At 60.9% G+C, this 57,671-nt stretch carries 44 protein-coding genes, 1 tRNA gene and 1 pseudogene (2 of these 46 only partly in view); 13 read left to right on the top strand and 33 right to left on the bottom strand.

Annotated features, from left to right (window positions below):
- The 11 genes and pseudogenes from bcor_RS02085 to bcor_RS02040 form a co-directional block, all read right to left on the bottom strand.
- Positions 1-298, bottom strand: partial view of a histidinol-phosphate transaminase gene (locus bcor_RS02085; RefSeq protein ID WP_033497261.1) — the start only. Its footprint begins 851 nt before the window's first position; only the first 298 of its 1,149 coding nucleotides appear in the window; it begins with the start codon at positions 296-298; the stop codon falls past the left edge of the window.
- A complete protein-coding gene (gene hisD, locus bcor_RS02080) occupies positions 295-1,692 on the bottom strand; it encodes a histidinol dehydrogenase (protein WP_033489821.1) in 1,398 nt (465 codons plus the stop codon). Before hisD ends, bcor_RS02085 begins: the two co-directional genes overlap by 4 nt.
- Before the next feature lie 82 nt (positions 1,693-1,774).
- The gene (gene dnaE / locus bcor_RS02075; RefSeq protein ID WP_033489820.1) at positions 1,775-5,335 is read right to left on the bottom strand and encodes a DNA polymerase III subunit alpha; all 3,561 of its coding nucleotides are present in this window, start codon (positions 5,333-5,335) and stop codon (positions 1,775-1,777) included.
- 78 nt (positions 5,336-5,413) lie between these two features.
- Entirely contained in the window at positions 5,414-6,343 is a 930-nt protein-coding gene (locus tag bcor_RS02070) for an RluA family pseudouridine synthase (RefSeq protein ID WP_033497264.1), read from the bottom strand.
- Positions 6,340-6,903: a signal peptidase II gene (locus tag bcor_RS02065; RefSeq protein WP_238548564.1), complete on the bottom strand. Its 564-nt coding sequence runs from the start codon at positions 6,901-6,903 to the stop codon at positions 6,340-6,342. Before bcor_RS02065 ends, bcor_RS02070 begins: the two co-directional genes overlap by 4 nt.
- A gap of 10 nt (positions 6,904-6,913) precedes the next feature.
- Complete coding sequence (locus bcor_RS02060; RefSeq protein ID WP_033497268.1) at positions 6,914-8,248, bottom strand: DivIVA domain-containing protein; 1,335 nt, start codon at positions 8,246-8,248, stop codon at positions 6,914-6,916.
- Between the two features lie 98 nt (positions 8,249-8,346).
- Positions 8,347-8,632, bottom strand: a pseudogene (locus bcor_RS07380) (YggT family protein).
- 67 nt (positions 8,633-8,699) lie between these two features.
- On the bottom strand, positions 8,700-9,164 hold the full coding sequence (locus tag bcor_RS02055; protein ID WP_033497270.1) for a cell division protein SepF: 465 nt from the start codon (positions 9,162-9,164) through the stop codon (positions 8,700-8,702).
- Positions 9,165-9,181: 17 nt separating this feature from the next.
- Positions 9,182-10,363 (bottom strand): cell division protein FtsZ, encoded by a 1,182-nt coding sequence (ftsZ, locus tag bcor_RS02050; protein WP_033497272.1) that lies wholly within the window; start codon positions 10,361-10,363, stop codon positions 9,182-9,184.
- Positions 10,364-10,709: 346 nt separating this feature from the next.
- Positions 10,710-11,900 (bottom strand): tRNA dihydrouridine synthase DusB, encoded by a 1,191-nt coding sequence (dusB, locus tag bcor_RS02045; RefSeq protein ID WP_274518306.1) that lies wholly within the window; start codon positions 11,898-11,900, stop codon positions 10,710-10,712.
- A gap of 22 nt (positions 11,901-11,922) precedes the next feature.
- Complete coding sequence (locus bcor_RS02040) at positions 11,923-13,440, bottom strand: glycine--tRNA ligase (RefSeq protein ID WP_033497274.1); 1,518 nt, start codon at positions 13,438-13,440, stop codon at positions 11,923-11,925.
- 201 nt (positions 13,441-13,641) lie between these two features.
- Between bcor_RS02040 and bcor_RS02035 the strand changes: the two genes are divergently transcribed.
- The 4 genes from bcor_RS02035 (at position 13,642) to bcor_RS02020 (ending at position 18,170) form a co-directional block, all read left to right on the top strand.
- Positions 13,642-13,986: an MTH1187 family thiamine-binding protein gene (locus tag bcor_RS02035; protein ID WP_033497276.1), complete on the top strand. Its 345-nt coding sequence runs from the start codon at positions 13,642-13,644 to the stop codon at positions 13,984-13,986.
- Between the two features lie 71 nt (positions 13,987-14,057).
- On the top strand, positions 14,058-15,107 hold the full coding sequence (locus tag bcor_RS02030; protein WP_033497278.1) for a LacI family DNA-binding transcriptional regulator: 1,050 nt from the start codon (positions 14,058-14,060) through the stop codon (positions 15,105-15,107).
- Positions 15,108-15,278: 171 nt separating this feature from the next.
- The gene (locus bcor_RS02025) at positions 15,279-16,571 is read left to right on the top strand and encodes an MFS transporter (RefSeq protein WP_033489810.1); all 1,293 of its coding nucleotides are present in this window, start codon (positions 15,279-15,281) and stop codon (positions 16,569-16,571) included.
- Between the two features lie 78 nt (positions 16,572-16,649).
- Complete coding sequence (locus bcor_RS02020; protein WP_033497281.1) at positions 16,650-18,170, top strand: glycoside hydrolase family 32 protein; 1,521 nt, start codon at positions 16,650-16,652, stop codon at positions 18,168-18,170.
- Positions 18,171-18,287: 117 nt separating this feature from the next.
- On the opposite strand, the gene bcor_RS02015 is transcribed toward bcor_RS02020, so the two are convergent.
- The 7 genes from bcor_RS02015 to bcor_RS01985 all read right to left on the bottom strand — a co-directional run bounded on the left by bcor_RS02015 (position 18,288) and on the right by bcor_RS01985 (position 26,032).
- Complete coding sequence (locus bcor_RS02015) at positions 18,288-19,076, bottom strand: isoprenyl transferase (RefSeq protein ID WP_033497489.1); 789 nt, start codon at positions 19,074-19,076, stop codon at positions 18,288-18,290.
- Between the two features lie 2 nt (positions 19,077-19,078).
- Positions 19,079-19,801, bottom strand: a complete 723-nt coding sequence (recO, locus tag bcor_RS02010) for a DNA repair protein RecO (RefSeq protein ID WP_033489808.1) — start codon at positions 19,799-19,801, stop codon at positions 19,079-19,081.
- A gap of 18 nt (positions 19,802-19,819) precedes the next feature.
- The gene (locus tag bcor_RS02005; RefSeq protein WP_051875608.1) at positions 19,820-21,544 is read right to left on the bottom strand and encodes an alpha/beta hydrolase family protein; all 1,725 of its coding nucleotides are present in this window, start codon (positions 21,542-21,544) and stop codon (positions 19,820-19,822) included.
- A 33-nt stretch (positions 21,545-21,577) separates the two neighbouring features.
- Positions 21,578-22,825 carry a flavodoxin-dependent (E)-4-hydroxy-3-methylbut-2-enyl-diphosphate synthase gene (gene ispG, locus bcor_RS02000; RefSeq protein WP_045921135.1) on the bottom strand — a complete coding sequence of 416 codons (1,248 nt, stop codon included), beginning with the start codon at positions 22,823-22,825 and terminating at the stop codon, positions 21,578-21,580.
- A gap of 11 nt (positions 22,826-22,836) precedes the next feature.
- On the bottom strand, positions 22,837-24,105 hold the full coding sequence (dxr, locus tag bcor_RS01995; RefSeq protein ID WP_081830754.1) for a 1-deoxy-D-xylulose-5-phosphate reductoisomerase: 1,269 nt from the start codon (positions 24,103-24,105) through the stop codon (positions 22,837-22,839).
- An 85-nt stretch (positions 24,106-24,190) separates the two neighbouring features.
- Positions 24,191-25,879: a DivIVA domain-containing protein gene (locus bcor_RS07195; RefSeq protein ID WP_051875607.1), complete on the bottom strand. Its 1,689-nt coding sequence runs from the start codon at positions 25,877-25,879 to the stop codon at positions 24,191-24,193.
- A gap of 79 nt (positions 25,880-25,958) precedes the next feature.
- A tRNA-Val gene (locus bcor_RS01985) sits at positions 25,959-26,032 on the bottom strand.
- A gap of 116 nt (positions 26,033-26,148) precedes the next feature.
- On the opposite strand from bcor_RS01985, the gene bcor_RS01980 reads away from it, so the two are divergent.
- Positions 26,149-27,678, top strand: a complete 1,530-nt coding sequence (locus bcor_RS01980) for an MDR family MFS transporter (protein WP_033497283.1) — start codon at positions 26,149-26,151, stop codon at positions 27,676-27,678.
- 93 nt (positions 27,679-27,771) lie between these two features.
- Here the strand turns inward: bcor_RS01980 and bcor_RS01975 are convergent, their stop codons facing one another.
- Both bcor_RS01975 and bcor_RS01970 read right to left on the bottom strand, forming a co-directional pair.
- Positions 27,772-28,188, bottom strand: a complete 417-nt coding sequence (locus bcor_RS01975; RefSeq protein ID WP_033489805.1) for a DUF3052 domain-containing protein — start codon at positions 28,186-28,188, stop codon at positions 27,772-27,774.
- 83 nt (positions 28,189-28,271) lie between these two features.
- Positions 28,272-29,153, bottom strand: coding sequence for a S16 family serine protease (locus bcor_RS01970; protein WP_051875606.1), 882 nt, complete (start codon positions 29,151-29,153; stop codon positions 28,272-28,274).
- Positions 29,154-29,245: 92 nt separating this feature from the next.
- On the opposite strand from bcor_RS01970, the gene bcor_RS01965 reads away from it, so the two are divergent.
- Positions 29,246-30,826 (top strand): zinc-dependent metalloprotease, encoded by a 1,581-nt coding sequence (locus bcor_RS01965; RefSeq protein ID WP_033497287.1) that lies wholly within the window; start codon positions 29,246-29,248, stop codon positions 30,824-30,826.
- Positions 30,827-30,950: 124 nt separating this feature from the next.
- Here bcor_RS01965 and bcor_RS01960 read toward each other — a convergent pair whose 3' ends face one another.
- Positions 30,951-32,459 carry an ATP-dependent helicase gene (locus bcor_RS01960; RefSeq protein ID WP_033497289.1) on the bottom strand — a complete coding sequence of 503 codons (1,509 nt, stop codon included), beginning with the start codon at positions 32,457-32,459 and terminating at the stop codon, positions 30,951-30,953.
- 128 nt (positions 32,460-32,587) lie between these two features.
- Here bcor_RS01960 and bcor_RS01955 point away from each other — a divergent pair, with 128 nt between their 5' ends.
- Positions 32,588-34,141 (top strand): phosphotransferase, encoded by a 1,554-nt coding sequence (locus tag bcor_RS01955; RefSeq protein WP_033497291.1) that lies wholly within the window; start codon positions 32,588-32,590, stop codon positions 34,139-34,141.
- Positions 34,142-34,230: 89 nt separating this feature from the next.
- Positions 34,231-34,470 (top strand): DUF3107 domain-containing protein, encoded by a 240-nt coding sequence (locus tag bcor_RS01950; protein WP_033490765.1) that lies wholly within the window; start codon positions 34,231-34,233, stop codon positions 34,468-34,470.
- 44 nt (positions 34,471-34,514) lie between these two features.
- On the opposite strand, the gene bcor_RS01945 is transcribed toward bcor_RS01950, so the two are convergent.
- A complete protein-coding gene (locus bcor_RS01945) occupies positions 34,515-35,423 on the bottom strand; it encodes a PHP domain-containing protein (RefSeq protein ID WP_033497293.1) in 909 nt (302 codons plus the stop codon).
- Positions 35,424-35,527: 104 nt separating this feature from the next.
- Here bcor_RS01945 and bcor_RS01940 point away from each other — a divergent pair, with 104 nt between their 5' ends.
- On the top strand, positions 35,528-36,178 hold the full coding sequence (locus bcor_RS01940) for a vitamin K epoxide reductase family protein (protein ID WP_033497295.1): 651 nt from the start codon (positions 35,528-35,530) through the stop codon (positions 36,176-36,178).
- 39 nt (positions 36,179-36,217) lie between these two features.
- Here the strand turns inward: bcor_RS01940 and bcor_RS01935 are convergent, their stop codons facing one another.
- On the bottom strand, positions 36,218-37,246 hold the full coding sequence (locus bcor_RS01935) for a diaminopimelate epimerase (RefSeq protein ID WP_033497298.1): 1,029 nt from the start codon (positions 37,244-37,246) through the stop codon (positions 36,218-36,220).
- Positions 37,247-37,313: 67 nt separating this feature from the next.
- Here bcor_RS01935 and murI point away from each other — a divergent pair, with 67 nt between their 5' ends.
- The 3 genes from murI to bcor_RS01920 all read left to right on the top strand — a co-directional run bounded on the left by murI (position 37,314) and on the right by bcor_RS01920 (position 40,309).
- A complete protein-coding gene (gene murI / locus bcor_RS01930) occupies positions 37,314-38,099 on the top strand; it encodes a glutamate racemase (protein WP_033497300.1) in 786 nt (261 codons plus the stop codon).
- A 57-nt stretch (positions 38,100-38,156) separates the two neighbouring features.
- Positions 38,157-39,008, top strand: coding sequence for a patatin-like phospholipase family protein (locus bcor_RS01925; protein WP_033497302.1), 852 nt, complete (start codon positions 38,157-38,159; stop codon positions 39,006-39,008).
- A 353-nt stretch (positions 39,009-39,361) separates the two neighbouring features.
- A complete protein-coding gene (locus bcor_RS01920) occupies positions 39,362-40,309 on the top strand; it encodes an aldo/keto reductase (RefSeq protein WP_033497501.1) in 948 nt (315 codons plus the stop codon).
- A gap of 197 nt (positions 40,310-40,506) precedes the next feature.
- Here bcor_RS01920 and ileS read toward each other — a convergent pair whose 3' ends face one another.
- The 10 genes from ileS to bcor_RS01870 all read right to left on the bottom strand — a co-directional run bounded on the left by ileS (position 40,507) and on the right by bcor_RS01870 (position 56,901).
- Positions 40,507-43,854, bottom strand: a complete 3,348-nt coding sequence (gene ileS, locus bcor_RS01915) for a mupirocin-resistant isoleucine--tRNA ligase (protein WP_274518304.1) — start codon at positions 43,852-43,854, stop codon at positions 40,507-40,509.
- Positions 43,855-44,144: 290 nt separating this feature from the next.
- Positions 44,145-45,170: a LacI family DNA-binding transcriptional regulator gene (locus bcor_RS01910; protein ID WP_033497503.1), complete on the bottom strand. Its 1,026-nt coding sequence runs from the start codon at positions 45,168-45,170 to the stop codon at positions 44,145-44,147.
- Positions 45,171-45,388: 218 nt separating this feature from the next.
- Positions 45,389-46,768, bottom strand: coding sequence for a C4-dicarboxylate transporter DcuC (dcuC, locus tag bcor_RS01905; RefSeq protein ID WP_198181352.1), 1,380 nt, complete (start codon positions 46,766-46,768; stop codon positions 45,389-45,391).
- 34 nt (positions 46,769-46,802) lie between these two features.
- The gene (gene rihC / locus bcor_RS01900) at positions 46,803-47,723 is read right to left on the bottom strand and encodes a ribonucleoside hydrolase RihC (protein ID WP_033497505.1); all 921 of its coding nucleotides are present in this window, start codon (positions 47,721-47,723) and stop codon (positions 46,803-46,805) included.
- Positions 47,720-48,187, bottom strand: a complete 468-nt coding sequence (locus tag bcor_RS01895) for a GNAT family N-acetyltransferase (protein ID WP_051875605.1) — start codon at positions 48,185-48,187, stop codon at positions 47,720-47,722. The genes rihC and bcor_RS01895 overlap by 4 nt, the downstream gene beginning before the upstream one ends.
- A gap of 107 nt (positions 48,188-48,294) precedes the next feature.
- Complete coding sequence (locus tag bcor_RS01890) at positions 48,295-49,569, bottom strand: glutamate-cysteine ligase family protein (protein ID WP_033497507.1); 1,275 nt, start codon at positions 49,567-49,569, stop codon at positions 48,295-48,297.
- Between the two features lie 87 nt (positions 49,570-49,656).
- Positions 49,657-51,957 (bottom strand): glycoside hydrolase family 3 N-terminal domain-containing protein, encoded by a 2,301-nt coding sequence (locus tag bcor_RS01885; RefSeq protein ID WP_033497509.1) that lies wholly within the window; start codon positions 51,955-51,957, stop codon positions 49,657-49,659.
- Positions 51,958-51,982: 25 nt separating this feature from the next.
- A complete protein-coding gene (locus bcor_RS01880) occupies positions 51,983-54,097 on the bottom strand; it encodes a beta-galactosidase (protein ID WP_051875604.1) in 2,115 nt (704 codons plus the stop codon).
- Positions 54,098-54,116: 19 nt separating this feature from the next.
- Entirely contained in the window at positions 54,117-55,472 is a 1,356-nt protein-coding gene (locus tag bcor_RS01875; RefSeq protein WP_033497511.1) for a glycoside hydrolase family 30 protein, read from the bottom strand.
- A gap of 94 nt (positions 55,473-55,566) precedes the next feature.
- Positions 55,567-56,901, bottom strand: a complete 1,335-nt coding sequence (locus tag bcor_RS01870) for an MFS transporter (protein ID WP_033497517.1) — start codon at positions 56,899-56,901, stop codon at positions 55,567-55,569.
- A gap of 296 nt (positions 56,902-57,197) precedes the next feature.
- Here bcor_RS01870 and bcor_RS01865 point away from each other — a divergent pair, with 296 nt between their 5' ends.
- Positions 57,198-57,671: the 5' portion of a TetR/AcrR family transcriptional regulator gene (locus bcor_RS01865; RefSeq protein ID WP_033497519.1), read on the top strand. 144 nt of this gene lie beyond the right edge of the window; 474 of the gene's 618 nt are visible here — the first part of the coding sequence; its start codon is at positions 57,198-57,200; the stop codon falls past the right edge of the window.

Raw genomic sequence — 57,671 nt, 5'->3', positions numbered from 1 at the left:
TCTCATTGGACCCGTTGGCCGCCCATACCTGGTCGGGTTCCAAGGCAGCCCGGGACTCCTCCTTCAGGTAGGCGGCAAGGGCCTTGCGAAGATCCGCGTGCTCCCTGTCGGGATACCGGTTCAGCCCAGGGGCCTCCTCCCCCACACGTCGGCAGATGGCCTCGACCACCTCCGGGTCCAGCGGGTAGGGGTTCTCATTGACATTCAGACAGACCGGAACATCCAGCTGGGGGGCACCGTAAGGCTCCTCCCCCACCAGATCCGTGCGGAGGGGAAGGTCGGCAGGTATGGCACTCACCGCAAGCCGGCCTTCTCTTCGTTGGATTCCAGGTCGGCCTTGTCGTACGGGTCGTCCAGGAACCGGCTCAGGATGCACTCGCCGTGGGCGGGCAGGTCCTCGGAGACGGCAAAATCGTTGATCTTGGCTGCGATGGGCTTGAGTCCCTCCCGGTCATACTCGATGACCTCAACAGGCTTCATGAAGGTGTGTACGCCCAGGGCCACGTCGAACCTGGCTGTGCCGCCGGTGGGCAGGACGTGGTTGGATCCGGACATGTAGTCCCCCAAGGGCACCGGGGAGTATGGGCCACGGAAGATGGCGCCGGCGTTCCGAATCCGGTCGATGACGGCATCCGGGTCGGCCGTCTGGATCTCCAAGTGCTCGGCGGCATAGGCGTTGGCCACATCAATCGACTGGTCGATTCCATCGGTCAGGATGATTCCCGACTGGTTGCCACTCAGCGATGTACGCACCCGGTCAGCGTGCTCGGTTCGCGGCACCCTGCGCTCCAGAGCCTCCTGAACGCCCTGTGCCAGGTCCTGGCTGTCGGTGACGAGGACCGAACCGGCCAGCTCATCATGTTCCGCCTGCCCGATCAGGTCCGCCGCAACCCAGTCGGGATTGGCCTCCCCATCAGCCAGAATGGCTATTTCCGTAGGCCCGGCCACGGCATCGATTCCCACCATGCCTGAGACCATCTGCTTGGCTGTGGCCACGAAGATGTTACCCGGGCCGGTGATCTTATCAACCGGGTCGCAGAGGATCTCCCCGTCTTGAGGCTCCGATCCCCTGGCTCCGTATGCGAACATGGCCACGGCCTGGGCACCGCCCACGGCATAGACCTCGTCCACCCCCAGGATGGCGCAGGTGGCCAGGATGATTGCCGCCGGCAGGCCACGGGGGTCATCGGAAGCAGGCGGGGTGGCCACGGCCAGGGAATCGACGCCTGCCACCTGGGCGGGCACCGCATTCATGATGACCGAGGAGGGGTAGAGAGCCTTGCCCCCAGGTACGTAAAGACCGACGCGCTCGACGGGAATCCATCGCTCGCTGACGCGGGCACCGGGGGCCAAGTCAGTGGCCATGGGCTCGGGCACCTGGGCGGCGCAGACCTTGCGGATGCGGGTGACGGATTCCTCTATGGCCGCCCTGACCTTGGGGTCCAGCCCTTCAAGGGCCTCCTGCATGGCAGCAGCCGGCACCCTCAAATCATGGGGACGCACATGGTCGAACCGCTCCTCCAGATCACGAAGGGCCGCAGCCCCACGCTCACGCACCTGGTCCAGTATGGGCTGCACCTGACTGCTTGCCTCCCGAGTACCCATATCGGCCCTGGGCATGGCGGCGAGGAGCTGGGCGCGGGACATGGTCTTCCCGCGCAGATCCATGGTTCTCATCATGAGTTTTGACATACCTCGATGGTAGTGAACTTTTGTGTCGCCGAGGCCAGGCGTTCACCTCCATCCCAAATGGTGAGACGGTTCCGCAGGCGTCCTAGGCCGAGGGAAGGCAGGAGGGCCCGAAGACCGATTTGATCTCAGCCAGCATCGAGGTGTCGTGGGTGGTCCTGAAGCCGTCCCCGAAGGTCAGCATGCGTACGTTCCCCCGCTCATCGGTCACAGCCAGCCTGACCTGGCAGTACCCTGGATGGGTCTTCAGAATCTGCGCCAGCCGCTCCATTCGCCCGCGGTCCAGGGCCGTCCTGGGCAGGGTGATGGTCAGAGGCCGTTCATCGGCCGACTCCAGCATGGGCACCTCCATGTCGGTGACCCGCAGGCTGGATTCCTCATCACGCAACTCCACCAGTCCCCGCACCCGGATCACCGAGTCCAGGGAGAGGTCGTCGGCATTGGCGTCGTATACCTTCCCGAAGAACATGCACTGTATGGAGGATTCCAAATCCTCGATGGTGACAATGGCCCAGGGGTTCCCCTTCTTGGAGACCCTCCTGTCGACGGCCGTGACCAGTCCTGCCAGGGTGACGGTCTGGTTGCCCATGGTGTTCGCCCGGTTCAGCAGCTGGGCGATCGACATATCGCGCATACCCGCCAGAACCGAGGTCATACCGCTCAGCGGGTGGTCGGATACATAGAGGCCCAGCATCTGGCGTTCGAAGTTGAGCTTGGTGGACTTCTCCCACTCCTCGATGTCGGGAATGGTCACCTGGGCATCACCGAGGGCATCCGACTCGTTCCCCCCGTCGTCATCGGCCTCCGCGAAGAGGTCGAACTGCCCCTCGGCCTGCTTGCGCTTGATAGGCATGACCTGGTCGATGGCTTCGTCATGCACCTGGAAGAGGGCCCGCCTGTTGGGGTCGATCCCGTCGAAGGCACCGCCCTTGATCAGGGATTCCACAGTGCGCTTGTTGAGGACGTCCATGGGCACCCGCTTGACGAAGTCCATGAAGTTGACGAACCTGCCCCGGGGACCTGACCGCTCGTCGATGATCGCCTGGACCGCCTTGGAACCCACGTTGCGGATGGCCGCCAGACCGAAGCGGACCACGTCGCCGACTGCGGAATAAGCGGCCACGGACTCGTTGATGTCCGGAGGCAGGATCTGAATCCCCATACGCCGTGCCTCGCCCAGATAGAGGGCCGTCTTGTCCTTGTTGGTCCGTTCGTTCTCCAGGAGGGCCGCCATGAACTCCACCGGATAGTGGGTCTTCAGGTAGGCGGTCCAGTATGCGATCAGGGCGTAGGCGGCGGAGTGGGCCTTGTTGAAGGCGTACCCGGAGAAGGGGACCAGAACGTCCCAGACGGCCTGGGCGGCCTCCCGGGAGTATCCGTGCTCCTTCATACCCTCGAAGAAGGGCACCTGCTCCTTGGCCAGGACCTCGGGCTTCTTCTTGCCCATGGCTCGACGGAGCACATCAGCCTTGCCCAGGGAGTATCCGGCCAGGATTCGCGCGGCCGACTGGACCTGCTCCTGGTAGACGATCAGACCGTAGGTCTCGTCCAGGACCGCCTTGAGGGGTTCGGCCACCTCGGGATGGATGGGTTCTATCTTTTGCTGGCCGTTCTTGCGCTTGGCGTAGTTGATATGGGAGTTCATATCCATGGGCCCCGGCCGGTACAGGGCGATCAGGGCGGATATGTCGTTGAAGTTATCGGGCTTGAGCATCCTCAGGAGGGACCTCATCCCGTCACCATCGAGCTGGAAGACGCCCAGGGTATCACCCCTGGATAGGAGTTCATAGGTTTCCTTGTCGTCCAGGGGAACCTTCTCGATGCTGATTGGCTCCTTCCCGTTGCGCTCGATGTTGGTTATGGAATCCCTGATGACCGTAAGGTTGGAAAGCCCCAGGAAGTCCATCTTGACCAGTCCGAGGGTCTCGCAGGTGTGGTACTCGAAGGTGGTCGTGACCGTGCCGTCGTTGCGCTCCATCAGGGGGGAGGTGTCGGTGATGGGGTTGGATGCCATGATGGTGGCGCAGGCGTGCACACCGGTCTGGCGTATGATCCCCTCGATGCCCTTGGCCTCCTCGGTGATTCGTTTCACGTCCGGATTGGAATCGTAGAGGTCACGGAACTCCTTGGCCTCGGGGAACCGCTTGGAACCGGGATCGAATATCTCCTTGAGGCTCATGTCCTTGCCGTTGGCGGAGGGAGGCAGGGCCTTGGTCACCTGGTCACCCATGGAGTACTCGTAGTCCATGATCCTGGCAGAGTCCTTCAGGGCCTGCTTGGTCTTGATGGTGCCGTAGGTCACGCACTGGGCGACCTTGTCGGACCCGTACTTCTCGCCCACATACTCCAGGACCTTCGCCCTGCCTTCGGGGTCGAAATCCACATCGATATCAGGCAGGGACACACGCTCGGGGTTGAGGAAACGCTCGAAGATCAGTCCGTGCTTCAAAGGGTCCAACTCGGTGATGCCCATGGCGTAGGCCACCATGGAACCTGCTGCGGAACCACGGCCCGGACCCACCATGATGCCATGCTGCTTGGCCCAGTTGATGTAGTCGGAGACCACCAGGAAGTAGCCGGTGAACTGCATCTGGCAAATCACACCGCACTCGTAGTCAGCCTGATGGGATACCTCTTCGGGCACCCCGTCCGGATAGCGGTTCTTCAGTCCCTCATCGACCTTCTTCAGGAAGAGGGAGGTCTCATCCCATCCCTCCGGGCAGTCGAAGCGGGGCATGAAGGCCCCGTCCTCATGGTCGTCGAACATGATGTTGCAACGCTCGGCGATCTCAAGAGTGTTGTCGCAGGCTTCGGGGAACTCCTTGAATATCTGCCGCATCTCCTCGGACGAACGGATGTAGTAGCCGGAACCGTCGAACTTGAATCGACCGGGGTCCGTAAGGCGCGAACCGGAGTTGATGCAGAGCAGGGCATCCTGTGCCGAGGCATCCTCTTCCCTCACATAATGGGAGTCGTTGGTGGCCACCAGAGGGGCATCCAACCGCTTGGCGATCTCCAGAAGGTCCTTGGTCACCCGGCGCTCGATATCCAGCCCGTGGTCCATCAACTCGATGTAGTAGTTCTCCTTGCCGAATATGTCCTGGAACTCCCCGGCAGCCCGGAGGGCCTCGTCGAACTGCCCCAGACGCAGCCTGGTCTGAACGATGCCCGATGGGCAACCGGTTGTTGCTATGACGCCCTTGTGGTAGGTGGAAAGGAGGTCCTTATCCATTCGTGGCCACTTGCCCACCAGACCCTCCAGATTGGCCAGTGAGGAGGCCTTGATCAGGTTGACCAGACCCTCGTCATCACTGGCCCAGAGGGTCATGTGGGTGATGAAACCACCACCGGAGACATCATCCGAACGCTGCTCCTCGGTGCCCCAACGAACCCTGGTCTTGTCCTGCCGGGCCGTTTCGGGGGTCACGTAGGCTTCGATGCCGATGATGGGCTTGACACCCGCGTCCACGGCGGTCCGCCACATCTCGTAGGCACCGTGCATATTGCCATGGTCCGTGATGGCCACTGCCGGCTGGCCCTGCGCCTTGACCTCGGAGACCAGGTCGGGGATCTTCGAGGCCCCGTCCAGGGTGGAGTAATGGGTGTGGGTGTGCAGGTGAACGAAGTTCGACTGGGAAGAGGACATACGTTCTAATCTAGCGTCCACCCCGACCGAATCGCCGAAGTCAGCTGCATGCGTATCACTGACTGCCGGGAAGGCCGGTCATTCATCGCGCTTCTGACGCTCCTCGCGCTCCATGTCCAAGGCCTTGCGCAGGTCCGCCGGGTATGAGGAAACCACCTTGGTCCAAATGTGGGTACGTGGGTGCCTGAATTCCAGGCGCATGGCGTGGAGCCACTGCCTGGTCAGGCCAAGCCGATCAGCCAGTTCAGGATTGGCCCCATACATGTGGTCCCCCACAAGGGGGTGCCCGATTGAGGAGAAGTGAACACGAATCTGGTGGGTGCGACCGGTCTCCAGGTTGACGCTGGCCAGTGTCGTGGAGCCGAATCGCTCCATCACGTCCCAGTGGGTTATGGCCTCCTTGCCAGCCGGGGTGACCGTGAAGCGGAAGTCCGATACCTTGGCCCGACCTATTGGCGCCTCGATTGTGGCCCTGTCCTGGACGAGATTACCCTGGACCAGGGCGTGGTAGATCTTGACCACCTCATGGTCGGCGAACTGCCGTCGCATTTCCTTGTAGGCCAGGTCTGACTTACAGACCAACATCAGGCCACTGGTGCCCGCATCCAGGCGCGAGACGATGCCCTGGCGCCCCTGGGCACCCATGGAGGTGATGTGCGTCCCCCGCTGCAGGAGACTGCCCAGAACGGTAGGTCCGGTCCATCCGACCGAAGGATGGGCGGCCACCCCGACCGGCTTGTCTACAACGATTACGTCCTCGTCCTCGTAGACCACCGGCATATCATCAGCCACCGGTTCCACCTCATCGACGGGGTCCGGCTGATCCAGTTCAATCAGATCACCACTGAGCAGGGTGGAGGATTTGGTTACCGTCCGGTCCAGGACTCGCACCCGGCCATCTGCGATAAGCTCGGACGCTTTGGCTCGTGACATGCCCAGCATCTTGGATAGGGCCATGTCCAACCGTTTGCCCACCAGGGCATCAGGAGCAGGCAGGAGCTTGGTCACTGTTCCTCTCCCCCGTGTCCCTCTTCGATCTCTTGAGAATCGGGGGTCTTCTTCACCTTTCCGGCTGAAACAAACCGAACATCGGCCAGAATAAGGAGCACCACGACCACTCCGGCCACGGTCAGATAGATATCGGCAACGTTGCCGACCGACCAGCCATAATCCAGGAAATCCACCACTTTGCCGTTCAGAAAACCATCGGCATAGGCCACACGGTCAATCAGGTTCCCGGCTGCCCCCGAAAAGGCCAGGGAGAGGACCATGGTCCAGGCCATGGAGGTCGTCTTCAGGGCCAAGGCCACGATGATCAGGCAGGCCCCGACGGCAATCAGTGAAATGACCCAGGTAGCCCCGGACCCCAGGCCCAGGGAGGCACCCGGATTACGCAGAAGTCGCAGGGAAACCAAGGACCCCAGGAACGGATGCACTGCACCGTCTCCCAGAACGATCTGGGCCAGGGCCTTGCTTACCTGATCCAGACCGATGGCAACAGCGGCCAGGCATACGAAGACGGCCACGCGTTGGCGCAGCCGTCTCGGTTCCTGTTGTGAAGAGTTCACAGTCGGGTGCTCAGTGGTTGTCCCTGGCGTTGTCCTCCATGGACTGGAAGTTGCTGGTATCCGAAATCTGGTTGACCAGCTGGTTGAGGAACTCGGTCAGCTTGCTGCGGTAACCGGCCTCGAACTGCTTGAGTCCCTGGATGTTATCCTCAAGAACCTTGGACTGCTCGACCAGCTTGCTCTTGACCTCGGTGGCGTAACGATCGGCACCGTCGCGGGTGTTCTTGTCGTACTCCTGTGCCCTGGTCTGCACCTGGGTCTCGTACTCGTCGGCCTGGTCGTGCTGGTTCTTGGAGTAGGCATCGGCATCCGAACGGGTCTTGACCGAGTACTCGTCGGCCTGGGTACGCACGCGCTCCGAGTAGCCATCAGCCTCGGAACGCACCCGCTTGGAGTACTCTTCGACCTCGGTGTGGGTGCGCTTGGAATAGTCCTCGGCCTTCTTGACGATCTCGTCGTGCTGGGCCTTCCCATCGGCCACCAGCTGTGCGGCGTTGGCCTTGCCCTTATCGACATACTGATCGTGCAGCTGCATGGCCAGGGTGAGCATGGCGGTCGCACGGCCTGCCTCGCTTCCGGCCTCGGCACCTGCGCCCGCAATCTTGCGAAGGCTGCCGGTCTCGGTCGAAGGCTCGACCTTGGAGACCTGCTCGCGCAGCTGTTCCTCTCGCTTCTTGGACTCTTCCAGCTGCTTGTTGAGCTGCTCGATCTTGGAGAGCTGCCCCTGCCCGGCCTGCTGTGCCTGGGCCGCCTGCTGACGTGCGGCATTCGCGTTCTGCTGTGCTGCATTCAGCTCGGACTTGGCCTTGTTGAGCTCGTTGGACAGGTTCTGGGACTGTCGACGGGCCTCGTCGCGTTCCTTCTGAACCGCATTGAGCTGGTTCGTCAGGGTCTGGGCGTTGTTGCCGTTGGCGGCCTGGGCGGTCAGCTGATCGATCTGGGAATTCAGCTGCTCGACCTGACGACGAAGCTGCTCGTTCTGCCCGCTCAGCGTCTTGACCTGTCCCTCGGCCTCAGCCAGCTGACGGGTGGCCTGGGTGGCGGCCGCGGAAGCCTGGTTGTTCTGTCCGGCAGCCTGGCTCTTGCTCTTCAGGTCGCGGTTCTCGGCCTGGAGGGACTCCACCTGGGCGCTCAGGTCGGAGATCTTGGAGTTCAGTGAGGCCACGTCAGTACCCAAGGACTGAGTCGAAGCCGTCCTGCCTTGAATGGCCTGCCTGCCCAGGGCCTCGACGGTCTCGGTCACTTCGTCCAGGAAGTCATCGACCTCATCGATGTCGTAACCGCTCTTGAGCCTAACTATATTGAAGTTATGCTCCCGGATGTCTTTGGGCGTCAAAAGAGCCATTTGATTCTCCACCTCGCTTCAGGCCAACCAGCCCGATTGTTTTTCTCTTATTGAATGCTAGCACGGAGCGTGCCAATCGCTCCGTCTTGCCTTCCTATTCAAATCAGAATCTGTATCACAATGAGGATGAAATACAGGACCATAAAGGAGACATCCAGCTGGATTCGACCCATGGGCAGGGGCGGTATGTAGCGCCTGAGCCCAGCGCAGGGGCGGCTCGGTCAGAGCATAGATGACCCGTATCAGGGATGAGACGACACCCCTTGGGTACCACCGAGGCATCAGGATCATGGCCCAATCCACTATCATCCTGATGAAAAGAACGAACAGGTATGCGTCGATAAGGACGTTGATCAGGTAACGGAGCAGGGGAATAACAATCATGTGGTGAGACTCCGGAAGTAGTCCATATTAAGGAACCCCGCCCTGGCAGGGGCGGGGTCAGACGCAATCACTGAGCAAAGAGGCCCTTGGCGGAGGATGAGGACTTGACCTCTTCCACCTTGATATTGACCTGTGCAGGACTAAGCAGGAAGACCCTGGGGGTCACCCGTTCGATGGATCCGCGAACGCCGAAAACCACACCTGCGGAGAAATCAACGATTCTGTAGGCCACGGACTCGGAGACACCGGTCAGGTTGAGGACCACGGGGACCCCGTCACGAAGTGCCCTGCCAACCATCTGGGCATCCTCGTAGGACTTGGGGTGAATGGTGGTGATGCGGTTGATGTGGCTCTGGAATGGGGTGGACTCCCCCTCCTGGCCGGCTGCTGATGACTGGGCCGCCATGGGTGTCACCGAGTGATCGGTGTCGAAGCCGTCACCGGTTTCTTCATCATCCATGATTTCATCCTCTTCGTCCACAACGTCGGTCATCCCCAGGAAGGACATCGCGTTCTTCACCAAACCTGCCATCTTTGCTCCTTATTGCATCACCGAAGGAAATCGGGAATATCAAGATACCCCGGGTCGGCTGAGTTTCCATCATCCTCGGTCGTCGGGGGAACCACCTCATGTTCGGAAGTCTGGTCGGATTGCCCCTGTTCCTGTTGCGTGTCCGCAGCTTCCTGAAGCGGGGCGGCGGAAGGGGACGGGGTGGTTGCACGCACCTGCTGCACACTGGCCGACTGGGCTTCTTCCTCATCCTTCTTGGCGTTGGGGTCGAACCCGGCGGCGATCACGGTGACCCGGACCTCGTCGCCGTACGCATCGTCCAGGGCCAGACCCCAGATGATCTGCGCCTCGGGGTGGATTGCATCCTGGACCAGCTGGGCGGCAGCCGATGCCTCCTGCATGGTCAGGTCGGTGGGACCGGCAACGTTGATCAGGGCACCATGGGCACCTTCGATGCTCTCCTCCAGCAAGGGGGAGCTGATGGCGATCTCGGCGGCCTGGGTGGCCCTGTCCTCGCCACGGGCGGCACCGATGCCGAAGAGGGCCGTGCCGGCATCCTTGAGGATGGCGGTCACATCGGAGAAGTCGACGTGGATGTAGGAGTTCATCGTAATCAGGTCGGTGATGCCCTGGACACCGGCCAGAAGGGCGGTATCGGCGGTCTTGAAGGCGTCCATCACCGAGACCGTGCGATCGGAAAGATCAAGCAGGCGGTCGTTCGGGATGACGATCAGCGCATCGACTTCCTTACGGAGGTTTTCGATGCCGGACTCGGCCGAGGCGGAACGCCGCGGGCCTTCGAAGGTAAAGGGCCTGGTGACCACAGCGATGGTCAGAGCACCCTGCTGGCGTGCCGCCCGGGCCACCAAGGGACCGGCACCCGTACCCGTGCCGCCACCCTCACCAGCGGTGACGAACACCATATCGGCTCCCTTGAGAACCTCTTCGATGTCGGACTGGTGGTCCTGTGCCGCCTTGGCGCCCTTCTCGGGATCGGCACCCGCACCCAGACCTCGGCTGTTGCTGTCGGAAAGGGATATCTTCACATCGGCATCGGACCGGAGAAGATCCTTGGCATCCGTATTGATGGCCACAAACTCGACGTTCTGCAGGCCTTCGGCGATCATCCTATTGACCGCGTTACCGCCTGCGCCGCCAACACCGACGACCTTGATGTTGGTCTTGTCATTGAAATTGTCAGTCTGGGCAATCTCGCTCACAGTATGCTCCCGTCACTCACCTTACGCTTAACTCTAGCGCAGACCGTATACGCCAACACGCATTTGCCCATAGGCGCCCGCCCATGAGGCACCCATCCGCGGTGCTCGTGGCCTGCACGGAACTCCCGTACACGACCCGGACCCAACCAGATAGGAACCCCATGCCGTCTCTGTCGCATATTCTAAACCACAACCGGGTACTTTGGATACGGCAATTCACAACCCCACACGATATGAGCCCACCTGACAGGTCAGGATTCCCCTGTTTTCCATTGATTCACCCTTACTGAAGGTGAGGGAGGCAACGGCTGACGAATCAGTTCCCCACACCTGGGCAAACCCAGACTCAGTACTCGGCATCCATGGGGTCGTTGCCGAAAAGCGCATGGCGCTCCTCGGAGGTGGTGGTTCTTGAATCAAGCCAGCCGTACGGCAGCCGAACCTTCTTGGCAGACCTCACCCGGCCCCGGGGCTTGTCGGCCACACCTGCCGGATAGGGCATTTCCTGGTCCAGACCGGCGATGCACCCGTCCAGCTGATCCAGCGTCTCGCACGACATGAAGGCGCGGCGGGTCGCTCCCCCGACCGCGAACCCTTTGAGGTACCAGGCCACATGTTTGCGCATGTCATGCACGGCCATCATCTCGTCACCATCGTAGAAGTCCACCAGGAGCCGGGCGTGACGGGCGATAATCCGCCCCACCTGGCCCAGGTCGGGTTCCTCGCGCACGGCAGACCCCTGTAGGGCATGGCGGATATCGGCGAAGATCCAGGGTCTGCCCTGGCAGCCGCGGCCGATGGCCACACCTGCGCATCCGGTCTGCCTGACCATTTCCATGGCATCTTCGGCGGTCCATATATCCCCGTTGCCGAAAACAGGGATGCTCAGGGCCTGTACCAGCTGCGAGATGCGGTCCCAGTCGGAGTGCCCACCGTAGTACTCCGCCGTTGTTCGGGCATGGAGGGTGACGGCGGCGCACCCCTCCTCCTGGGCGATATGCCCTGCCTCCATGTAGGTGAGATGATCCTGGTCGATACCCACCCTGATTTTCGCCGTGACGGGGATACCGGCAGGTTCGCAGACAGAGACCACGCGATGAACCAGGTCCTGGAAGAGGTCCGTCTTCCACGGCAGGGCCGAGCCACCTCCATGACGGGTCACCTTGGGTACCGGGCAGCCGAAGTTCATGTCGATATGGTCGGCCCACCCCTGCTCGACGACCATCCGCGTGGCCTGCTCCATGATCTGGGGGTCAACCCCATAGAGCTGGAGGGAACGCACCTTTTCCTCGGGCGCGAACCGGCAGAGACGGAAGGCCTTGGGATTGCGCGCCACAAGGGCCCGGGCCGTCACCATTTCGGCCACATAAAGACCGTCGGGGCCGAATTCGCGGCAGAGCAGGCGGAAGGGCCAGTTGGTGACCCCCGCCATGGGTGAGAGCATGACCGGAGTGGGGATGCGTATGGGGCCCAGATCCAGGGGCTTGACCTTGACGGGTTCTCCTGACCGCTGCGATGCCTCGTCTGCAGATGTCACAGTTACCATTGCAGGTCCGGTCTCAGTACTCACCGCCGGCTTCGGCCACCTTGACCGGAGTGGATGCATCCTGCCCAGGCTCATCCCTCACATCGGTGTACCCGTCGGCAGCCTGGGTGCCGGTGATGGCGGCCGGTCCCATCGGATAGCGCAGGCGCTTCTCACTGATGCACTTGCGGACGTAGCCCTCGACCTGGTCCAGTGCGACCCGCTCCTGTTGCATGGAGTCACGCTGGCGGATGGTGACCGCGTGGTCATCAAGGGAGTCGAAGTCAACAGTGATGCACAGGGGGGTACCAATCTCGTCCTGACGACGGTAGCGGCGACCAATGGCGCCGGACTCATCGTAATCGATCATCCACTCCTGTTGGCGGAGGTCAGCGGCCAGGTCGTGGGCGATCCCCTGAAGCTCAGGCTTCTTGGACAGCGGCAGGACCGCCGCCTTGACCGGGGCCAGCCTGGGATCCAGCCGCAGAACGGTACGGCGGTCCACCCCGCCCTTGGTGTTGGGGGCCTCGTCCACGTCATAGGCATCAACCAGGAAGGCCATCAGGGAGCGGGTGAGTCCGGCTGCGGGCTCAATGACGTAGGGAACGTACCGCTCCCCACTGGCCGGATCGAAGTAGCTCAGATCCTCACCGGAGTGCTCGGCATGGGCCTTCAGATCGAAGTCGGTCCTGTTGGCGATACCTTCCAGCTCGCCCCATTCCGACCCCTGGAAGCCGAAGCGGTACTCGATATCGACGGTCCGCTTGGAGTAGTGGGCCAGCTTGGCCTTGGGATGCTCATACTGACGCAGATTGTCGGGGTTGACTCCCAGGTCGGTGTACCACCGTGTGCGGGCATCGATCCAGTACTGATGCCATTCCTCATCGGTGCCGGGCTGGACGAAGAACTCCATCTCCATCTGTTCGAACTCGCGGGTCCGGAAGATGAAATTGCCGGGAGTGATCTCGTTTCGGAAGCTCTTACCCATGTTGGCGATACCGAAGGGGGGCTTGGAGCGGGAGGACGCCATGACCGTCTTGAAGTCGACGAAGATGCCCTGGGCGGTCTCCGGACGGAGGTAGTGCAGGCTCTTGTCATCCTGTACCGGTCCCAGATGGGTCCGGAGCATCATGTTGAAGTCACGCGGCTCGGTCCACTGGCCCTTGGTGCCGCAGTCGGGGCAGGGAATGTCCTTGAGTCCCTCGGCCGGATCGTGTCCGTGCTTTTCGACGTATGCCTCTTCGAGGGTATCGGCCCGGTGACGCTTGTGGCAGTTCAGGCACTCGATCAGGGGGTCGTTGAATACGGAGACATGACCCGAGGCCTCCCAGACGGCCGTGGGCAGGATGACCGAGGTATCGACGCCGACCACGTCGCCTCGGGTGACCACCATGGACCGCCACCACTCACGCTTGATGTTGTCCTTGAGGGCAACACCCAGGGGACCATAGTCCCATGCCGACCGGGTCCCTCCGTAGATCTCCCCCGCGGGGAAGACGAACCCCCGGCGCTTGGCCAGGGAGATGACCTCATCCAGTTTCGAGACTGCCACTGATCACACCTTCTCTTGAGGGACTGCCGTATGGCACATACGGACCGACGACTGGCCCCAATCATACCGTCGGCTTATGACCTGCCCAGCCCGGCGCGGGAGACCTGTCAGAACCGGGACCTACGATTTTGCTTACTGCGGATGGGATGGGCACCGGACCTACGAACTGCCTCATCTCCATCATGATGAAAGGCATCGGACATGGACCAGTCACAGACCCCGGAGAATTCCTCCTACCTGAATACCGTGGCATCGGTCGCCATCGCCCCCAGCGGGCAGGGTGAAGAGCTATCGACCTACGTAGCCCAGGCCATCGAGGTCATCAGGGATTCGGGGCTGCCCAACGAGACCAATGCCATGAGCACGGTGATCGAGGGCGACCTGGGCCAGGTCATGCAGACCGTCGAGAAGGCGACCAGGGTCCTGGCCGAGCAGGGTTACCGGACAGGCGTGACCCTGAAATTGGACATCCGCCAGGGCAAGCGGGACCAGATTCACCGGAAGGTGGAGCTGATTGACGAGATTCTCTCGGACGGGAAGGACTGACCGACCCAGACCCTGTAACGCAGGGAACGCCTGCCCCGACCGGAAATGAAAATGAGTGTAGAGGTACTCCCGTGATCACGATGAAACAGATCGCCGCCGAGACAGGTGTATCCGTTTCCACGGTCTCCCTGGTCATGAACAACCGCGACCAGGGGCGGGTCAAACCGGAGACATCCCGGGCCATACGGCGGACAGCCGAGCGGCTGGGATACCGTCCCAACCCCATTGCCAGGTCGCTGCGCACCAGTCGGACCGGCATGTTGGGATTCATCAGCGAGGAAGTCGCCACCACACCCTATGCCGGTGCCATCATCAAGGGGGCCCAGGATGCGGCTTCATCCCTGGGATACGTCCTTCTGACCGTTTCCACCGACGGAAGCGACAGGGAGTCGGACCAGATTCAGGCTCTGAACCGTTACGGGGTGGATGGATTCCTCTACGCCAAGATGTACGACCAGATGGTCGATCTCCCCTCCCCCCTTCGCTCCAGACCCTCCGTGGTCGTGAATGCCCAGGAGGCCCGGAACCGTTGCCCCAGCATCGCCCCCGATGAGTTCCTAATTGGATACGATGCCACCCGGCATCTGATCGATTCGGGCTGTCGGAGAATCGCCTATCTCGGGACCACCCAGGACCTTCCCGCCCAGACGGACAGACGGCGCGGTTACCAGGCCGCCCTCCATGAGGCAGGTCTGCCCGATGACCCCGGCCTGGTCTGCAACGTGGGCTTCAACCAGGAGGCTCTGGATGCGGTCAACGCCCTGATGGACCGGACATCACCGGATGGGTTCTTCTGCTTCAACGACTCCCGCTCCTTTTATATCTACCAGGCGGCGGCAGCCAGACACCTGTCCATCGGGCGGGACATCAGCCTCGTCGGCGTGGATAACCACCAGGTCATGGCCGAGACGACGGCACCACGGCTGACCACGGTGGAACTTCCCCACTATGAGATGGGATACTGGGCCGCCCGCAAACTCATGGATCTGATCGGCGACTCAGACGCGGCCACACTTCCCTGGCCCGAGACCCTGGCACCCCTTCCCCCGATTGATGCCGAAGAGCCCGTCCGAATCCACTGCCAGCTGGTCGCCAAGGACTCCACCAGGGCCGACAGGTAATCCCACCATTTCTCTTTTGGGACATTGTCGACACAGACAGTCAATCGTTTGACGTAAATCGATTGACACTCTACTATGTAGTGACAGGATCCGCCAATGTTGGAGCAATACCTCGGGTCCCGACTCCGCAGGGATGCGGAGCGTCACGAGAATAGAGAAAGAGACATGGGTATGGTCGGGAAAACGTCAATGTGGAGAAACCCATCCTACTTGGAATCCTCCACCGGTATATTCTTCTTCTTCTGTGCCTGGGGTGTCTGGTGGTCCTTCTACCAGCGCTGGCTGGTCACCGGTCTCGGCATGACCAACACCCAGGTCGGTAACATCTACTCCATCAACTCTGTGGCAACGCTGATAATAATGTTTGTCTACGGGGTCATCCAGGACGAGCTGGGGGTCAAACGCCGGCTCGCCGTCTTCATCGCAGCCATCGCGGCACTGGTCGGACCCTTCGTGCAGTTCGTCTACGCCCCTCTCATGCGTTCCAACCTGGTCCTGGGCGCCGTACTCGGTGCGGTCGTTCTATCCGCAGGCTTCATGTCAGGCTGCTCGCTGATCGAGGCCATCACCGAGCGGTACAGCCGCAAATTCGGATTCGAATACGGCCAGTCCCGGGCCTGGGGTTCCTTCGGTTATGCCATTGTGGCCCTGATTGCCGGGTTCGCCTTCAACGTCAACCCGATGATCAACTTCTGGCTGGGATCCGCCTTCGGTGTCTGCATGCTCCTGGTCTACGCCTTCTGGATCCCCGATGAGCAGCGCACTGAAATCAAGCGGGAGTCCACCCCCGAGGGCGAAAAGTCCCAGCCCTCCCTGCGCGACATGATCCACGTCCTGGGCATGCCCGCCCTGTGGCTTCTGATTATCTTCATGATCTTCACCAACACCTTCTACACGGTCTTCGATCAGCAGATGTTCCCCACCTACTATGCCAACCTCTTCCCCACGCCTGAGCAGGGTAATGAGGTCTACGGCATTCTCAATTCCTTCCAGGTGTTCCTGGAATCGGCCATGATGGGCGTGGTTCCCGTCATCATGCGCAAGATCGGTGTCCGCAACTCCCTGCTGCTGGGTGCCACGGTCATGTTCGCCAGAATCGGCCTGTGCGGTTTCTTCCATGACCCAATCGCCGTATCGGTGGTCAAGCTCTTCCACTCCATCGAGGTGCCGCTCTTCTGCCTGCCCGCCTTCAGGTACTTCACCCTCCACTTCAACCCCAAGCTCTCGGCCACCCTCTACATGGTGGGCTTCCAGATCGCCTCCCAGGTGGGTCAGGTCGTACTGTCCACACCACTGGGAATGCTCCACGACAGGGCCGGGGATCGGACCACCTTCTACACGATTTCCATTGTGGTCCTCGTTGCACTCATCTATGGATTCTTCGTCCTGAAGAAGGACGACCAGCAGGTGGATGGTGACCCCTTCATCAGGGATTCACAGAAAGTCAAGGTCGTCGAGGCCTGAGTAAACAAGAAGCACCAATCATAGGTATGGTTCGCCCCGTGACCTCTTGGCCGCGGGGCGAATCGGAAAGGCTCAAGGATGAACCAAAACGCAAACGAACAAACCGACATGACCGCCCAGTTGGAAAAGGCCCAGGCCGGCATCGACGAACTCTTCCAGCATCGCAATGATCGCTGGTACCCACTTTGCCACATCGCGTCCAAGGCGGGCTGGATCAACGACCCGAACGGTCTGATCTTCTTCAAGGGCCGCTACCAGGCCTACTACCAGCTCTACCCCTATGGAACCAAGTGGGGACTCATGCACTGGGGCCACGTATCCAGTGAGGACCTGGTGACCTGGAGGCGCGAACCCCTGGCCATGGCACCCTCCCTGGAGGCCGAGAAGGACGGGGTCTTCTCCGGATCCGCGGTACTGGCCGATGACGGCAGAATGGTCATCTACTACACGGGCCATCGCTGGCGCAACGGAGTGAACGAGGACCAGGGCAACTTCCAGGAACAGTGCATGGCCGTCTCCGATGATGGAATCCACTTCGAAAAGAAGGGCGTGGTTGTGCCGTGCCCGGATGACCGCATCCTTCATTTCCGCGATCCCAAGGTCTGGAAGCAGGGCAATCGCTGGTATATGGTCTTCGGGGTCAGCAACGTCGAAAAGCGCGGAGAGATCTGGATGTACACTTCCCAGGACATGGAGCACTGGAGCTTCGACAGGGTGATCTACCGCCACCCCGACCCTGATGTCTTCATGCTGGAGTGCCCAGACATGTTCCCCGTCGAGGACAAATGGGTCATCTGCTATTCGGCCATGGGCACCAAACCCCATGGGTTCGACCAACGCAACCATAACAACGCCGGATACGTCATCGGCACCTGGCAACCCGGGGGCGATTTCCACCAGGAAAGCGACTTCCATCTATGGGACCTGGGGCAGAATTACTATGCGCCGCAGACCATGGAAGCCCCCGACGGAAGGCGTCTGGTCTTCGGATGGATGAGTCCCTTCACCGAACCCATCCCCATGCAGGACGACGGGTGGTGCGGCCAGTTCACCCTTCCCCGGGAGGTAACCCTTGCCGGTGACCATCTGCGCACCAGGCCCGTGGCCGAGTTCTCCCGTCTCCGTAAGGAGACTCGCGATCTGGGACCGATCGACCTGGATGTCAACGAGACCAGGACCCTGGTCGAGGATGCCCGCACCGCAGACATCGAGATGACCATCGATCTGGACCGGAACCAGGCCGAACGTGTGGGTCTGGAGGTCCATGCCACCCAGGACGGAGGCCACACCATGGTCTGCTACGACGACCAGCTCGGGCGTATCGTCCTGGACCGCCACAGCAACACCTACGGAGACCGGGGCTACAGGACCGCCCCACTCGATGGACACGCCGACCAGGTCAAGCTGCGCATCATACTGGACCAGGGGTCCGTCGAAGTGTACGTGAACGACGGGTTGGAAGCCATGAGCTCCTACAGTTTCCCCTCCGATAGGCCGCGCGCCATCAGGCTCTTCAGCGAGTCGGGAGAAGGGCAGGCGCACATCTCCTCCCTGACCGTCTCCGCCCTTGACACGATTTGGGAGACCCCAGACAAGTAAGCCTCTACTGGGTACACTTCGACCCTGGTGCAGTCATATGACCGCACCAGGGTCCTCGTTTCAGCGCAGACACCATCCGGATTCGGAATCTCCGTCTTGCGTCAGGCAGGCACGCCCCTACTCGGCTCCCCCGAAACGTCGGTCCCGGCGGACGTACTGGTCGATGGCTCTCCACAGAACATCCCGCCCGCAGTCCGGGAAGAGCTCCTCGGCGAAAACCAATTCAGCATACGCCGCCTCCCAGGGCAGGAAGTTGCTGGTCCGGTACTCCCCCGAGGTCCTGACCACCAGATCGCAGTCAGGAATATCGGGATTGTATAGGTGTTCGGCAATCATCTTCTCGGTAACCCGGGAGCCGGTGATTCTGCCCTGGGCAACCTCCTGGGCAATGGCGGTGGCCGCATCGGCCAACTCGGCACGGCCACCGTAGTTGATGCAGAAAACCACGTCGATGACCTTGTTGTGCCGGGTCCTGTCCATGGCCATCTCGAGTTCGTCAATGACGGACTTCCAAAGCCGCGGCTTGCGTCCCGACCAGCGGACCCTGACCCCCCACTCGTCCATCTGCTCCACTCGGCGGTGGATGATGTCACGGGAGAACCCCATCAGGAAGCGGACCTCCGAGGGCGACCGCTTCCAGTTCTCGGTTGAAAAGGTGTAGAGGCTCAGGTACCGCACACCCGCTTCGATGGCCCCGGCAATGGTGTCGAACACCACAGGCTCGGCGGCACGGTGCCCCTGGGTGCGTTCCATTCCCCTTTGCTTGGCCCAACGCCCGTTCCCGTCCATGATGACACCCACGTGCCGGGGTACGGACTTACTGGGAAAGCGGGGAATGCGGTCCGGATCCGAGAAGGGCGCCCGGGGCATATCCAGGGATGTGTAGTCAACCTGGTCAAAACTCATGGTCATGAATCTAATAGGCGCAGGGAGTGGATGGGGCGTTCCAGGTAATATTCGCCCCATTTCTCAACAAGCTGGTCGCAGAGGGGGGTCAGGGGGTCAGTGCCCAAAGACCGCCAGTCCCCTCGGCTCAAGGCCTTGAATTGGTTCAGGGTGACCGGATCCACGCGTATGGCATCGGTCGTCCGGTCTGCACTGCACATGGCCCCGCCACCGGAGACGGAGCAGTAGGTCAGGTCATCGGTACGCCCGCAGACCAGGCAGGAGTCAAGGCGGGGTCGCCAACCTGCCAGGGCCAGGGCACGCATCAGATAGGAGGCGGAGATTGCCCGTGGATCGTGCCTATGCCCGGCCAGGGCGGCCAGGGCAGCCAGCAGGAGGCCGTACTGATCCGAGGCGGGCTGGTCCTCACCGGCGATGAGCTTGTCGGCGGTCTCCAGAATCACACCACCGTTGGTATAGAGATCATAATCGGCGCTGATGGAATCCGCATAGGTGGCCAGGGATGAGGCCTGGGAGACGATATCCAGGTTTCTCCCCTGCGCAATGAGGAGGTCGACCCGCATAAAGGGCTCAAGGCGGGAGCCGAACCGGGACTTGGTACGCCTGACGCCCTTGGCCACGGCCCTGATCTTGCCATGCTCCCGGGTCAGTATCGTGATGATCCGGTCAGCTTCGCCCAGTTTGGTCGTTTTGAGTACCAGACCTTCGTCACGATAGATGGCCATGTATGCTCCTTGACCGAATCAGTAGTAGATGAAAAGACCCCAGAAGGCGAAAATCAACAGGACCCCGAACATGGCCAGGGTGGTGACGATGAAGAGGGCCAGCCCCAGTCTGGTCGAGGCCACCACCGGCTGAGGATCGTTGGAGTGCATCTGCTGGGCCACGGTGGGGCCACCGGCCCGGTGCGCCTTGAGCTGGGAGGGAATCTGGGAGACCCCCTTGAATGAGGCCACTTCGGCCATTCTGGTGAAAATCCGCGACCAGGCCCAAATCACCAAGGCACAGACCACCTGAATGACCGGCCAGCTCCAATAGCTGACACCGGCAGGGTCGGGCACACCACCCCAACCCAGTTTGACCACGGCCATGATGACCTGTCCGAGCCCGGCCGCAAAGAGCACCAACGAGGCCAGGGTGGTTCCGGTGACGGTGGCCAGGGACCCCCCGAACCCGTGCGAGAAGCCCAGAGCAGGGCCCTTATGCCGAATCAGATGATGAATCTTCACCCCACCGGCCACCAGGGCCAGCACCAGGGAGATCAGCAGAAGCAGGAAGGTCAGAATGTGCAGGGCCAGCATGTAGATGGTCAGGACCGGCCTACCGCGCAGGTCGGTCGGAACGGCGATGGACTGGTGGATGGTCGCCCCTCCCACGCTGGGACTGGTCTGTCTGAGTCCACTGGCCTGCCCCACGGCCCAGTTGGTCATGTCTTCCTGGTAGTGATCAGCCAAGGGAGTGCCGGTGTTGGCTTCGTCCCCCAGCCTCAGCACGTGGTTGGATACGGCGTATGAACGGACGGTCACGTTCTCGTTCCCGGCGGCATGGGCTTCGGCCAACACTCTTTGGACCCCCTCAACCTGGGCGGTCATCACATCCTTGGCCCCGTAGGCCAGGAGGGTCGGTATGGCGTAGGTGTTCCCGTCGGTCGGATCGATGTCCAGGCTGTTGATGTTGAAAAGGGAAGCGTCGGTGCTGAAGAGACGACGAACCACCGACTGGTAGCCCTGGTTGGCACCGGCGATGGCGAAATCCTGGGCAACGAAGAACCCGACGGCGTGACGGGGTGAATAGACCATGGGGCTGAGAAGAATCTGGAAGGCGACATCCTTATCCATGGTCAGCAGGAAGGATGATATCCAGGTGCTCTCACTGGTCGCATAGATACCCACCCTAGCGGGATCCACATTCTGCTTGGCACGCAGGAGATTGATGACCTGATCATAGGCCCTGGCGGATGCCGGATAGTCCCTGTTGGCATCGGTGGTCGACCAGACCGGCTTGTCGAGGACGGCCGTCACGAAGCCTGCCGAGGCCAGGGTCTCCGCCACATCACCAAAGGAGTTGTCGCAGGTTCCGTATCCCGCCCCATGCATGAAGACCACACCCGGGCGTTCCCCCTGCACTCCCAGGGGTTCACGGATCTGCACCCTGATCTCCTGGCGCTCATCGGTTCCCTCACGAACGGCCGTTACAGTCTCATGGTGGGCTTTGACCCGGTAGTCCCCCATCTTGTCAAGATGGATACCGTCCGGGTTGTCGAAGGTGACCGAAGTGTCGGGGGTGAGGGTGGGGAAGTTCTGGTCCACCGGATCGTATTTCCAAGGCACTGCGGTCAGATGGGACACCGATACCAGGATTCCCATCAGAATCACGAAGATGGGCAGACTGGTCATGAGCCGTCTTACCCTGCTCCACCTGCCCACCTGGTCCGGCTGCTGTTCATCCTCTTGCGACACGTTGGTCATTGTAGCCGTTGACCGGGATTGACCGACCCGGAATCAGCTGGCCGTGCCCGTCACAGGAACCACCGTGGGGCCCATGTCCGATATGGTCTCCCCCTCGGCCGCTGCCTTGGCCTCCATATCAGCCGCAATGGCCCGGGCCCGCTCCAAAAGGGTGGGGACTATCTGATCCTCGGGAACAGTCTGTACCACCTTGCCCTTGATGATGATCTGGCCCTTGCCGTTACCGGACGCGACTCCCAGGTCGGCCTCCCTGGCCTCCCCGGGTCCGTTGACGATGCATCCCATGACGGCCACCCTGATCGGTGCCGTGATGTCCTTGAGCCCCTCGGTAACCTCCCTGGCAAGCTGGATCACGTCCACCTGGGCCCGTCCGCAACTGGGGCAGGAGATGATGTCGAAGTGGCGCTGGCGCAGTCCCAGATACTCCAGGATCTTGCAGCCCACCTTGACCTCCTCGACCGGCGGAGCCGATAGGGAAACCCTGATCGTATCGCCGATCCCCTCGGACAGAAGGGCTCCGAATGCGAGGCAGGACTTGATGGTCCCCTGCCAGGCCGGACCCGCCTCGGTCACGCCCAGATGGAGGGGCCAGTCACCCTTGGAAGCCAGGAGCCGGTAGGTCTGGACCATGGTGATCGGGTCGTGGTGCTTGACGGATATCTTGAAGTCATGGAAGCCCACATCCTCGAACATGCGGGCCTCTTTCATGGCCGACTCGACCAGGGCCTCGGGCGTGGGGCCACCGTACTTGGCATAGATGTCCTTATCCAGACTGCCGGCGTTGACACCGATCCTCAGGGAGATGCCCGCCTCGGTCGCCGCCTTGCAGATATCAGGACCCACCTGGTCGAACTTGCGGATATTGCCTGGGTTGACCCTGACCGCAGCGCAGCCTGCGTCGATGGCCTGGAACACATACCTGCTCTGGAAGTGGATGTCGGCGATGACCGGAATGGGCGACTTCTTGGTGATGATCGGCAGGGCATCCGCATCGTCCTGGCTGGGCACCGCCACGCGGACGATGTCACAACCAGCCGCCGCCAGCTCGGCGATCTGCTGAAGGGTGGCATTGATATCGGCCGTTACCGTGTTGGTCATGGACTGGACGGAAATGGGGGCACCGCCGCCCACCGGAACGGACCCGACCATGATTCTTCTGGACTTGCGCCTGGAATGGAGGGGGGTCTCGCTGATGGCCTGGTCACCGGTCTTCCGGAATCCCGCTTCCTTCTTCACCTGGTCCGGCCGGCCACTGTCCGCGGATCGCCCGGAATCAAACATCTCATCACTAGTCACGCAGTAATCTCTATCAAAGCATCCGCACGCCGACGAGCTTCCTGCTCGACTTGCTCCATTACCTCCACGGATGTGAAAGTTCGTGACAGATGGGAATCGGCCATCTGGTCCATGACACGCTCCACCGTATCGACGATGCCCAGGTACGGAAGGCGACGATCCAGAAAGGCCCGGACAGCCTGTTCATTGGCTGCATTGAACACGGCCGTCATCCCCTCCGAGGAATCCAGGGCACGCCGAGCCAGGCTCACGGCCGGGAAGACCCTGTCATCCAGTGGCTCGAAGGTCCATTGTGCAGCCTGGGTCCAGTCGCAGGGGACCGACACATCACCCAAACGTTCCGGGGCCGAAAGCCCCAGAGCTATGGGAAGACGCATATCGGGGGGCGAAGCCTGGCAGATTGTGGCTCCATCACGGAATTCAACCATGGAATGAACCAGGGACTGCGGGTGGACAGTCACGGATATCCGATCCTGCGGGATTCTGAAGAGCCTGGCGGCCTCGATGACCTCCAGCCCCTTGTTGACCATGGTGGAGGAGTTGATGGTCACCACAGGGCCCATGTCCCAGGTGGGGTGGTTCAGGGCCTGCTCAGGGGTGATTCCTTCCATCCGACTCCTGGTCCAGCCCCTGAAAGGACCTCCGGAGGCCGTGACGACCAGCCTCGCCACCTCCCCGTGCCGACCTGAGCGCAGGGACTGCCAGATTGCCGAGTGTTCGGAATCCACGGGATTGATCTGCCCCGGACGGACCTGGGCATCAAAGAGGAGATGCCCACCGGCCACGACTGATTCCTTGTTGGCCAAGGCCAACTGGGATCCGGCCTGAAGGGCGGCGATGGAGGGCCGAAGCCCTATCGACCCGGTGATGCCGTTCAGCACCAGATCAGCCCCCGACCCTGCCAGGGCAACGACCGCATCCATGCCTGCTTCAACATGAACCTGACCGGCGCCGGCCTGGGACAGGGCCTGGCGGAGTTCTTCAACCTTGGAGGGGTCCGCCAGAGCAACCTTCTCGACACCGAACCGGGCGGCCTGCCGGGCCAGAAGATCCGTATGACCGCCGCCAGCCGCCAAGCCCACCACCCGGAAGTGCTCGGGATGGCGACCAACCACATCAAGGGCCTGGGTGCCGATGGAGCCGGTCGAACCCAGGATTACCAGACTCTTGGACCAGTTCCCGTCTCCTTTACCAGTCCAGTCCTCCAGGGTCCTGGCCTGACCGGCCTCGGTACCTGCGTCGGCCTTATCATGACCGCTTATCATTCCTGCACACTTTCCACGGTCCGCTCGGACCGTAACTTTCAGGCCCTGAAGTCCGTCTCGTCGGGTCTGCCCGACGGACTCTGCGCTACGCCTGGGAACCCTTCGTCTCCTCGCCCTGCTGCCCATCGGCCTCAAAGGCCGGGAAGGAGATATCGGGAATATCAAAATCCATGTCCATCTTGGGCAGGTCGGTATTCACCAGGGAGTTCAGGTAGGAATCGGCATCCTGCGCAGCCTGCCTGACTGGGGCCTTGCTGATGGAATCCTCGGACACGGGACGGGCCCAGCTTGGCTCATCCGAGACCGACGGAGCCGCATCAGGTTGCACGGACTCCTCCTGAGGACGGCTCCAGGCACTGGGGGCCTGGGGCTCGGGCTGTGCGGACAGGGGCCCGCTGACCCCGACCGGGGAACTGAAGGAGGACCCCGCGCCAGGCCTTGTCGAAGGGGCCGTAAAAGCGGGTTGCGTCGACCAGTCATGACCCGAGGCAGGGGCCGAGCTCGGTTGGTCGGATACTGGCTGAACCGGCTGAGAGGACGGGACACGGTCAGATCGCGAGGGCTGTACCGGTGAAGATGGTACGGACGGGGAGGATTGTGCCGAATCAGCGGACCTCACAGGCTGGGAAGGCGACGCGAACGAGGCAGGCTGACCGGCCTGAGCACCGCTTGCACCCGTACCGGTCCCTGCCTGGTCCCGGTTCTGCCCCACGGACCTGGCCAAGGCCCCCAGAGAGCCGTTCATCTGACTGGCAGCCGAAACCTCAGGAGTGCCGGACGGAATGGTACCCGAGGCAGGAACCGCGGGAGCCGTCGGCTGAGGAGAGTCAAAAATGGCCTGCTCCGCCTGATGCAGCTGGGCGAAATCAGTCGATCCGGTTTCGGCCGGTTGCACAGCGGGTGCCTCGGCAAATCCCTGACGAGCAGCATCGGCAGATCCTGTGGGCTGCCCGGCCTGCCAGGCAGGAGCCTGTTGCTGACCAATCAGGGGCTTGATGGACCCATCCTCGCCAGCAGTTCCGGCGGACGGACCCTCCTTCGACCGATTACCGCCTGATCCGGCATTCGGACGGGTTCCGACATGGACCTGTGCATCAAGCCCCAACCGGGCGACCGACTCCATCTGCTGCAGGAGTTCCACGGCCTTGGAAAGGAAGTAGTCTACCTGGCGCTCATCATAGCCGTGCTTGCCCTTGCGCTGGGTGAAAATCACGTTGGAGATACGGTCCGAGGTGATGTCGACGGACTTCTTGCCATCGGCACGCTTGGCATCCCGCAGATGCAGGTCGTCGGCAATGCGGTCCAGAACCTGGAAGACCAGACGATCCACCTGCTTGCAGTCGTAGGAGGGCTTGCCGGAAAGGCCCCTGTCGAAGATGTCGCCACCGTCCCGGTTCGCATGCCTCTTCAGGGCCCGGTACTGACGTACCACCCGCGCGCTCCAGGCCTCCATGCCGGACTGGTTGATCTCCCTGGCAACACTCCTGTCGGAGATGGCGCGTTCCAGACGGGCCAAGGCGGCATCCACCTGGGCGATGGTGTACCCGCCCTTGCGCAACTCAAAGGAGGCGTTGGCGATCTGGTCCTGCGTCAGGCTCGGATCCTCGCTCTCATAGAGAGTGTGGGCCCTGTCCAGGAACTCATCGACCTGAACGGTGTTATAGCCGAACTTACGCTTCCCCACACGCGCTATGGTGGCTTCGTTCCTGCCGGAATCAGGCTTTGCTGACATCAGGACATCGACCTCCTGACCTTTCTTGCCGATGGGAGTCATGCCTACCCATCTTGATGGTAATGCAGACGATTCTACTTGAGAGTTCAGACTCGGTGGGGACTGGTCATTGCAGAGGGAGTGGTCCCGCTCGGACTCGAACCGGGGACATCCACCGTGTAAAGGTGGCGCTCTAACCAACTGAGCTACGGGACCGAGCAATATGATAGCAGAGTGTCCCGCCGGTGACAGGGCCGATATGATGGTTATAATCCGCTGGGAGTTTCATCAATGGGGCGAACCTCGTCCATCCGTCCGAATCGAGGATGCAGATGTCGGCAAAAGGGACAGTCAGGAAAACCAATGTGACCCTGGTCACGGTGGCGGTCTTCATCGCCACCTTCATGACCGCAATCGAGGGGACCATCGTATCCACGGCCATGCCGACGATCATCTCCGACCTGCACGGTCTATCGATCATGAACTGGGTCTACTCCATATATCTTCTCATGTGTGCCGTCACCACCCCCATCTATGGGAAACTCTCCGACAGGTACGGCCGTAAACCCCTCCTGACCATCGGACTCCTGATTTTTGTGGTCGGGTCCAGCCTCTGCGCACTCTCCCAGTCCATGCCCCAGCTCATCGGCGCCAGGCTCCTTCAAGGCCTTGGCGCCGGCGCCATCCAACCTCTGACTTATACGGTCCTGGCTGACATATACCCCCTAAGCAAGCGGGCCGGGATGATCGGACTGAACGGATCCGCCTGGGGCATCGCCTCCATCATCGCCCCACTCCTGGGCGGATTCATCGTCCAGCACCTCAGCTGGCACTGGGTCTTCGCCATCAACGTCCCCATCGGCCTGATCGTCATACTCCTGATACAGGCCTTCCTCAGCGAGCGCATGGAGCCCAGACGGGCACCGGTCGATTACAAGGGAATCGGGCTGCTCAGTCTGGGGCTGATCTGCCTCATGTTGGGCCTGCAGAGCCTGGGCTCCCACCAGGGCATCCTGACTCCGGCCCTTCTGGGCCTTGCCGCTGTGGTCATCTTTGTTGTCCTCCTGCGTCTTGAGAACCACCAGGCAGACCCCATTCTTCCCCTGAGGCTCTTCCGCAACCGGACCTTCGTCATCCAGAATGTCTGCATGCTTCTGATTGCCGGGTTCCTGATGTGCTTCGACACCTATATGCCGATTTGGATGCAGTCCGTCATGGGGCTCAACCCTTCCATGGGCGGCTTTGTCGTGACCCCCTCCTCCATCCTCTGGCTTCTGGGCGCCTACCTGGCCGGGCCCTTGACCATGCACCACCCGCCGCACCGGGCCACCAACATCGCCCTGGCCTTCATCCTGACCGCGTGCATATGCTACGTTTTCCTTCCCATGGCAACCCCCTATTGGGCGTTCCTGGTCATATCGGCCATCGTGGGGTTCGGTTTCGGCTTGGCCATCACCACTTCGACGATCACCGCCCAGAGCGTGGTACCGGCCAGTGATGTGGGTGCCTCCACCAGTTTCAATACCCTGGCGCGTTCCCTGGGGCAGACGCTGATGGTCTCGATTTTCGGAATCGTCATGAACACGGTCATTGCCGACAGGGTCCCCGATCATCCCGGCCTCACCGCCGAGATGATGGACAGGATGATCAACCCGGCCACGGCCAACCAGATTCCCCCGGCACTACTGGCCCCGGCCAGATCCATCGTCTTCGACGGTCTGCACTGGATATTCCTGACCGGGCTGGTCATACTACTGCTGGCTCTGGGTGCCAACCTGCTCGACCTGCGATCCAGGTCGCTCTTGTCGGAATATCAACATTCCGCCACGACCAAGGCTGCAACAACCGGTTCGATCCGATGAGCAGATCGGCGTCCGCCCAACCCGGGAGGAGGGATTAAAAATCCCCCGGCCGTAAAACCGGGGGATGGAAAAACAGGGGACCTGGAGGAGTGTTTACTTGCCTTTTCCGAAGGCACGCAGTTGGGTGGCGTTCCAATCCTTGCTCACGGTGGTGGGCATAAGGGCGTTCATTCCTGCAGTCTTGGCGGCGTTGGAAACGGTGCTGGGACCGGGAGCGCCATCACGCCCCGGCTTGGGGGTCAGCACCCAGAAGGGGGCACCGGGATTGATCATGGCCGAGGCGTCGACGATGGTATCCGCCAGGTCATCCTCGGAATCGCCATCGCGCCACCAGATGATCACGCCATCCACGGCCGCATCGTAATCCTCATCGACCAGCTCTTCACCGGTCAGATCTTCGATTTGAGTCCTGATGCCATCATCGACATCGTCATCCCACATCCATTCCTGGACGATATCGCCAGTATGGAAACCGAACTCTTCCGCTGTATAGGTTGTAGTCTCAGCCACGTTGTCAGCATAACAAGACTGCTGGAATTCACCAATTGCGGCCCAGTGTTTCCGGATGCGCCTGGACTCGAACCCGGGGCGTCCTACTTGCTTGGGGAACTCGAATCGACAGTGCAGCGAGGCAGGTCCTCCCCCCTGCCGTGGCCTATTTCCACAACGGCCTTGTATGCCTGGTCCAGGGTTTCCACCTGGACATCCCGCAGACCGTCGGGCACATGGCCCGCCACCTGACTGCAGTTGGCCTTGGGAACCAGGAACCAGGTAGCCCCATCACGTTTGGCACCCATCAGTTTCAGATTGATGCCCCCTATCGCCCCCACGGCACCTTTTTCGTCAATGGTCCCTGTCCCGGCGATGGTCCTGCCGCCCGTCTCATCCTCGGGGGTCAGTTTGTCGATGGCTCCCAGGGCATACATCATGCCGGCGGAGGGGCCCCCTATATCGTCCACATGCATGGTGATCTCGATGCCGTCGGTCTGGTATCCCTTGGCCTGAAGGAAGGAGATGGCCGCCTTGGCAGCCGCATCCTGGGACCCGCTCATGTCGCTGGCCTCCTGCTTGCGGTATTCGTCGGCGGTCATTCCCTCGGGAATTATGGCTTCCCTGGGCACGACCATGGCTTTGGGGTTGGCCCATCCCAGCAGGGCCTCCATATTCGTGACCATCGAGCCGGGTAGGCCGCCGGCGTTGATAGTGGTCAGGAGGAGCTTGCCGGAACCGGTGTGGGTCTCGCCTCCCTTTACGGAGACGACCTCGGTGGATCCGCTCCTGCCAAGAACGTCCTGGGTGGGCCCTGGGGTCTCGATTACATAAGGACTGGGCAGGAAGAGGATGACCAGGGAGAGGATGACCAGGAGTCCACCGGCCATGCCGCGCCTGGTCAACATGTGGCCCGCGGCGGCCTCAGGCATCTGTTCGGGTGCGCCTGTGGCGGAGATTCCCGCTTTCCCATGCGTATGTGTCATAGCTCCAATATTATGGGTGAAAGAGACGATACACTGCTCATGCGGTGCACTTTCAGCACCGTCACCCTATTTGCGAGGACCGGAACGACCTTATGGACGAGAATGCAATCCACCAATGGCTGATTGACTGCTTTGGCCCCTTCCAGGGCGAGCTGGCCTGGAAGCAATTCTCGCAACTGCCGGAGTCCGTCCGTTCCCAGATCGCCAATCAGGACCCCTCGCAGCTGCCCAAACCCGACGAGGTGAAGGCCCTGATCCAGGCCTTCACGGCAGGTGGACTCAACACACCTGCCGACATGCAGAGTCAGGCCCAGGAAGGCCCCATCAACGTCAATCTGGCAAAGTCCATAGCCTTGGGGCGTGCAGCCGCCGACCAGTCCGACACCACGGTGACCGCCGAGAATGGCGACCGGGTGACCAGGATCATGAGTGAGGCCAACCTCTGGTTGGATTCCGTCTGTGCTTTCGACCCGGCTCCCGGCCACGCCGAAGCCCTGACCCGCTCCGGTTGGATTGAGGGCAGCATCGACTCCTGGATCCAGTTCGCATCCCCTGTGGCACAGGCCGTCAGCAATGCCCTGACCTCAGTACTGAGCGAACGGCTGGGGGGATTCCCAGAAGGCGAGATCTCCGGCATGTTTGCCGGGCCGGTCCCCATCCCCCTGCCCGACAACCTCAAGGACCCGGCCACCCTTATGAAACTCCTGGGCAACACCTCCTTTGCCATACAGCTCGGGCGGGCAGCCGGAGAACTCTCCGAAGAGGTCCGCGGCGGGTTCGACCAGGGGGTCGCCCTCCTGAAAAACCCTGCAGGAGCCCTGATTCCGCAGAACATCAAGTCCTATGCCTCATCCCTTGACCTGGATTTGGATGAGGTTATGAGCTATCTGGCCCTCCAGGAGGCCGCCCATGCCCGCCTCTTCGCATCCGTCCCCTGGCTGATGCCACGCTTCGAGGCCCTGATAGGCAAGTACGCACGCGGAGTCTCCATCGATCTGGACGCCATGGAAGAGCAGCTCCGCGAGGCCACCGAGATCAATCCCGAGTCCATCGCTGGCGCCATCAACCTGAGCAATGTCGGCATCGAGGACACCCCCGAGCAGAAAGAGGCCCTGCGCAGTCTGGAGATTCTTCTGGCTCAGGCCGATGGTTGGGTGGACTGCGTGGTCTGGAACGCCGGCATGGCGCATATTCCGCATCTGGAACAGCTTCGCGAGATGACCAGGAGGGAGCGGGCCGTGGGCGGCCCCGCCGAGCAGACCTTTGAATCCCTGCTTGGTCTCAGACTCCACCCCAAGCGCCTGCGCGAGGCGGCTGAGCTTTGGGAGGGTGACACCGCAAGGCTTGGTTTCGAACAACGCGACGCCAAATGGTCCCACCCCGACCTCCTCCCAACCCTGCCCGAGGAGCAGGCAAAGGGCAGTGTTGATACCGGGAACCAGGCGGAACCCACCCAGGGTGAAACCAATCACACCGATGAGGGGGCCGCCAACCCTGATTCGGTCGACTGGGACGCCGAACTGGCCAAACTCTTGGATGCCGATAAGAAGGCACAGGGAACCGACTCCCCCGAGCGGCCCGACAGTCAGGCGAACAAAGGCCAGGGCGATACGGGCGACCCAGATGGGGAAAACGAATCCGCTGATGGGAATCCCAACGAGAACAATCAGTAACAGGGACTAATCGCGCCCATCACTCCAACGCCGTAAACCGCAATCATGCTCCCCTCACAAGGGTGCATGCGGTTTTCACGAAGGATGACCGGTCCTCATATTGCACGCCGTCTGGAGAGGGGGCTTACCCCTGCACGAAGCGACTGGGGGTACGTCTGGCGAACGAGGCGGGATCCTTCTTCTCGGCGAACGAGAGATGGAGGGTGTCCTCAGCCCTGGTCACCGCCACATACATGAGCCTGCGTTCTTCTTCCAGGTCCTCCCCCTCCCTCGGCGAACCGAAGGGAAGAAGCCCCTCGGAACAGCCAACCAGGAAGACATGGCTGAATTCCAGTCCCTTGGCGGCGTGAATGGTGGAAACGGTGACCTGACCACGCGCCCTGGCCTGCTGAAAATCCTCTATCGTCTTCTCACTGCTCTGGACAGCCGTCACCTCGGATACACTCTGGTCCAGCCAGCCCGAGTCGGTCCGTAGGCGGTATGGAATGCCCCGTTCATGCAGGGCTGCACATATAGCCGTCTGCTGGGCGTTGATTCTGGTAAGCACTGCGCACTGCCCCGGATCGGCTCCACCATGGATGAGCCGCTCTATACGCTTAGCCACCCCATGGGCTTCCTCGACATCATCCTGATACCGGGTGGTCCCAATGCGCTTGCCGGCCTCCCTGTTCGATTTCAGTTTCAGGTAGTCGCCACGATTGGGGGACTTGGAAAGGACCCTATTGGCATAGTTGACCACCTGGGGGGTGGACCGGTAGTCCGTGTTGAGCTGCAGGTCGGCTTTCATCGACGGGTACTCCTCGGGGAAATCCAACAGGTAGTAAGAGGTTGCCCCGGCAAAGGAATAAATGGTCTGGGCGGGGTCTCCCACGACGCAGAGATTGTCGCGGTCATCCAACCAGAGCCTCAGTAGGCGGTGCTGCAGGGGTGACACATCCTGGTACTCGTCGACCGTCATCCAGCGAATGCGCGACCGGATGACGGCCGCCGCCTCCGGCTCCTCCTCCAGGATGTGACAGACCAGGAGGAGGATGTCGTTGAAGTCCATTTGATTATGGGCGGACTTGTCATATTCGAAGGCCTCGTAGAGGTCGGCCATCCTATCGGGGTCGAGACCCGCCGGCGGAGTGCGGTGTGTGGCTGCGCAAACCCGGACATACTCCTTGGGGGCAATCAAGCCCACCTTGGCCCAGTTGATCTCCGCCTCCAAATCGCGGACCTGGCCCGGATCGGCCTCCTCCTGACCACAGACCCGCTTATAGGCGGCCCTGACCAGGGGGCGGAGATCCTGAATCAGGGTGGGTGGATATGAGGAGCTGACCTGAGGCCAGACCTGACGGAGCTGCTGGAAGGCCGCCGAGTGGAATGTGGCGGCCTTGACCGATTCCGGCACACCGAGGGCGGTGAGTCTGGACCGCATCTCGGCAGCAGCCTTGACGGAAAAGGTGACGGCCATGGTCTTCGACGGGTCCCAACTACCCTGGGCACAGGCATAAGCAATCCGGTGGGTGATGGTTCGGGTCTTTCCGGCACCTGCCCCGGCTATGATCCTGACCGGCCCGTCCAAACTGGTGACCGCCTCCCTCTGGAACCGGTCCAGCCCCCCTAGGAGCTTCTCCTGATCTTCATGCACACCCCCATTGTGCCAAACCGTCCTGTCGAATCCCCATTGGAGTGGTCATGTGGTCGAAGGTGCCACGCAGAGCCTCTTCGACGTACCAGGCCACCCGCAAAGCCTTACGCTTGTATTATCCTGAGAGTGTGAGTGAAAAAACGAAGCTGACCTTGGCCGCACTGGCCTCCGCCGCCATGCCTGATGTGCCGATGACAGGCGCCAGGGATTGCGATCAGATCAGCCATAGGGACCGGGCCGAGGGAATCAGTTGTGCAGTGGTCCAGGATTCCACCGGGAACACCTACGATGTGTGGGCAACCGACCAGGAGGCCGGTAAGAAACGCATGGCAGCCCGGGTCAAGGCCGCACGGGCCTTGGAAGACGCCAAGGAAGTCGCCGCAATGGGCTTCCGGGTTGAGCGGGTCCTGGCCTATGAACCGGGACTGAGCGAAACCAGTCCTACAGGAAAGGTCAGTGTGACCGTCCTGAAACACAGCCCGGGCAGAATTCGCCCCCTCCATCTGTTGACAATCAACGAGTGCACGGCCGCAGGCACGGCCATAGGGGCCATACACCGTATACGACCCGAGTTCCTCGGGGAACACGACTACCCGGCCTTCACCACGAGCCAGATATCCTCCCAGCTCAAGGGCTGGATCACCCGCCTGCGCAAGGACGGTCACGTTCCCGAGGAAATCACCAACAGCTGGGCTTCGATTGCAGAAACCGACGGGCTCTGGTCTTTCGATACCTGCACGGTACATGGCGGATTCACGGATGGAGACCTCCTGTATTCGAATTCCGGACTGAGCTCCATTTACGGATGGCAGGACATGCAGGTCAATGACCCGGCCCGCGATCTGGCATGGATATTCTCCAAGCTGGACGGGTCCCGCCGCAATGCGGTCATCGCCGCCTACGGCAGGATGGTGGGCTCCCGTCTGGACGATCTGATCATGCTCCGCGCAAACCTCTGGCTGCAGATGGAGCAGGTCGGCGAATTCATCACCGCCCTTGACCGGGCCGACAACGAGCGAATCATCCAGTTCAAGGCACAGGTCGAACGCCTGGCCCAGCAGCTCAGCGAGCATGAGCAGCTCAGCCACGCCCGCCAAAACCACAAGCCAGCCAGGCCAGCCGCCGGTTCCAACCCTTCGACGATTACAGTGGGGAACCTCCTCGGTGGCGAGAACGACCCCGCTAAACCGGAATCAGGCAAGACCGGAAGCGCAGCTCCCAACAGGCCGACAGTCGAGCCCAAGGACGACCAGGGCAAGGCCGAGGAACCTGCAGACGACAGCTCAGTGACCATCGCCATCAACAAGGTCGATATGGCCGATTTGGCCAGAACACAGACCGCCATGAATCATCAGGCAGCCAAGGCCAAGGAGGAATCCAAGACCGACCACGCCCCCGTCACAGAGGCCGACAGCAGCACCAAGAGCAAGAGCGAACCGGTCCCGGATGGGAAAACCGCAACCGGCGAAGGGAAACCATCCGAAGAAAGTCCCGCAGTCCCGAACGAGGACGGCATTGCGCATCATGCGGCGACACAAACCGAGACCACAAAAGATAAGGCCGCCGAAGAACCACCGTTGACGGGCGCGGAGACAATCATCATGCCTAGCAAGCCCAGTCCGGACGATGCCCCGACCAGGACAACCGACGGAATCATCAGCCGGCATGGAGACGACGCTTAGGGCGTAATCGACCCGACCAGCGAATAATGAAACCAGCACATTTGCCTGTCGATTCGACTCGGTGGCAGGCGGAATCCCTGGAGGCAAACATGGATATTGAATTCGGCATCAGGAACGTGGCACGCACGGTCAGCTTCAGCACGGATGAAAAGGCCGACGAGGTTGCGGCCCACATCAGCCAGGCCTTGAAGGAAGGCGGGCCGATCGATCTGGTGGACGACAAGGGTCGTCACATCGTCGTTCCCAAGGATGCCCTGGGATACGCGGTCATCGGATCGGACACCACCCATCCGGTAGGGTTCGGTGCCTTGGGTGGCGCCACCGACTGAGTCAGAACTCGACAGACCAGAACGGACAGGCCGGCAGGAGACCCTCAGACAGAGGGATATCCTACCGGCCTGATTCCGTATGCCCGGTCGATGATGCGGCCGACCACCTCAGAGCTGGTCCTGTTCTCCCCGAGCACATTGGGCTTACCCTTGCCGTGCCAGTCGGACCCACCGGTCACCAATAGGTCCCACCGCTCGGCCAGAGCCAGCAGGCGTTCCTGCTCCTGAGGAGAGTTGTCACGATGCCGTACCTCCAGGCCGTCCAATCCCTCCCTGACCAGGTTCCCGATCTGCACATCGCTGAGTAGGACCGGATTGCGCTGTGTGGCACCCGGATGAGCGATGACCACGACCCCGCCGGCATGTTTGACCGCCTTCAGCACCTGGTGGGTGGTGGGCGACGGGGTAGGCAGGTAATACGGGCCGGACGACGAGCAGACCCCCGCGAAGGCCTTGCTCCGGTCGGAATAGACCCCTGCCCTGACCAGGGCATCGGCGATGTGGGGACGACCGACGGTGGTCCGCTCCCCTTCCTTGACCTGATCCAGCACATCCTGCCAGGTAATCGGATAGTCCCGGGAGATCCTATCCACCATGGTCCTGGTCCTGGCCAGCCTGGCCTGTCTGGTCCTATCGAAAAGCCTGGTGATGACCATATCCTCGGGATCATAGAGGTAGGCCAGCATGTGGACAGAGACGTTCTGGTCCTCGGCCGTTATCTCGGTGCCCAAAAGGAGGGGCATCCCCTCACTCTCGGCGGCCTCCGCGGCCATGGCCCAACCCGCATTCGTGTCGTGGTCGGTTATGGCCAGACCCGCCACCCCCTGTTTCCCGGCCAGGGATACCATCTCCGCGGGGGTCATGGTCCCATCGGAGAACACCGTATGGCAATGCAGGTCCCATCCTGCCCTCTCATGTGATGAGGCAGGGTTCACCCCGGTCTGATGAGTCATGCCTCCATCCTAAACTCGCTTCCGTATCAACGCCCTTAGCGAGCGCTCCCCCGTAGGAGTCGCCCCCGTATTCCGGACCATTCAGACCTAACGAGGTGGTGGCCATGAACGAGCAGATCCCCGAAGCCACACCAGGCTGGCGCCATGGGCATGTCTGGACCTACACGATGGCCGCGATCGCCTCCCTGATGGCCCTCTTTTCAAGTCTCATCCTCGCTGCGGAGACCCTGCAACTGGCCAGGAACCCCCAAGGGCGGCTCAGTTGCGATATCAACGCCGTGGTCTCGTGCTCGACCGTGGCCGGGTCATGGCAGGCCGAACTGATTCATCTGGGTACCCTCCCCATTCCCAACGCCTTCCTGGGGTTGGCCGCCGAAGCGGTTTTTCTGACCCTGGCCGTGGTCGGACTCAGCGGGGTCGGGCTCCCCTCCTGGATGGCCGGCCTGACCTGGTTGGGATCCCTGCTGGCCCTGGCCTATGCCGTTTGGCTCTTCACCCAGTCCGTGTTCGTCATCAGGGCTCTCTGCCCATGGTGCCTGGTCATGCTGGCCTCCACCAGCATCCAGTTCATGGCCTTCAGCCATGCCACGGTAACCGTTCAGGGGCTTCCCTCATCCCAGGGGCATATGCCCGGTCTGGGAAGGGGACTGCGCGCTTACTACCGTCTGCACTTCGATCTTATGGTGGACCTGGTCTGGCTGGCGGCCCTGATCACCATCATCCTGGCCAAGGAGGGGGCGGCCATCTTCGGGTGACCCGACCGGAAATCCGCTTTCTTGCCGGCCTTCGGCAAATCAGGCCAGACCCCGGGGGATGTCCTCAAGGGATACCCGCGCAACCATCCTGGCCTCGCCGGTCAGGTGGACTTCCTGGTCGTCCACGTCAACATCCAGGACACCGCCACCCACACGGATGGCCCAGTGGTCGAGGCCGGTCAGGGCACGCAGGACCACCCCGCTGGCACTCAGCCCCGTCCCGCATGAGAGGGTCTCCCCCACTCCACGTTCATAGACGCGCATGGAGGCATGCCCCGATCCGGTCTGGGGGTCCACGGATTCCAGTCTGAGGAACTCGATGTTCTGCCCCTCGTCAAGACCCGGATGGGCATTTGGCTGCCTACCGAGGTCCAAGGTGTCCAGGTCGGGCAGCTCGGTCTTGCCCAGGAGAGTGGAGACAGCTCCCGGCAATCCATCCGGTAGCGAGTGCTCACCTGCACCGTTCCCATCGACCCCGGTGCCTTCCGAATCCTGCCGGGCAAACCCCTCGCCCAGTCCTGCCAGGACCACCACATGAGGATTGCCCATATCGACCAGGGTTCCCGGAGCCGACCCGCCCAAGGCGCCGCCGTCAACCATCTGCCCGCCGAGGGCACCCATGGTCCAGGCACCGATGTTGACGGTAAAGACATGCCCGTCCACGTCAGAGGCGGCGCCACGGGAAACGATGCGCTTGACCCCGGCCCGGGTGCCCAGCAGGAAGGATGATCCATCCATGGTCGGAGCCAACCCCTGCTTCTGGGCGAAGAGGGTGATGGCCCTGGTCCCGTTGCCGCACATCTGCGCCAGTGACCCGTCCGCGTTGCGATAATCCATGAACCACTGGCAGCCGAACCTGTTGCATCCCTCGATGGCCTCCTGGTCCAGGTCGCTCACATCCTGGGGGTGGGCCAGACGAATCACCCCGTCGGCGCCAACCCCGAAGTGCCTGTCGCAGAGCCAGCGAACCTGGTCGGCACTGGGTTCCAGGGTCCCCTGGGGATCCGCATAGACCACAAAATCGTTGCCGGTTGCATGCATTTTGTAAACAGTCCGGGGAATACTCATGGTTGTAGGGTACGGCCTTTCACCGACAGGCTAGGCTGGTCATTCGGCTTGGAAAGGAGCTGGTCAGATGGGTTCAGGGGCACCGATCGGAATCTTTGATTCCGGACTCGGAGGATTGAGCGTCACCGCCAGCATCCATGCCCTCCTGCCTTCCGAGGAACTCAGCTACTTCGGCGACTCGGCGAACGCCCCTTACGGGACCAAACCTCCCGAGATGGTGGCCCAACGGTGCATGGACATCGGCGATGCCTTCATGGACCAGGGCGTCAAGGCAATGGTCATTGCGTGCAACACCGCCACCAGCGTCTGCGTGGAAGAGATGCGTCGGCGCTATCCCGTTCCCATCATCGGCATGGAGCCGGCACTGAAACCGGCCTGCCAGCGGGGCGGCGGCCTCCCCCAGCGGGTCATTGTGACCGCCACTCCCCTGACTCTCAAGGAAGACAGATTCTCCCGTCTGATGGACCGGTTCAAGGCCACCCACACGATTTTCGCCCAGCCCTGTCCGGACCTGGTCCGGATAGTTGAGTCGGGCCACCTGGATGACCATGACCTTGTGGACGCGACACTTCACAAGTACCTCGACCTGTACGACTTGGACACCATGGATTCAATCGTTCTGGGATGCACCCACTTCGTCTTCTTCAAGGACCGTATCGCCAGCCTCTGTCCACCGGGCCTGGCCCTGATGGACGGCAATGAAGGCACCGCCAGACACCTCAGGGACCTCCTGTCCGAGGCCGGGCGGCTGAACGAGAGCGAAGCGCCGGGCCGGGTCCACATCGCCAACTCCGATTCATCGCCACGGATTATCGAGTACTCCCGCCACCTGCTCGAAACCTGCAAATCCTGAGTTTGTCCATCATCCACGCATAAGCTGTGAGGGATAACCGACGAAACGAGGTGCCTTATGGGAACGAACCGGACAGCAGTCATCGACGTAGGCGGCGGGTTCCGTTCCATCTTCGGCGCCGGGGTCTTCGACCGTTGCATAGAGGAGGGCATAACCTTCGACCACTGCTACGGGGTATCGGCGGGCAGCGCCAACCTGGCCTCCTTCCAGGCTGGTCAACTCAGGCGATGCTACAAGTTCTATACGGTCTACTCCTCGCGAAAGAAGTACGCGAGTGCCGGCAACTTCCTCAGGGAGGGAAGTTACGTCAACCTGGACTACGTCTATGGGACGCTTTCGGCCCACGACGGAGAATGCCCCTTGGATTACCCTGCGTTGAGAAAGAACCCAGCGGGGTTGACCGTTGTGGCATGCAACGCACTTGACGGATCGACGACATACTTCGACAAGTCCGACCTGGCACAGGACAACTACGACATTCTCAAGGCCTCATCAACGGTACCGGTGGCGAACAAGGCCTACATGATCGAGGGAGTACCCTACCTGGACGGCGGCATCGCCGACCCGGTACCGATAAGGAAGGCCCTGGATGAGGGGTACGAACGCGTGGTTCTGATCCTGACCCGTCAGCGCGATATCCTGCGCGAGCAGAAGAAGGACGTCCTCCCGGCCAAAATCCTGTCCAGGACCTACCCGGCGGCCGCGGAACGGCTCCTGGAGCGATACAGGACCTACAACGACGAAGTGGCCCTTGCCAAGGAGGCCGAGAGAGATGGCAAGGTCCTGATTCTGGCACCCGACAGTCTGTGCGGACTGACCACCCTCAGCAAGTCCATGAAGGGGTTGAACGAGATGTACGACAAGGGTTATCGGAGTGCCGAGGCCATCAGGAACTTCCTGTCCGACTGAATCCGGCGAGCCATCCGGCTGATTGGTGGTCGGACTTTCGGTGGTGTGCGTCTGCCGTCAGGACATCGAAGCGAAATGCCTGGCCTGAAACAGATCGTCTGGCGACCAACGCGACCAGCACGGTTAAGTCATGGTTTCGTCTACCCCCCCCCGCCCTCCTCAAGGGTCCTGACCTCGGGCTCCTGGCCGGGTATCCGCGATGCCGTCATTTCAGCACCACTGGGTTCGAATCTTGGTCTGAGCCTCTCCGGACTTTGGAAATACATCGCCAGCGTAATCGAAGGTAATAGACTCGGCCTTACCAGCCCGCGCCGAAACCGTGGACGAATGCACCTTTCCCGAAAGGACGATTCATGACACAACTTCGCAATACCGATACGGATATCTTCCCTTTAGTGCTTGGTGGAAACACCTTTGGATGGACCAGCGATGAGCAAACCAGCGACCGGGTCCTCGATGCCTACGTCGAAGCCGGGGGAAACCTGATTGACACCGCCGACGTCTACTCGGCCTGGGCTCCGGGCCACTCCGGCGGTGAGTCCGAGATCATCCTGGGCCGATGGCTGGCCAGGAGCGGAAAACGAAACGAGGTACTGGTGGCCACCAAGGTCAGCCAGCATCCTCAGTATCCCGGTCTATCGGCCGAGAACATCGAGCATGCAGCCAACGCCTCCATGCTTCGCCTGGGCGTGGATGTAATCGACCTCTACTACGCCCACTTCGATGATCAGAAGACCCCCTTGGAAGAGACCGTCTCCGCTTTCGACAAGCTGGTCAAGGAGGGCAAGGTCCGTGCCATCGGCCTTTCGAACTACTCCCCCGACCGGATTCGCGAATGGTTCAGAATCGCCCGTGAGAACGATCTGACCCTGCCGGTGGCCCTGGAACCTCAGTACAACCTGGTGTATCGATCCACCTATGAGGATGGGCTCATGGAGGTCGCCAAGGACGAGGACCTGGCCGTATTCCCCTACTTCTCCCTGGCTTCCGGCTTCCTTACCGGCAAGTATCGCACCATGGACGATCTGAAGGGCAAGCAGCGTGAAGGCATGGTCAAGGACTTCTTCACCCAGGAGGGCCTGGACGTGGTGTCTGCCATGGACGACATCGCCAAGGCGCACGGGACCGAGCTTGCCACGGTGGCCCTGGCCTGGTTGAACCACCGCCCGCAGATTGCGGCCCCCATCGCCTCGGCACGTACTCCCGAACAGCTGCCGGCCCTCCTGGCGGCAGCCAAACTGGAATTGAGCGATGACGAGGTACAGACCCTGAACACCGTCAGCGACAAGGTCGGTGCCTGAGCCGCTCACTGAGTGGCAGGCGGCAATCGTACGGACCAGGACCGAGAGATAGGACTGGTTACGACCCGGATTACAGGCCGAGCGGAGTCAACCAGACCACGTGCTTCGATCGATGAAACCTGCCAAGCGCAACCTGGCATAGGAAAATGGGGTTCCCATCCTTGACGGGATGGGAACCCCATTTTTCCGGCCCTGCGTCAGGCCTTGGCCAGGTCCACCTGGGCCTCGGTCAGACCCTCGTCCGACCTGATCTCCAGGCCGGTGGCCAGGGTCTCCTGGCTGATCAGGTCCCGGAACCGCTCGGCCTTCGATGCATCGGCCTCGGGCAGGGTCAGGGTCAGGTCTATCCGATCTGCGATATCCAGGTCGGCGGCCTTACGGGCATCCTGAACCTGCCGAATCAGGTCTCTCACATACCCCTCGGCGAGGAGGTCGTCGTTGAGCTGGGTATCGAGAATGACGAATCCTCCTGTCGGCAGGGCGGACGAGACCGACTGGTCCATCCTGGCTCCGTCCTCCTGCTCAACCCGGTTGTCAAGCTGATACTCGGCGGGTTCCAGGGCCACATCCCCGCCAGGGGTCTGGACGACCACACGACCGTCCTCTTCACGCCAGGCACCGGTCTTGGAGGCCTTGATGACGAACTGCACCTGCTTGCCCAGCCTGGGCCCGGCGGCCCTGGCATTGACCTTCAGGTCGTGGATGATGCGCAGACCCTCTTCCTGGGCCTGGTCCAGAGTGCAGAACTCCACATCCTTGATGTTGAGTTCGGACTTGAGGATACCCGCGTAGGGCCGGGCCGCCTCGGGATCGCGGTCGATGACGGTCAGTCTGGAGAGGGGCTGACGGACGCGAATCTGCTCGGACTTGCGCAGGGAGAGGGTGGCTGAAACAACCTCCCGGACCTTTTCCATGGCGGCGACCAGGGCCGAATCGTCCTTGACGACCTGACCCAGCCCGGTCTCTTCGCCAGTGGTCTCATCGACCAGGAAGGGCCAATCCTCCAGGTGGACGGACTCACCGCCGGTCAGCCCGCGCCAGACCGCCTCGGCCTCCATGGGGGCGAGCGGGGCCAGCACCCTGGAGAAGACCTCCAGAACCGTATAGAGGGTGTCGAAGGCCTGGTGATCCTCGCTCCAGAACCGGTCACGATTGTTGCGGATGTACCAGTTCGTCAGCACATCGATGAAGTCGGTGACGGCATCGCAGGCATCCGAAATGGCGAAATCATCCAGGGCCTTCTCCACGGTCAGAACCAGGCGACGCAGACGGGCCAGCAGGAAGCGGTCCATTTCGGGCAGGTCGTCGACCTGGTCCGCCGTCAGCCGTTGCGCCTCATACCCATTCCCCCCATTGGCCGCATTGGCATAGAGGGTGTAGAAGTAGTAGGAACTCCAGACCGGCAGCATGACCTGGCGGACCGTATCGCGGATTCCATCGGCCGTGACCACCAGGTTGCCGCCACGAAGGATGGAGGAGCTCATCAGGAACCAGCGCATGGCATCTGAGCCATACTCATCGAAGACCCCATTCACATCCGGGTAGTTGCGCAGATGCTTGCTCATCTTCTGTCCGTCGGACCCCAGGACGATACCGTGGCAGATCACGTTCTTGAAGGCCGGGCGGTCGAAGAGCGCCGTAGACATGATGTGCATGGTGTAGAACCAGCCACGGGTCTGACCAATGTACTCCACCACGAAATCGCAGGGGTCCCTGTCCTCGAAGTACTGCTTGTTCTCGAAGGGGTAGTGGAACTGGGCGAAGGGCATGGACCCCGATTCGAACCAGCAGTCCAGCACGTCCGAAATCCGGTGCATGGTCGACTTGCCGGTCGGGTCGTCAGGATTGGGCCTGGTCAGCTGGTCTATCCAGGGTCGGTGCATGTTGACCTGACCCTTGTCATCGGTCGGGTAGCGGCCGAAGTCCCGCTTGAGCTCCTCCAGGGAGCCGTAGACATCCACCCTGGGGTACTTGGGATCGTCCGAGACCCAGACCGGTATGGGCGAACCCCAGAATCTGTTGCGTGAGATGGACCAGTCGCGGGCGTTGGCCAGCCACTTACCGAACTGTCCGTCCTTGACGTTTTCCGGAATCCAGTTGATCTCCTGGTTGAGTTCCAGGAGACGATCCTTGATCTTGGTCACGGAGACGAACCAGCTGGACACCGGCTTGTAGATCAGCGGTGTGCCGCAGCGCCAGCAGTGGGGATAGGAATGGACATAGCTCTTCTCCTGGAAGAGTATGGCCCGGTGTTCGGCGGGAACCCTGGCCAGGGGGCCGTCCCCGGCACGTAGGTTGCGGATGATGGGCATATTGGCCTCGAAGGCCTGTACGCCCTCATAGTCCGGGCAGACACTGGTGAATACGGCACCGGCATCGAGCACATCAACACTGCGGATGCCCTTGGCGTTCAGGGTGTTCATATCGTCTTCGCCGTAGGGGGCCTGGTGGACCAGACCGGTGCCCTCCACCGTGTCGACGTAGTCGGCCGTGTAAATCGTATAGGCATTGGGTCCGGGGGTGCCGCCTTCGGACTCGGCCTGCTCCCCCTCAAAGTACGGGAAGACGGGCCAGTACCGCCAACCCTCCATCTCGGACCCCTTGAGGGTGCGGACCACCTGGTAGTCCTCCCCCAGCTGCTTGGCATAATCCCCCAGGCGGGCCGTGGCTATGTAGAAACGCATACCGGCGAAGGGGCCCTCCACCGGGCTGACCTCCGAGTACTCGATGCCGGCCCCGACCACGATGGCCAGATTGGTGGGGACGGTCCAGGGGGTGGTGGTCCAGAAGACGGCATAAGCGTCCTCGTCCCGAAGCTTGACCGCCACGGAAACCGTCGTGTCCTGCCGGTCCTGGTAGACATCCGCATCCATGCGCAGCTCATGATTGGACAGGGGGGTCTGGTCCTTCCAGCAGTAAGGCAGAACCCGGTTCCCCTTATAGGCCAGACCCTTGTCGTAGAGGGTCTTGAAGGCCCACATGACCGACTCCATGTAGGAGACGTCGAGGGTCTTGTAGCCGTGGTCGAAGTCGACCCAGCGTGCCTGACGATGGACATAGTCCTTCCACTCGCCCGTGTACTTGAGCACCGAGGCACGGCAGGCATCATTGAACTTCTCGATGCCCATGCCCTCGATCTGGTCCACGCTGTCGATGCCAAGTTCGCGCTGGGCCTCAAGCTCGGCGGGCAGGCCGTGGGTGTCCCAGCCGAAGACCCGGTTGACCTTTCGCCCCTTCATGGTCTGATAGCGAGGAATCACGTCCTTGACGTACCCGGTCAGCAGGTGCCCGTAGTGGGGCAGACCATTGGCGAAAGGAGGACCGTCAAAGAAGACGAACTCGTTGTCCGCATGGTCGCCCGAGGGCCGACGGTCCACGGACTTGTCGAAGGTATCGTCACGGTCCCAGTAGTCCAGCACGGACTCCTCCATCCCGGGGAAGGATGGGTTGGGTGTCACCCTGGACAGAGCAGGGTCGACCACCGCCTTGGGGTAGACGTCGCCGCCCCGACTTGTCATGGTTGAGGTATCAGTGGTCCGATTCACCGTTCACGCTCCTCGCTGGTTGCTCATTCACCATGTCGAGGACGAGGGACCCTGGGGTCCACCGCGGTACCACCTCGCTTGCCCGGACGGAACCGTACCGGACCGCTTGATCTGATTGGGCTGTACGGGCCCACCCGTCGGTTCTACTGGGGACGCATCGCAATGGTCCCGTTCTTCCGAAGGCTCCCCGCTGATAACGGATCACTGCCCACTACCTAAAGAATATACCACCGGGCGTTTGCCGCCAGGGCGGTCTCGGAAAATGACATGAATCATCTTCCCGGCCCCGCTCAGGTACGGGAATCGGAATCCTGTATCTTCCCCACAGACTCCCGCTGGACGAAAATCGTGGGGATGCTCAACATGGGTCCCAGACCCGTAACCCCATTCCGGATCAGTTCAAGGAGCATATCCACTCCCCTGCGCCCCATGTGACCGGCCTGCTGGGAGATGATTGAAATCCTGGGGGTCATGAGATTGAAGACATCGATATCATCGAAGGAGATAAGAGACATCTGGGATCCGATTCTGATTCCACGGTCGTGGAAGATGCCCAGACAGCTGATTGCATCAGGTGAGTACCCGAAGATGAGGGCCGTGGCACCGAATTCGGTAATCCTATCCAGGGCCGCTTCAAGAGAGGCACCCGTACCATCACTTGAGAGGGTCAGGGCCCCGCCGTCCCCGAAGAAGTCGGGGCTCAGCGCTTTGAAGGCTTCTGCACGCTCGTTAAGGCTGAAAGACTTCAAGGATGGGTGGGCGAGGTAGGCGATTTTCCTGTGCCCATTGGCGCGCAGTGTGCCCATCGCCTCTTCCAGGCCGGGCCTGGGGTCAGAAACCACATAGGGAATGGTATCCATACCCGGTACGCGTCGATCCACGAAGACCGTGGGAAGTTTCCGCTTCACCAGAGCCTTCAACCCGTCGGACTTCTCGCCTTGGGGAATGACAATCAGTCCGTCGAATCGCTGCCCCAGGATGTTGGTGATGAAAGAGTCCTGACGCTCTACGTTTTCCGCGGATGTACCGATCAGGGTGTTGTATCCGCTCTCGTAGAGAATCCCCTCAACGGAGCTGACCAGATCGGCGAAATACCTGTTACGCAGATCAGGCACCAAAAGGCCGACCATTTTGGAATCGGACGCACGGATGGCCTGGGCCCTCGAGTCCGGAATATACCCCAGGTCATCAACGGTGTTCAGCACCAACGTCTTGGTTTTGTTTGAGAATCTGCCCTTGCCGTGCAGGACCTGCGAGACGGTCGCGATGGAGACACCTGCTTCTTGCGCCACATCGCGAATAGTCACAAATCCCATAAAGACTCTTTCTCATTTGACAAGCTGCAACTTTCCAAGCATAGCCCAGACTCAACATTGGATACTGAACACGCACCAGGTATCTTGCCTGCCCGGCTGACCTCACAGAGGCCGGACGGTCGGTCGGCGACCTACCTCTACACCTGGAATCGAACAGGGGCCTCCCAGGGCCGACAACATCGACACCGGGAGACCCCTGGCATGATTCCCGCCGCCTATCAGTACGGAAGCAGGAGGACGGAGAGGACCAGTACGCTGATGATGCCCACGATGCTGGGCACGCTGGTCCGCTTGAGCACCTTGGTGGGCTCCACCTTGATGCTGGCAGCCACGATCATAATGACCGCCGCCACCGGGGATATGCCACGGGCCAGGTTGGCGATCATCTGCATGGGCAAGGCGATAAGGATGCCGTTGACACCCGCAGCAGCAGCGATTCCGGGCACCAGGGCGATGACCGCGTAGAACATGGCCAGGCCGCCACCGGACAGGAAGCCGAACAGGCAGGTGGCCAGAGCGAAGATCAGAGCCACCGTCAGGCCGGCTCCGGTGGACCCCTCCACGGAGTGGGTCAGGGCATCAATCAGCCCCAGCTTCTGCACACCGGTGGTGAAGAGTGAGCCGCCGCAGACCAGGATGACCACCTGGCTGAAGCCACGACCCATACCGGTGAACATCTCGACGACCGATCCCTGGATCTTCTTGAAGGAGCGATGGCGGATGGTCTCGATGATGACCGCGATGAAGAAGGAGATGAAGGTCAGCACCACGATATCCATGGTCAGACCCTTGACGAACATGGCCGCAATACCGATGACGAGGATCAGAATGAGGGGCAGCAGGGGCAGGAAGGCGTAGTATCCGGGAATACCGGTGGTATCACGCACGGCTTCCGCTTCATGCTCGGCCTGGTCGGCAATGACCGTGCCCTCCTCATGACGGTCGCACCACTTCTGCCAGAGGTAGTGGGCCAAAGCCATGATAAGCAGGGAGGGAATGGCGATCTTGGCATTGTTGCCGACATATTCGATCAGATCGTAATTGAGTGTCTTGGCGGCAATGACGTTGTCCGCACCCAAGGGGGTGGGCATGATGGTGGCCGTGCAGGCAATCACTCCGGCGGCGGTCAGTGAGGAAAGGCCCATGCCCACCAGTACCGGGTAGAGGATCGACATGAGGATGATCGCCAGGCTGGAAGCGCTGGGGATGACCAGGGACATGACATTACCCAGCAGGAAGACAGCCGGCACGATGAGCGCCTTGTGCTTGATGTGACGCAGGGGCTTGACCATGTAGTTCACCGCAACCTGGTTGGCTCCGATGACGTTCATGTAGGCCGAGTAACCAAACAGGACCATGATGACCAGACCGGCGGCCTGGAGCTGGTCGAGGATGGTGTCCTTGAATACCATGAAGACATCGAAGAGACCGAAACCGGTACCCTTGCCCGCATCATACAGGGGATGTCCCAGAGCCCAGGCACCCAGGAGGAGGACCAGGCCACCGATAATCAGGCTCAGGGCCGGATTGTATTTCTTGATGATCAGGTACCCGATCGCCACCAGGACGACCAGAACCAGAATGATCTCCGCAATCATCTATTGACTCTCTTTCTTGATCTTACTTTTGTTATCAAATGCACTTGCTCATGCCTTCCAGGAACCAGGCCCGGAATCCTTCGGAATCCACATCGACAGCGACGGAAGCGTTGGCGGCGCGGTTCCGATAGCCCTTCAGGTCAACGACGGTGCAACCGCGGGTCGGACCCTGCGCCAGCTCCACCTCAACGGAGGTTTCGGCGAATTCGAAGAGTTCGGGAGCCAGGATGCACGCGACCGCGCAGGGATCGTACATCTTCAGACCCGTGGCGAAGCTTCCTCCGCGGTACTTCTTGAACAGGTCGTGGGTCATTGTGCCCACCTTCCCCATGGCAGGCAGCTGAGCGCTGTCCTCGGGCAGGACCAGGGCCTTGAGACCGACATCCAGACCGGCCATGACGATGGGGATCCCCGACTCGAAGACAATGGCAGCGGCCTCGGGATCCGTGGCTATATTGAACTCGGACATGACGCCACGGTTACCGCGGGCAGTGGAGCCTCCCATCATGGCGATCCGCCCAATCCCCTTGGCGACCTCGGGGTACACCTTGAGCAGGAGGGCGATATTGGTCAGCGGTCCGATGGTCACCAGGGTGACCGGTTCGGACGAGTCCATGATCTCCTTGCGCATGGCCTCGATCGCATGTTCCTTCAGCAGCAGGGAGCGATCGGGCTCAGGGAAGTCGAAACCCTCCATTCCGGTCTTTCCATGGATGTCACTGGCATCCACGAACGGCTCCAGCAGAGGAGCGGGGGCCCCCTGGGCCACCGGAATGGGTCGCTCGAAATAGGTCAGCAACCGCAGGGCGTTCAGTGTGGTCTTGTCCAAGCCGACATTGCCGGCCACCGTGGTAATCAGACGCACATCCAGCCGGGGCGAGAACAATGCCAGGGCGATGGCGACGGCATCGTCGATTCCCGGGTCGGTATCGATGATGACAGGTGTAGGATTCATGATTCCTTCTCCTTTGATTTGTTTACAGTTGATACTCGCGCTTCATGGGCACCATCCAGAAAGAGGACCATCCCGCTTCCCAGACCCGGACCGGGTCGCCGGGTAAAACCATGCTCCTCGTAGAAGCCTTCCTTGCCGGGGGTGGCCATCAGACCTACGTAGGCATGCTCACAGGCCTCTTGGCCAATTCGGTCCAGCAGAGCCTGGAGGATGACACTTCCCACGCCCTGGTGACGGTATGGGGGCAACACCACGAGGTCCTTGATGAAGAAGGCGATGCGCCCGTCGGCCACGACCCGGCCTATACCGGCTGGCTCACCGTCTACGTCGGCCACGACCGAGCAGTAACCACCGTCCAAGGCCGCCTTCACATCATCGATGGGGTAAGGATGAAAGTCAGCAGTCGAGCGCACCCGTTCATAGAGTTCCGGAGTCAGCGCATCGTGCCGAATGACGACCTCCATTGGAATCCTCTCCTTTGAGTGCTTACGTTGCTATAACGTTTTATCAACACAACAGAGTGTAACCCGGCACCAGTGGTTTGTCTAATTCAACAGTTTCGCGCTGAATGCTAGTCCTGGAATCGCCCGGTATTCTCGGGGTCTCCCGGCAGGCCATCCATGGTGTCCTCGGCGCCCAGGACCTGCCTCCAAAAGTCCAGGGGACGGCCATAGGGACAGGCCTGACCGCCCCTCACCTGCAGGTCGGCCTTGGTTTGCAGCACATTCTCCTCGTCGACCCCATCCAGGAAGCCGGTCAGCCGAGTAAAGCGGTCGGGGTCGTAGAAGATGCCACCGACGATTTCAAGGAGCCTGCCGGCCCTCTGCATGGGCAGGGAGTCCCAATGCCGGAGTTCGATGTAGTTCTTCAATCGAACGTCATTGAAGTGGGTGGTCAGGATATGTGTAATCTCGGCATCATTGAGTCGCCGGTCGGGATAGATGTCCCCGGCGTTCTCATGCCAGGCAATGAAGACCTGCTTCCCGTCTGGCCCCTCCACCTCAGGGGTGTGCGAGATATCGGCCACCATGAGCGGGGTCGACAGCACGTCAACCGCGTAGTCCTCCCAGCCGAATCCTTCATCGAACAGACCAGAAGTCAGGCCGGTACGCTGAGGGTCGAGCCAATCCCATATCCTCTGTCGCCGCAAGGGCAGACGATTGGACTCACCCTCGAAGACCGGGGTGTTCCGGAAGAAGTAGGCGAGAATGGGACCGATGGCCGTACCCAGGCGAATCTTGGCAATGGCATCGGACTCGTCCCGATAGTCGATGCTGATCTGGGTGGAAGCGGTACTGCGCATCATCATCGGCCCGCATTGGCCGATGCGGCCCAGGTAGGTGTTCATGACCGCATACCGTTCCTTGGGGTTTACCCCCACATCCGCATAGGAACCTGCCGGACGGTACCCATATTCAACCAGGCGGAACCCCAGTCGCTCGGCAATCGGATCCACTTCCGCACGAAAGCGGCGGTACAGGTCTTCGAACCCCTGGCGATCGCGCACCACACCCAGCGAACACTCCACCTGGCTTCCCGGCTCCAGGGAGACCACGCAGCCCGGCCGACTCAGCCCGACCAGGTGCCCATCCTCACGATATTCCGCATCACCGTCGTAGTAGGGTTCCAAGGCCGAAAGCAGAGCCTCTATGCCCCGCTCCCCCTCATAGGGAACCGGGGCATCGCTTCCGTCATTGCTGACCGGGATGTGCTCTATTTCGACGCCGAAACGCCACTGGGACGCAGGCTTGGCCCCCCGAGAGAAGTAGTCGACCAGGCTGTCCACATGACGGGGATTGGGCACCGTCAACAGGTGTGCATATCCAACTCTTCCGTTTTCCCTCATGCTGCCATGGTAGGAGCGCGCGGAGGTCACAGGCAATCAACACGCCAGGATATCCGCACCTGGCGGACAGCCCGGGGCGATTGCAGCTCAGTCGACGGTCACCGTCACAGCCTGCAAATCCTCCCTGCGCGAGGATGACCCCACCAGCACCTGGAACTGACCCAGTTCGACCTTGCGGCGGCATTCGGCATCAACCAGGGTCCATTCGGCCACAGGAAGGTCGAAGACCACCTTGCAGGTCTGCCCCGGATCCAGTCGAACCCTGCGGAAGGCCTTGAGCTCACGGTCGGCCCAGCTGACCGAGGTCACCAGGTCGCTGATGTAGACCTGGACCACCTCGGTGCCCGGCAGCTGGCCGGTGTTGGTCAGGTCAACGGACACTCTGACCACGTCTTCAGCTCCCACGGTGTCCGAGCCGTCGACCTGGGGCTGTCCGTACGCGAAGGTGGTGTAACCCATCCCCTGGCCGAAGGCGAAGGCCGGTTCCTGGGTCAGGTCGGCATACCGGTTGCCGTGCTGTCCTCGAATCTGGTTGTAATAGACCGGCAACTGCCCGGCATGCCTGGGGAAGGTGATGGGCAGTCGGCCCGTGGGCTCGACCATGCCTGCCAGAATCCTGGCCAGGGCCAATCCACCCTGCATACCAGGGTCAGGCTGCCAGATCAGGGCCCTGGCCGACTGTGCGGACGGGGGCAGAATCAACGGCTTGGAAGACATGAGCACAACGATCATGGGCTTGCCTGTTTGAGCCAGAGCATCCAGGAGATCGCGCTGAGGGCCGTAGAGTTCCAGAGTGGCAGTCGAGCAACCCTCGCCCACCAACTGGACCACGTCACCGACCACGGCCACCACCAGGTCGCTTTGCCTGGCCTGGTTGACGGCCTTATCGAACCGGACCCGATCGATTTCGGCAGGGGCAGCCACCTTGGGCCTGGGCTGCCCGTCCGGGAAGAACGGGCCCTCCGGGTCGTCAACCAAGCGGACGATATCGACACCCTGCTCGCAGTTCAGGGTCCAGTTCTCCGGCAGCACCCGACGCAACCCGTCTGCCACGGTCGAAATCATCTCCCGAGGCTGGTCTTCGATCCAGTCGCATTGACCCGAGCCACCGGCCCAGTCCCCCAGCTGGTTCTGGGCATCATCAATCAGCGGCCCCACCAGGGCAATGCTGTGCGCCGCATCATCGCGAGGACGACCCTCCGCATCCACCCCGCCGAATAGGGGAAGGATGCCGTCATTCTTCAAAAGAACCGCCGACTCCTGAGCCACCTGGAGATTGAGCTCCTGATGCTCTGGAGAGTTGATGACCGCCTTCTGGGCCTGAACATCCGGCAGGCGCGGATCTTCGAAGAGCCCCATACGGAATTTCAGGGCCAGGATGTGCCTGACCGCTCGATCAAGGTCTTCCTCACGGAGCAACCCGGAATCCAGTGCATCCAGGGCCCCCTGGTAGAAGCCGGGCGTGGTCATGATCAGGTCGTTGCCTGCCTTGACAGCGGCTGCGGCGGCCCTGGAGTAGTCGGGCTGTACCTTCTGTTCCCAGACCATCCGACCCACGTTGTCCCAGTCTGTGATCAGGGTCCCCTGGTAGCCCCACTGCCCGCGAAGAACATCGCTGAGCAGCCAATCGTTGACGGTGACCGGAACCCCGTCGATGGACTCATACCCCAGCATGAAGGTGGCCACACCCTCCTTGGCCAGGCGCTCGAAGGGCGGCAGGAACCATGAGAGCAGTTTGCGGTGGGATAGGTCCGCCTCGGAGGCATCGCGCCCGCCTTGGGTCTCGGAATAGCCGGCGAAGTGCTTGGCCGTGGCCAGCACGGCATCCTTGGGCAGCTTTCCCGTCAAGGCCGAGCCGCCCTGATACCCGCGCACCATGGCTGAGGACATCTCCCCGATCAGGAAGGGGTCCTCGCCGAAGGTCTCATCCACCCGGCCCCAGCGGGTGTCCCTGGCTATGCACAAAACCGGGGAAAACGTCCAGTGGACACCTGTAGTGGCCACCTCCCTGGCTGTGGCCCGACCCATTCTCTGAATCAGATCAGGGTCGAAGGAGGCCGCCATGCCGAGCTGCTCGGGAAAGATGGTGGCTCCGCGGAAGAAGGAGTGTCCATGGATGCAGTCGTCACCAATCAGCAGGGGGATGCCCAGACGGGTACGATGGACAGCCTCGTCGGCCTTGACCATGTTCTCCGGAGAGACATGCAGAAGGGATCCAGCATGCTGGTCCACCACCTCCTTGTCAACTCCCTGGCGGGCATCCACCTGCATCATCTGCCCGACCTTCTCCTCACGGGTCATCCGGCCCACGAGGTCATTCAACCGTTCATCTACTCCCAAGTCGGGATTGCGATAGGGCATATCCTGCGCCATAGCATCCACTGTCATCAGACCAACTTCCTTCCTTACGAACCTACTTGACGATAATTGCCAGATCCCACGGCCCGATGGTCATAGGCTGGCCCCGATCTACTTGCTTCTGAGAATCGGACTGTCCGCCGGACACCAGTAGATGGCCCTCATAAGGCGAATCAATCCTGACTTCCTCAGATGAGTAATTGAGCAGGTAGGCGACATGCTCCCCCATGGCATTGATGCCTTCGCGTACAGTAACCACACCGGCCAGGTCACGGGCAGGTCCATGCAAACCGGCTGCATCCGCCGCATCCGAGAGCAACAGACGCATACCTTGGGCCGATGGAAGAGCACCGATCCATTCTGCGCTGCCAAGACCATGATTGTGACGGGTCACGGCCGCATACCGTCCCCATACAGGGTGGTCATAGGAAGCCAGGACCTCGGTGCCGGAACGCGGATTCAGCAGTTCAATCAGCCCCTCGCAGGTCGGCTTGGCCTGGGGTGTGCCGTGCAGATCCAGGGTCAATCCCCCTCCGGGGCGGGTGAACTGGTTGTAATCGATGCCGAATGCATCGGTCAGCAGGTGCGGGGCCTTGTCGTGCCAGACCTTAAGGTTCTCATCCGCCACGAACGAGCGCAGCGTGGCCACCAGGTGACCCCCCGTACGGACGTAGGCGTCCAAAGCCTTCAGCGTATCCTCACTGGTGCTGTACAGGGCCGGAACCACGACCATGGCATAGTGTTCCAGCAAGGACTCGTCGGCCTTGTCGTTGATGAAGTCGCACTCGATGTTCAGCTCGAAGAGGGCATCGTATACCCGTCTGACCACGTCGTTGTAGGAGATCTGCCCCTGCTCACGCGGGAAGCCGGTCTCCAGAGCGAACCAGTCCAAAGCGGTCAGTGAGTCATTGCCCACCATGATGGCCACCTTGTTGCGTTTTTGGAGATGGATCAGACGCTCGCCCACTCCCTTCTGCGCCACCTGCCTGCCAAAACCGCCTGCTTCCTCATAGATGGGATTGGGTTCCAGATCATGCGAGAGCAGACCCTTCCAGTAGGTCTCAAAAGAGTTGTGAGTGGAATGCCAGTGCCAGTACATGACCCCATCAGCACCTGAGGCCATATGGCTGTATGCCTGCAAGCGCAGCTGACCCGGGTAGGGCAACCAACCGTCCTGCCCCTGGGCCTGGGTCTCCAGAACCAGGTAATTGGCGCCACCCTTCAGACTGCGGGTCATGTCCCCGCCGAAGGCGATCTCCTTGCCTGTCAGATCGTCCTCTGTGGGATGGTAGATATCCACGCCGGCCACGTCCACACATTCGGCCGCCTCGAAATGGTCGACGGCGGGCTGGACCCCATATGACCAGCCGGGGCCCCAATCGAAATCGAAGTTGTGGGTGACGAACTGGTCGTCGCGGGCATATTCGCGCACGATGTCCGCCTGCCAGGACAGGTAGCGACTCACCTGGTTTCGTCGGAAGTGATCGAAAGCCGAGCCCAAGGACGCGTTGATGGTCCTGGTCAGGTCGGGAAAGTCCTCCCAGGAGTCGACCCTGTTGGACCAGTAGTCCAGCCCGTAGGCTGCATTGAGACGATCCAGGTCATCATCAAACCGCTGCCTCAGGTACTTGACGAAGAGGCGCTGCATGTCGGGTGATACACAGTCGTAGTACTTGGTCTCGTTGTCGACTTGGTAGCCAATCACCTGGGGATTATCGGCCACATGGCTCACCAGCCTGCGGATGACGCGCTCGCCATAATATCGGTAGGAGGGGTTGACGATGTCCATGATCTGACGTGCGCCATATCGGTTGGGCCCTTGGGGAGTGTCCGCCAGAACATCCGGGTGCATGGCAACCAGCCAGGCGGGCACGGCATAGGTGGGTGTGCCTACGATAACTTGAAGGCCGAAGCGCCCCGCGGCATCCAGCACCCGGTCCACATGGCTGAAGTCGAAAACACCGGGCTGTGGTTCCAGGGTGCTCCATGTGGATTCAGCGATACGAATAGTGGTGATGCCTGCAGCCTTCATCATCGACATGTCCCTGTCAACCCGCTCATAGGGCATGTACTCGTCATAGTAGGCGCATCCGAAGATGAGGCTGTCCGGAAGGCGCGTATCGCCTCGCGAAGCTGAATGGTCCTTGGCGTGAACCGCATTATCTGACATGATGAGCTCCAATTTGCATCTATAGGACGAACGTGTTGAAGGAGCGTGGTTCCAGAATCACCTGGAAACCCTGGCCTAGCTCGCCTTCCCCTCCTCGCGATGAGAATGAGAAGGGCATGGTTCTATCGAGCGCGTTCTGGGCCACGACCACAACCGATCCATCCGGGTTCTCAAAAGCGGCGGCCATCGAGCTGAAATGGCCACGGGTATCAAGCAGGCAAGCGCCCGGGCGCACATAGTGGGAGAAGTGGCGCATGACATAATATTCAGGATTTCGCGTGAATTGGCCTGTGTCCGCATCAATCGAGAAGAGCGAATTCTGTCTCCAACCCCAGGTGGATACACCCTGACCGAGCACCATATTCCAGTATGTGTAACAGGTCGCTCCGGCACGAAGGTACCGGTTGATGAGTGAGAAGATGTACTCTGCATATTCCCAGGTATTGCTACCCATACCGCACTCGGACTCGGTCTGCTCCAACTCGATCTCAGGCCAGGACAGATGGGTGCGCTCGATGTCATGCTGACCGGCCCATTGGTATCCGATGCCGGCGATGAATCTGCGGCAGTCCTCATCGAAGAGGATGTTGTCCACATACCTGTTGTAGTTCTCCAGCTCCATGCCCCCGGGGCCGAATTTCATGTCCTCGGGACCGTTGAGCGTACCCAGGAAGATGGCGGTATCCGGAGCTTCTCTGGCGAAAAGCGGCCCCAGATAGTCTCGAATGAAGATGCGCATGTCATCGCTGGACCACAGGCAGGAGGGGAATTTCTGGTCCGCAAAAACCTCATTCTGCACATGCAGCTGGTCGATGTGGATGCCACGGCGGTCATACTCTCGGACATAACGCAGAAGGTAGCGGGCATATGCAGAAAGGTTGCGCTCGCTCATGTCAATCCTGCCAAAATTGTAGACCTTGGGCCTTTTCATCCAGGTGGGCGGGCTCCAGGGACTAGCAAAGAGTCCCATATTCGGTTGATATTTCTGGGCCTGTCGAATATATGGAATCAGGGTCTGCTCATCATGGTCGACGCTGAAGTGGTTCAGGTCATAGTCGCCATCGGTCTCGTCGTAGCTGTACCAACCCGCCGCGAAGTCGTTGGCACCCACTGGAGTCCTGTTGAAGGTCAGATTCAGCTCGTCAGGACTGAAGAGCTCACGGATGACCTGTTCTCGATCTTCACTTCCCAACTCCTGCAGGGGCAGCCAGCCCAGCTCATTAAAACAGCCGCCGAACCCTCTCAGAGCCTGCAATCTGGCACCGCTCCATTCCAGATCGGTGGACGATTCCAACGTCGAGACACTCAGCGGTTGCTCCTGCATGGCTCGCTGACGAGTGGTTGAGACCCAAATAGGCCCAGTACTTCCGTTCATAAATCCTTCGCTCCTTTGCGTAATCTTCCTTAATGCACTCTCAACTGTGGATCCCGGTCGGTTCACCCGACCGGGATATCCGTAGAGGTCAGAATCACTTGACGCTCTTGATCATCAGAATAAAGACGCATCCCAGCAGGGCGAAGACGATGGCCGTGGGGAAGGCCGCCGCATAACCCCAGTTCAGCGTGATGAAGGACATGACCAGAGGACCGGCCATCTGCCCCAGTGTGGTAGCCAGATTGAGGATGCCCAAATCCTTGCCGGCCTCTTCCTTACTGGGAAGCACATCAACATTGAGCGCCTGATCGACGGACGAATAGACTCCATAGCCGAATCCGGCGATACCGGCATACAGATACATGCCCATGACGGTGGGGCTGATCCACGGCATGGCGATGCCGATGGCGAAGAGAACGGAAGCGATGACCACCGGGACCTTGCGTCGCCCAATCATGTCCGAAACCGGGCCGGAGACCAGGGAGCCCAACAGAGACACAACCATGGTGATTACGGACATGACCGAAATGGTGGCGGCGGCTTGGGTGACGGTTTGCCCCACGTATTTTTCGATGATATAGAGCTGATAGGCGGATATCATCTGATAGCTCAGCAGCATGCAGAGCCTACCGGCGAAAGCCTTGTAGAAGTCATGGGCTCCACGGAAACGCGGGGGCCGGAAGGACCTGAGTACATCCATCATGGTGCCCTCGTCCTTCGGCAGATAAGCAGCCGAACCCTCCTTGGGCATGATCAGAATGGCCACAATGCCACCCAGGAACATGAGCACACCGGCCAGGACGAATCCGGTGAACATATGGGTCACCAAGGCGGCACCTATCAGGGAACCAATAGGCGACCCGATCGTGGCCCCGGCTCCATAAAAGGCGGACAGGGTTCCGCGCACACCTGACGGCACGCGGTCGGAGAGGATGGCCACCATTGGGGCGATCATGCAGTTCAAGCCGAACATGCAGAGGCAGTACACGATGGTCAATAGGACAGGGTTCGTGGTCATGCCCGTCAGGAACAGGCTTACACCACCCAGGACGGCACCACCGATGACCCAGGGGGTTCGACGCCCGTACCGCGAGCGGCTTCGATCGGAGAAATTGCCGAAGAGCAGGTTGGAGACCAGCGAAGCAACCGCCGTGCAAGCGTTGACTATACCCATCAGCGCCTCGGGTGCGATGCCGGGAACCTGCTTGAGATGTTCGGGAAGAAGCACAATGCTGACGATTCCCAGGCCTGACATCCACAGGATACCGAAGGCCAGGAAACTGGCGCCAAACCGGAACAGGGTCTTCCTGGGAACCGGCTTGCCCGTCTCGGGAGACAAGAGCGGATCCTTCTGGGCAGCAACGAGGGCCGCCTTATGCGCCTGCAGAAGCTCCGAATTGTTCAATATCGGGGTTGTTGAGTCGCTCATTGCGTCGACCTCTTTCAATTAGTCTTCTCTGACAAATCCAATGCAGGCAGACAACAATATCTACCAGTCATTAGATAAATGTATATCTAACAACCATTCGACAACTTTGTCAAGTCGTTGACTCAATACGGATTCACAGACTCTTACCATCACGGCGCAATCGCCCGCCCACAGCGAGACTCCGGCCGAGCCTTGTCTGCATATACTCCCGTATACGGCCTCAATGTACGATGGATAACAGGCAACCAGCACCACACCGGTGCCAACGAGCTCGGAAAGAGGCAGTGGAACCAGCAATGGCGAGCCGAACCAGAAAATCACCGGAGGCAAGACGGGCGGAAATCACACAAGCCGCCGCCTATCTCATCAGTCGGCACGGATACAACGGCATATCCCTCAAAGACGTCGCCGACAAGGTAGGAATGTCACAGCCGGGCATTCTCCATTACGTTGGCAGCAAGGAAGGCCTGCTCTCCCTCCTGGTCACGGACATCTACGACGCCAATGGCACCCCCGAGGAATTCATGCAAACGGGCCTGCCGGGCTCAGACCCCGATCATCCGCACCTGCCGGCCTATTTCAACTATCTGGTCGCCCACAACGCCGGCCGGCCCGAGCTCACCCAGCTATATACGGTCCTGGAAACGGAAGCGATTGCAGTCAGCCATCCGCTGCACGACTACTTCATCCACAGGCCATCTGGCGTATGGGAGCACTACTCCAAATTCCCCTGGCTATTGCCCGATGGCATGGAGTGGGAGAGAGACATG

The sequence above is a fragment of the Bifidobacterium coryneforme genome (genome assembly GCF_000737865.1).
Lineage (GTDB): Bacteria > Actinomycetota > Actinomycetes > Actinomycetales > Bifidobacteriaceae > Bombiscardovia > Bombiscardovia coryneformis.
Note: the sequence above shows the minus strand (reverse complement) of the source record. Positions and strands in the feature narration are given on the sequence as shown.

What these genes read in the sequence shown, in the direction of transcription:
- hisD (WP_033489821.1), bottom strand. Translation starts at nt 1,692, where the DNA reads ATGTCAAAACTCATGATGAGAACCATGGATCTGCGCGGGAAGACCATG.
- dnaE (WP_033489820.1), bottom strand. Translation starts at nt 5,335, where the DNA reads ATGTCCTCTTCCCAGTCGAACTTCGTTCACCTGCACACCCACACCCAT.
- bcor_RS02060 (WP_033497268.1), bottom strand. Translation starts at nt 8,248, where the DNA reads ATGGCTCTTTTGACGCCCAAAGACATCCGGGAGCATAACTTCAATATA.
- bcor_RS02055 (WP_033497270.1), bottom strand. Translation starts at nt 9,164, where the DNA reads ATGGCAGGTTTGGTGAAGAACGCGATGTCCTTCCTGGGGATGACCGAC.
- bcor_RS02035 (WP_033497276.1), top strand. Translation starts at nt 13,642, where the DNA reads ATGGACCAGTCACAGACCCCGGAGAATTCCTCCTACCTGAATACCGTG.
- bcor_RS02025 (WP_033489810.1), top strand. Translation starts at nt 15,279, where the DNA reads ATGGTCGGGAAAACGTCAATGTGGAGAAACCCATCCTACTTGGAATCC.
- bcor_RS02020 (WP_033497281.1), top strand. Translation starts at nt 16,650, where the DNA reads ATGAACCAAAACGCAAACGAACAAACCGACATGACCGCCCAGTTGGAA.
- bcor_RS02015 (WP_033497489.1), bottom strand. Translation starts at nt 19,076, where the DNA reads ATGAGTTTTGACCAGGTTGACTACACATCCCTGGATATGCCCCGGGCG.
- recO (WP_033489808.1), bottom strand. Translation starts at nt 19,801, where the DNA reads ATGGCCATCTATCGTGACGAAGGTCTGGTACTCAAAACGACCAAACTG.
- bcor_RS02005 (WP_051875608.1), bottom strand. Translation starts at nt 21,544, where the DNA reads ATGACCAACGTGTCGCAAGAGGATGAACAGCAGCCGGACCAGGTGGGC.
- ispG (WP_045921135.1), bottom strand. Translation starts at nt 22,825, where the DNA reads ATGTTTGATTCCGGGCGATCCGCGGACAGTGGCCGGCCGGACCAGGTG.
- dxr (WP_081830754.1), bottom strand. Translation starts at nt 24,105, where the DNA reads ATGATAAGCGGTCATGATAAGGCCGACGCAGGTACCGAGGCCGGTCAG.
- bcor_RS07195 (WP_051875607.1), bottom strand. Translation starts at nt 25,879, where the DNA reads ATGACTCCCATCGGCAAGAAAGGTCAGGAGGTCGATGTCCTGATGTCA.
- bcor_RS01980 (WP_033497283.1), top strand. Translation starts at nt 26,149, where the DNA reads ATGTCGGCAAAAGGGACAGTCAGGAAAACCAATGTGACCCTGGTCACG.
- bcor_RS01970 (WP_051875606.1), bottom strand. Translation starts at nt 29,153, where the DNA reads ATGACACATACGCATGGGAAAGCGGGAATCTCCGCCACAGGCGCACCC.
- bcor_RS01965 (WP_033497287.1), top strand. Translation starts at nt 29,246, where the DNA reads ATGGACGAGAATGCAATCCACCAATGGCTGATTGACTGCTTTGGCCCC.
- bcor_RS01950 (WP_033490765.1), top strand. Translation starts at nt 34,231, where the DNA reads ATGGATATTGAATTCGGCATCAGGAACGTGGCACGCACGGTCAGCTTC.
- bcor_RS01945 (WP_033497293.1), bottom strand. Translation starts at nt 35,423, where the DNA reads ATGACTCATCAGACCGGGGTGAACCCTGCCTCATCACATGAGAGGGCA.
- bcor_RS01940 (WP_033497295.1), top strand. Translation starts at nt 35,528, where the DNA reads ATGAACGAGCAGATCCCCGAAGCCACACCAGGCTGGCGCCATGGGCAT.
- bcor_RS01935 (WP_033497298.1), bottom strand. Translation starts at nt 37,246, where the DNA reads ATGAGTATTCCCCGGACTGTTTACAAAATGCATGCAACCGGCAACGAT.
- murI (WP_033497300.1), top strand. Translation starts at nt 37,314, where the DNA reads ATGGGTTCAGGGGCACCGATCGGAATCTTTGATTCCGGACTCGGAGGA.
- bcor_RS01925 (WP_033497302.1), top strand. Translation starts at nt 38,157, where the DNA reads ATGGGAACGAACCGGACAGCAGTCATCGACGTAGGCGGCGGGTTCCGT.
- bcor_RS01920 (WP_033497501.1), top strand. Translation starts at nt 39,362, where the DNA reads ATGACACAACTTCGCAATACCGATACGGATATCTTCCCTTTAGTGCTT.
- bcor_RS01910 (WP_033497503.1), bottom strand. Translation starts at nt 45,170, where the DNA reads ATGGGATTTGTGACTATTCGCGATGTGGCGCAAGAAGCAGGTGTCTCC.
- dcuC (WP_198181352.1), bottom strand. Translation starts at nt 46,768, where the DNA reads ATGATTGCGGAGATCATTCTGGTTCTGGTCGTCCTGGTGGCGATCGGG.
- rihC (WP_033497505.1), bottom strand. Translation starts at nt 47,723, where the DNA reads ATGAATCCTACACCTGTCATCATCGATACCGACCCGGGAATCGACGAT.
- bcor_RS01895 (WP_051875605.1), bottom strand. Translation starts at nt 48,187, where the DNA reads ATGGAGGTCGTCATTCGGCACGATGCGCTGACTCCGGAACTCTATGAA.
- bcor_RS01890 (WP_033497507.1), bottom strand. Translation starts at nt 49,569, where the DNA reads ATGAGGGAAAACGGAAGAGTTGGATATGCACACCTGTTGACGGTGCCC.
- bcor_RS01885 (WP_033497509.1), bottom strand. Translation starts at nt 51,957, where the DNA reads ATGACAGTGGATGCTATGGCGCAGGATATGCCCTATCGCAATCCCGAC.
- bcor_RS01880 (WP_051875604.1), bottom strand. Translation starts at nt 54,097, where the DNA reads ATGTCAGATAATGCGGTTCACGCCAAGGACCATTCAGCTTCGCGAGGC.
- bcor_RS01875 (WP_033497511.1), bottom strand. Translation starts at nt 55,472, where the DNA reads ATGAACGGAAGTACTGGGCCTATTTGGGTCTCAACCACTCGTCAGCGA.
- bcor_RS01870 (WP_033497517.1), bottom strand. Translation starts at nt 56,901, where the DNA reads ATGAGCGACTCAACAACCCCGATATTGAACAATTCGGAGCTTCTGCAG.